Origin of the sequence: Treponema primitia ZAS-1 (assembly GCF_000297095.1) — a bacterium.
In the GTDB taxonomy this organism is placed as follows: domain Bacteria; phylum Spirochaetota; class Spirochaetia; order Treponematales; family Breznakiellaceae; genus Termitinema; species Termitinema primitia_A.
Genome location: NZ_AEEA01000085.1, coordinates 1 through 57,671 on the forward strand (window position 1 = coordinate 1; position 57,671 = coordinate 57,671).

The window sequence follows — 57,671 nt, forward strand, 5'->3', positions numbered from 1 at the left end:
TCGGGAAGAAGCCCGGTTGATGCTTGAGGAAAAGGAGCGGGTGATAGAGGAGCTCAAACGCAAGCTGCGGGAAGCCGGGATAGATAAGTAGTAACAAGCCGTTTGCGGTTAATTTGCCGGGTAGAACCGGGCGGTAATCTACCCGGCATTTATTATAAGATTCAATAACCGCAAAGGACACGAAGAAGAACCCGCTTACGCGGGGGAGGGAAAGGGGAATTAACGGGGATAAAACGGGTAGTCCTATGATCTTTTCCTATTCACCTTTGTGTACCTTCGTGTCCCTGGTGGTGAAATTCTTCTCAAACTTGTCTGACCCGGATATACGGTACAAACCTTATAATTTCCATCTTTTCATGAAAGTTTTGAAACCGCTGCTTTTAAAATAAGCCAGGCTATTTCTGAATTGTGAAAACAAATCTCTAAACCGTACCAGTTACAGGGAGGAGCCTTTCCCCCCAAAAAGAAAAAGCCGTGCCCGCTTTGAGACGGACACGGCCGGTTTAAGCTCGCGGGAAACCCGCGGGCTTAAAGATAGTTATTAGTCAATAGTGAAGCTATGGACTGCGCGGATGTTATTATAGTTGGTTTTTGTATCGGTTCCTTCCACTCCACCGATGGTAAAGATGTACGCATCAGCGGGGGTGGCGGGAACTGTTTCCGATGACCAGTAAGTACCGGCCAATAGACCATTTCCATCGCCTTGGTAAGTGTTCATAGCAACCAAGTTAGCGCGAGTTGGCAGGGTCCAGAGATACTGGGGAACGGTGCCAGTGTAATCCGCTGCCGTAGTCGATGCGACATTCCATCTGACATTCCCAGCGTCCGTAGGTGCTACTTCAATGTAAGTGCCTGCGGTGCTAGCAATTATCTTTCCACCTGCAGGACCAGGATTGCCAAGACCATAAGTTGTACCGGCAGCAACAAAGGTACCATCCAAACGGATATCAAATGCCGGCATTGGGGTAGAAGGATACGTATAAGCCCTTGTACCACTCTTGTTGGCTTTATCTATATAGGCGCCACTATCTCTTCTGAGATAAACCGAATCACTGATAAGGCCATTTCCTCCACCCGCTGCTATAGTTAACGATATGAGGTCACCCGCTTGCGCTTTCGTCCGGCCGGTAGAGACAATTGTTCCGGGAACACCCCCTAGCCCTGGTGAGTATGGGAGGATGGTGAACACATAGTCTGTAACGTTACCAGTCGTTGTACCGTCTATATTGCTTAACGGAACAGCATGGTGCCCAGCCCCGATGGTGGGATGGTCATGGAAATTCTGCCTCTGATCCAGTGAATTTCCTGTTGGCCATTTAGCTTCAAAGGACAGGGTTACATAGCCTCCGGTAGAATCACGGACACCGTTGATATCGGTCAGGTAGTATGAGGGAACATCCACGATGTAATTCGCCTGTCCCGCAGGGATTTGTGAGTCCTGGGTGTGATCTGTAATCTCATATGGTGAAACGCTTGTCACTTCCTGCCATTGTGCTCCTGCTCCTACTGTGCTAGTGCGATACCACACATGAATAGCATCCGGTATGTAGTTAGAACCGATTTCATCAACGGTATATCTTCCTCTAACACGGGCATAGGCGCTAAAATCTTTTTCCACAAAAACATAGTTCGCAGTGGTGGTCAGGGAGGGGTAGATATACACCTGTTCAATGCTGATCACTTGCAGTGCGTTATTTTGGATTCGCTGATTATTTATCAAGGTTACCGTCAGGGTGTACTCCCCGGCGGGAAGCTCAAGTGTCCTGGCAATAGTCTCCTTGGTGAGGTCATCGCTCGTGACCACTTCGCCCGGTTCATTACTAAAATTGAAGATTACCGGGGTTACGTTCGGGTCCACCGGGGTAAGCTGAAATGATTTAGTGGTATAGTTGATTGGAATTTCAACAGGGAGTTTATGGAGTATCGGATATTCGACTGAAAAATCCAAGGTACCGTAAACTTCCGTATTGGTAACCGGCGCTAAAATGATGTCCACCACCTCAGGCGTCTTTGTCCCCGCCAGCACAGAAACGGTGCTACTTTTACCAAAGGCAACGGTCTTGGTCCCATCGCTGGTAAATGCGGTTACTTCAACAATATATTTTCCCGGCTCAAGGTACTTGGTTGCCTGAGCACCTTCAGCCAAGACGAGATCCTCGTCAATCGCTACTTTTTCGGCGGTGCCGGGAGCGGCATTATTAGTGGTAATCTTAAGCTTGAGCTTCAGTTCCCCCAAAGCGGCTGCGGTAGGCGCCCAAGTCCTTGCGGTGCTGGGATTGACCCGGATGACTAAGTTTCCGGCCTGCTTGTTTTGGGCCGGCCCATCGCTTTCCAACAGGTTAGAACAACCCGCTAGGAGTAGGAGTCCTGCCAGTAATACGGCAGATATTCTTATTGCATTTTTCATTCTGTACCCCCTTACCGTACTACCGTGAACGGTATATTTACGGTGAAATAATGACCATTTCTGGCCCCAGCAAATGTTATATAATAAGTTTTATCGACGGCGAAAGCTCTAGTATAATTAGTACCATTACCAGCAGCATTTGTAGAATAGAAACCACCGTATGTACCCGCATATGCAGCCACTACTGGGAAGGCGTATATGGTCAGGATATTGGCGGTATTAATACCACCGATAACGCCACCGTCATAATACCATTGGACGTCAGTATACACTGGTGCAGGATTACTTGCGGTGGTTGTGGGATATTCAGCAGCGCCGGCGCTGATAACCACCGACTTGGGTAGGGTGGGTTTGCCGTCAGCATCAGGAGCCCCGGACCGGGAAATCACTATCGGATTGATTTTTCCGTCTGTATAGGTAACGCCGTATATAACCGGGGTATCGTTCAGGAAGTCAATGGAAACCGCACCGGGCGTATTGGCCAGGGTGATACCGTCAATAACGGCGACTTTGTCTCCCTTCGTAACGGAGATGCTTTGCTTCCCCTGATAGGTCACGTCGGAGAGCACATAGTCCGTTTCCAGCCTTTCGGACCCGTCGGAATAATAGCCTGTAACCACCAAAGAGCTTTTCAGAGCTTCACCATAGGCAAATTCCGTTTTCAGGGCTTTGGCCTTGAGGGATAAAAGCGTCTCTTCCCAGGTAACTTCCACTGCATAGATCCGTTTTGCCCCATTTGCCGCCTCAACCAGGTATGTGACGGGTTTTGAAAAATCCAGGACTTCGTCCTCTTCCAAAACGGGTGTTGCCGTGGAATTTAAGGAAACGATAATCGTCGGCTCCGGGAGCGGGCCGGCGGTACCGGTCGGAATCTTCACGGTAATTTTCGAACCCCCAAGGTCAATATCATCAACATCATCATAGGTTTTAATTTCACCATAAATGTTCCCAAAGGCAAAACTGAGGATTACGTTAGTACCGTTTTGTTCGGTGGTAACATACACCGCATAGTCACTTTTCCGGCCATGGGCGGCAACCCGGTAGTTGACGGGTTTCGTAAAATTCTGCGCAACCTTTACATCAACGGGCTCTACGATGGTGGTGCCATTGGACAGCAGGATGTCCGGGATCAGGGCGTTCACCTTGGTATCCGCCGGTACTACCACTTTGATAGTTCCCGTTTCTTGGTCAATATCGCCGATGCTTTTGCCAACGGAAAAACTGATAATTCTGCCCGGCTCACCATCCGAACTGCTGTCATCCGAATCACAAGCGGTGAGAGAGACAAGGGCTGCACATAGAAGAACAAGCCCTGCGCACACGACGGATTGACGTAATCCGCCTGAATGTCTTTTTTTCATAAAACACTCCTTATTTCAATTATTTAACAGACAACGTCTGTTCATAGCCAAAATGAAAAAGCGCCCACATGCTGAATGCGGGCGCCAAAAAGAGACAATAGGAAATATTTCAAAACCGGAAATGCAAACCCCCGGGGATAATAATTACTTATCCTGTAAGGAATTATGGACAATTCAAACCGTTGCCCCTCCCCGGAACTTAAAAAGAACATCTTCTTCGATAGGAAAAACCTTCGCATAATACTCATTTTGTTGGAATGAGATTATCACTTTATTATTTAAAATGCAAGTGTTTTATTATGTATCCAGCAATATTTTTCAAAAAAAAATACCAGCCTTCCAAGGCGCCTATACCTTCTTTAAACTAACCAGCCACTGCTCGGGCCTACTTGGTCCGCCGGACCCAGTAGGTCCATCTGACCCAGCGGGTCCGATGTCCCCGGTATCGATGGGGATCTGACCATCGGCCTTAGCCCACTCTACGGATTTTGCCAGGGTTTCGGCGGCCACATACTCGGCGAATACTTCCCACGCGGCCTTAAGCCGGTCGGAGCCAAAAAGCACCAGGGCAATGCGATCCGTTACTTCCAGGCCCGTGTCTTTTCTGAGGTTCTGCACCCCCCGGACCAGGTCCCGCACATCCCCCTCCCGGGAGAGTTCCTCGGTAAGCTCCGTATCCAGGCCCACCGTGAGGGTCCCTTCGTTCAGAACCCGGAGCTTGGCCCGTTCGATACGCCTGATATCGAGCTTCTCCGCGGTGATATCCACCGAACGGCCCGCCGCTTCGATGGACAGGATGGCCCCTTCCAGCAGGCCCTGAATCTCGGACTGGCTCAGGGCTTCGATACGGGCTGCGGCGGCCTTCATATCCTTCCCCAGCTCCTTGCCGAGTACGCGGAAATTGGCCTTGGCCTGGTATTCAACCAGGTCTTCCTCGTTATCCCGGAAGACCACGGACTTTACGTTCAGTTCCTCCCGGATGATGTCTTCCATCTCCAGGAGCACCATCTTTTCGTCCGGATTCCGGGTAACCAGCTCCACCGTTTTTAGGGGCTGACGTACCTTGAGGTTGTACTGGGACCGGAGTGAACGGCCCATGGAAACGGCATGTTGAACCGCCGCCATCTTAAACTCAAGTTCCCGGTCCCGGCGCGCTTCCCGGGGCACGGGAAAATCAGAGAGGTGCACCGATTCTTTTTCACTTTCCTGACGCAGGTTCCGCCAGATAGCATCGGTGGTAAAGGGCATAAAGGGCGCGGCAACGGTGATCAGGGTTTTGAGGGCGTCGTAGAGGGTGCCGTAGGCTTCGATCTTGTCGGCGTCGGAACGGCCTTCGGTATCGCTGCGCCAGAAACGGCGGCGGGAACGGCGTATATACCAGTTGTTCAGGAGGTCGATGAATTCCAGGATGGGGTCCACCGCCCGGGAAAGGTCGTAGGCATCCAGGGCGGCGCCTACCTTTTCCGTCAAATTTTCCGCCGCGGAAAGTATCCACTTATCCAGGGGATTGGCGGGGTTATCCGGCGCGCCCGCGGGGCTGACCTTGTCGATATTGGCGTAGGTAACATAAAAGCTGTAGGCGTTCCACAGGGGGATGAGTATGCTCTTCATCACATCCCGTACCCCCTCGTCGCTGTAACGCAGGTCGTCGGCCTTAACCACCGCCGAGTGGATCAGGAAAAGCCGCAGGGCATCGGCGCCAAAGGCATTCACCACCTCCATGGGGTCGGTGTAGTTTTTAAGGCTCTTGCTCATCTTTTTGCCGTCCGCGGCTAACACCAGCCCGGAAACCACACAGTTTTTGAAGGCGGGCTTTTTGAAGATCGCCGCCGCCAGGATGGTAAGGGTGTAAAACCAGCCCCGGGTCTGGTCCAGGCCTTCGTTGATAAAGTCCGCGGGGAAATGGCTGTCGAAAAATTCCTTGTTCTCGAAGGGATAGTGATTCTGTCCGTAGGGCATGGCGCCGGATTCAAACCAGCAGTCCAGCACCTCAGGAATCCTGCGCATGGTTCCCCCGCAGGCCTTACAGGGAATAGTAATTGTATCGACAAAGTGTTTGTGCAGGTCCGTAGCCTCCACGCCGGATAGTTCCTTAAGTTCCTTCCGGCTCCCCACACAAATAGTCTTGCCGCAGTCCGGGCACTTCCAGATGGGCAGGGGGTTCCCCCAGTAGCGGTTCCGGCTGATGGCCCAGTCGCGGGCGCCCTCCAGCCACTTCCCAAAGCGGCCCCCCTTGATATGCTCCGGCACCCAGTAAATCTGATTATTAGCGTCCAGCATATCCTGCTTAATTTTTTCTATATTAACAAACCAGGACCCCACGGCCCTATAGATCAGGGGGTGGCCGCAGCGCCAGCAGTGGGGGTAGGCGTGGAGTATCTGCTCCCGCTTCAGGAGCTTCCCCTCCGCCTTGAGCCGTTCCATGATGGGCTTATCCGCGTCTTTTACAAAGATTCCCTGATAGTCCGGCACCTCCGCAGTAAACCTGCACTCGGCGTCAATGGGGCAGATAACCGGAACCCCGGTACCCTTGAGCACCCGGGCGTCGTCTTCGCCAAAGCCCGGCGCCGTGTGGACGATGCCCGTACCATCGCCGGTGGAGACAAAGTCCCCGGGATAGGTGCGGAAGGCGTTCTGCTCCGCCGCTTCTTTAAAGTAGGGAAACAGGGGTTCGTATTGGATACCGATAAGGTCCGCACCCTTCTGTTTCCATATAATGGTATATTCCTCGGGACTCTTGTAGTACGCCTGAAGCCGGGCTTCCGCCAGGATGTAGCGCTGGGGGTGGGCGGGAAGCACGTCACCTGCGTCCTGGACCAGTACGTAGTCGATGTCCGGGCCAAGGGTCAGGGCCAAGTTTGACGGCAGGGTCCATGGCGTAGTGGTCCAGGCGAGGAGGTAGGTAGAACCGTCCGTCAGGCTATTCAGACCGGGCTGGGCCGATGCGGGACTCCCGGCGGTAATACCGCTTACCTTAAAGCGTATGGTAATAGCCGGATCGTGGACATCCTTATAGCCCCCCAGGTTGAGTTCGTGGTTGGAGAGCACCGTGGAACAGCGGGGGCAATAGGGCAGGATATAATGGCCCTCGTAGAGCAGGCCCTTTTCCCAGAGGGACTTCATGACCCACCAGATGGTCTCCATATAGTCCGGGTCCATGGTTTTGTAATCATTGTCAAAATCAACCCAGCGGCCCAGGCGGGTAATCACTTGCCGCCATTCATCGACGTAGCGGAGCACCGATGTCCGGCAGGCTTCGTTAAATTCCGCCACCCCGAACTTTTCGATATCCGTCTTGGAATTGAGTCCCAGTTCTTTTTCGATAAGGTTTTCCACCGGCAGCCCGTGGCAGTCCCAGCCAAAGCGGCGTTCCACCTTCTTTCCCTTCATGGCCTGGTACCGGGGAATGATATCCTTTATGGTACTGGGTACAAAATGGCCAAAATGGGGCATACCGGTGGCAAAGGGGGGGCCGTCGTAGAAGACATACTCCTCCGATGTATCCCGCTGGGAGATGGATTTCTTGAAAATATCATTTTTTTCCCAAAAAGCCAGGACTTCTTCTTCCAGCTTGGGGAAACTTACCTTAGGATCTACCGACTGATACACCGCTTTCCTCCGCTGGGGCATTATGGCATAGAAGAGGATTCTTTTCCAGTATTGTAAATTGCCACATGGATATTGAATCTTATAATTTGGAATCGCCGGGTTTGACCCGTTGTTTAGGATTCCGGGAAATGATCCACTACGCTATAGAGCCTTCCAGCGAGACCTTCATCATCACCGTCCCCAAAGATCCCGGCGCGCCAAAGGTATGGTAGCGGCGCTAAACAGGGAACTTGACACCATTAGTTAGGCCGAAAGATCAATCTTGAATCCAAGGGTTGATGAAATTTTGATAAAAGTAAGTAAATTACAATTAATCCCATTTTCAATTTTGGATAATTGCTGTTGGGTTACATGGCTTTTCTCCGCCAAGTCTTTTTGGGTCATACCCAGGTACTTCCTGGTTTCTGTTATCTTTAAGCCCAATTCGAGTAGATATTTTTCTTCTTCAAATACCTCTTTGAATTTTGGGTCAGAAAGTTCTTTCTCAAGATGGTCTTTGTAACTTTGCATCTTCGCTCCTTATATCAGATTCTGAAAATCTGGATAAAAAATCTGTACGTCGTTCTTTGGCAATTTTTATTTCTGATTTAGGGACGGCGCCTGTATGTTTCTCAAATGAGTTTGTCAGAATAATACTATTTTGATAACAAAAAAAGTATAATATCCTCACTTGAGTACCGGTAAGTTTCATTCTTAATTCGTGTATACCATCTTCCAATAAATCAGAATAAGGCCGCGGTAATTGAGGGCCATGTGTTTCCAAAAGGCCAATAAATGCCAAAGATTTAGCACGATCTCTTATGGCAAGCGAATCAATATATTCTTTTACTGGAACCGTGTTATTATCATCCTCATAATAATAAATTTTCCAATCATTGACCATATTTTATATATACATCATAAATGATGTATTGTCAAGGTTTACTTATTAACTACCCTCCAAAAACGCCCCGAAGTACTCCGGCAGCGGCGCGCTCACATCCAGTGTGAACCCGCAAAGCCCTTCCGGAATGACCAGCCGGCTGGCATGGAGCAGCAGCCGCTTTAGCCCCCGCTCTTTGCGGAGCCTTTTGTTCAGGGCAAAATCGCCGTACTTATCGTCCCCCAGGATGGGGTGGCCTATGGAGGCAAGGTGGCGGCGTATCTGGTGCATACGGCCGGTACCGAGCTCCAGTTCCAGCAAAGAGAAGTCAGAAAGGTGACTGACACCATTAATGCGGCGGTAGCTGGTTTTGGCTTTCCGGGCCGCCCCCCGGATTTCCAGGTCCGTTTCTATGGTCCCCGACTCAGGCGTGGGTCTGCCCGCGCAAACCGCCAGGTACTGTTTTTGAACAGAAAAGGTGACTGACACCGGTCTTGCAAAGATGCCGGCAAACAGGGCCGCCGCTTCCTTGGTTTTGGCGACCAGGATGACCCCCGAGGTGTCCTTGTCCAGGCGATGCACCAGGAGCGGACGGGGGGAATATTCAGCGGATAGGAGGGAGTCCAGGGACGTACCTACCCCTTCCCCGCCCTGGACCGCAAGACCCGCGGGCTTGTTCAGGACCATACATTGGTCATTTTCAAAAAGTACGGTGATATTCTTCACGCTAAATTCCCCAACATACCGATTATTATACTATCATGGTTAAACGAAATATTCTGGCGGCAGCGCTGTTTGCCGCGTTTTTTTCAGCAATGCTGTATGCGGAACCCCTGGTTTCGCCGTCCTGGGGTTACCGTATCGATCTTCCCGAAGAGTACCAGTACCGTTCCGGGGACGGCAGGGACAAGTTTAGTTTCCAAACCTCCGGCGGGGCGAGCTTTGAACTGGCCGTATATCCCCCGGGCAATCAGGCTTCATTCCCCTCGGTCGAAGCCCTGGCTGCGGATGTAAAAAAGCGTTTGAACAGCAGCGGGGAAATCAGTGTTTTTGCGTACCGGAATAAGAAGGCGGTTCTTATGGAACTGGAATTTTCGCTTCCCACCCCTCCGGGGACGAGAAACCGGGCTCAGAATACCCGTCTTTCAGGCTGGGGGCTCTGTATGGAACTGGAAGCCCGGCAGACCGGTACGCCCCTAATTCTGGCCCTGGCCTATGGCGACGCTGCAAAGGAGGAACTTCAGATCCTTTACTTTTCCGCCCTGGATTCCCTGGCCCCGGCGCCGGGGGATCAGTATTCCCCGGGTCCCATAACGGAATTTACCTACCCCCGGGGAAACCGGGTACGGGTATCCCCCTTTGGCTTAGCCCTGGAAGCCTTCGCCTGCGAACACGATCCGGAAGGCGCCCAGGCCCTGGTGGACAGGGAATTCGAGGTGCTTCAACGCAGCGCCGATAAGCCTAACTGGAAGGAAGCCTGGACCCGTTTTTACCGGGCCATATACCGGGACTCCTTCAGCCGTCTGAGCGAGATCGCCTTTGCCCTGGAACGGCACTGGGCAGTACCAGGCGCTGCTTCCGGAGAACAGAACCGAGGGGATTTAGCGGGGAAGGGCCTGGGTTGGGTACAGACCTTTAGCTACGAGCGGGATCTTCTGGGCAGCGATTTTGTAAACCTGGTAAGCGCCGCCATCGAAGGCCGGGGGGACTGTGACAGCCGCGCCATGCTCTGGGCCATTATCATGGAACAGGCGAATATTCCTGCGGCGATAATGGTTTCAGCGGACTACGGCCACGCCATGGGCCTGATCGATATCCCCGGCGACGGCGCCCGGTTTGAATGGGACAACAAGCGATGGCTGGTAGCGGAAACCACCGCCAAGGTAGCCCTGGGACGTATCGGGCAAAGGGTGAGCGATCCGGCGCATTGGCTGGGGATTACCTTTTAGCTATGCTTCACCAGTAACTGGTAGGCTTCGTTGGGAGTTTGGCTGCCAAGAAGCTCCTTCCTAAGGGCAAAGTTCTTAAGCCGGGAGCTGAAAAACGATATGGTCTGTAAATAGTAGGCGTGCTGATTGTACGCGGCGGCAACCATGAACACCAGCCGCACCGGCTCGTCATCCAGGGCCTGGAAATCAATAATATCGGTCTGGCTTATCCCCACGGATACCACCAGGTCCGTCACCGAGGCGAGGCGGACATGGGGGATAGCGATACCCCGGCCCATGGCGGTGGTCATCAGCTCTTCCCGTTTGAGGATTTCGGTAACCAATTCTTGACGGTTCTTTACCTGAGGGGCATTGGCCAGATTATTCGCCAGGGCTAAAAGGACATCACGTTTAGTAGAGTAGTTAAGGATGAGAATACGATCCGGGGAAATGATGGTCTCCACCGCCACCGCCTCTATGGGCGATGCCATGGTGTGGGTAGAAAGACGGTCGTTTACCCACTTTTCAATCTCCGATTTCTTAAAACGCCAGACGGTCCCGATTTTTCCCGAGGGAATTTCCCCCTTTTGAGCCCAATCGTACACGGTCCGCTCGGATACCCGAAGATACTTCGCTACTTCATCTATAGTAAGTATATCATCGTCAATCATTACCATTATTTTACAATAAACGTCAGCATATGTCAATATCTGTAAGAAAATTATACGCCAATTGTACTGGTCAGGGCGCCCTGTTTTTTAAGGCCCAGGATATAGGCGGCGTATTTTTTATCCATCACGGCGATATGGGAGAGGATCCAATCCTTGAGGTACCGGACAAACACATTGGGGACGAATTTTTTCCCCCCCTGATAACTTTGAACATCCCCCAGGATCTGTTTGATAAAGCCCTCGTGCTGCCGTTTATGGTCCGCAATTTCGGGATACTTCGCATTTTCCAGGAGCTTTTCCTCAGCGCTAAAATGGTACTTCACATAGTCAACCGTGCCCTTTACGGCGCTCATAAAATAGTCATGAGCGGCTTCGTCCCCGGCCAGGCAGCCCTTGTACAACTCATTGGTCAATCTGATGAGTTCCTTATGCTGATCATCAATTAACGGAATACCCACCGAATACCGGTCATCCCACTCAACAAGTACATCACATTCCATAAACTACCCCTTAAAATTGAGTATATAACGGGGGAAGAAAAAAAATATAGGGGTAAATAAGGATAGAAACTCCAAGGTATTGTTTAGAGTTATCGGATTTATCGGCAAAGACGGGAGTGGGGAGGGATGTCCCTGGCTGCATGTGCATGTAGAGCCTGTCTCCGCAGCCCCGCTGCGCGGGTCTACTACGACAGAGAATTCCATATACATGCAGCCAGGGACACCCCTCCCCACTCCCGCCGGTGTCACATTCCGGTAACCACAACGGATACAGCGGTAATGAAACGGGGCTTAACCCGATAAAAAATCGAACACTGTATCTAACTTCCGGTAACCCGTACTCGGTTTCATTACCGCCTAACTAAGTTTGGAGCATTCCTGCAGGTGAAGTTTGCCCATCGTAGTGTAACCGAGGCGCCTAACTAAGTTTGGCACGTTTCCCAGTGGTGGATGCTACCCAGTCTAGTGCAGATCGCTGTAACTCTCCCGTACTTCCGACACCGGCGGGGGGAGGGAGGGGCATCCCCGGTCGAGCACATATGGAATTCTCTGCTGGAGGAGACCCACAGGGGCTCCGTAAGCAGGCTCTACATGCGTGCGAGCGCCGGGGATGCCCCTCCCTCCCCCCGTCTTTGCCGATAAAGTACGAAATTCACTTACTATCTATATTTAGGAACAAAAAATCAATTTTTACCTCAATTCACCCCAAATCACCCCTCATAATCCGCATTTTCTCATTTCTCATTCCTAATTTTTCAATAGCTTGCATAAAAAATGATAAACCGTGTAATATAAAAAACGGAGGCGGGAATGAAAAAACAAGCAAGACTTGTCCTGGAGGACGGGTCGGAATTTGCAGGGTGGTCCTTCGGGAAGGCGCGGTCCCAGGCAGGGGAAGTGGTCTTTACCACCGGTATGACCGGTTACCCCCAGTCCCTGACGGATCCCAGTTTCCGCGGGCAGATCCTGGTGGCCACCTACCCCTTGATGGGAAACTACGGGGTGCCGGTAAAGCCGAAAACCGCGGAGCCCTTTTACGATGAACAGGGCATTCCCAAACATTTCGAGTCCCCCCTGGTCCAGGTTTCGGGTTTTGTGGTGGCCGAGGCCTGCGCAGAACCCAGCCATTTCGCCTCCGGCGCCTCCCTTACAAACTGGCTCGAAAAAAACAATGTTCCCGGCATCTACGGTATTGATACCCGGTCCCTCACGGAACGGCTGCGGGAGCACGGGGTTATGCAGGGGAAAATTCTGGTGGAAGGGAGCCGGGATGTAACCATGGATTCGGGGATTATCACCCACCCGGTGGCGGAGGTTTCCCCCAAGGAAATCAGGCGGTACCGTTCCCCCGGAACAGCGGAAGGTGAAAAGCTTCCCCGTATAGCCCTGGTGGACTGCGGGGCCAAGGCCAACATACTCCGTTGTTTCCTTTCCCGGAAGGTGGAGCTTATCTGTGTACCCTGGGATTCGGATCTCCGGGATATTGAATACGACGGCCTCTTCCTCTCCAACGGTCCCGGGGACCCCAAGGCCTGCAATAAAACTATCGCCACCCTCCGCCGGGCCTTTGACCAAGGGAAACCTATCTTCGGCATCTGCCTGGGGAACCAGATCATGGCCCTGGCCGCCGGGGCGGATACCTACAAACTCCCCTACGGCCACCGCGGCCAGAACCAGCCCTGCATCGACACCGAAACGAAGCGCTGTTATATCACCAGCCAGAACCACGGCTATGCGGTCCGGGGAGAAACCCTCCCCAAGGGCTGGGAACCCTGGTTCATCAACGCCAACGACAATACTATTGAGGGTATCCGCTCAACCAAACACCCCTTCTCGGCAGTACAGTTTCACCCCGAAGGCTGCCCGGGACCACGGGACACAGAATACCTGATAGACCGCTTCCTAGAACAGGTAAGGAAAACAATATGACTAAAACGATAAAAGATACGATAAAGAAAGTATTGGTGCTCGGGTCCGGGGGCTTGAAGATTGGCCAGGCCGGGGAGTTTGACTACTCCGGGTCCCAGGCGTTGAAGGCCCTGCGGGAAGAGGGCATCACCACGGTGCTGATCAACCCCAATATTGCTACCATTCAGACCAGCGAAGGCATGGCGGATTCTACCTACTTCCTGCCGGTAACCCCGGATTATGTCAGACAGGTAATCGAAAAGGAACGGCCCCACGGGCTCCTCCTCTCCTTCGGCGGGCAGACCGCCCTGAACTGCGGGGTAGCCCTGGACCGGGACGGAACCCTCTACAAATACGGAGTCAAAGTACTGGGTACCCCGGTTAAGACCATAGAGGATACCGAAGACCGGGAGCTGTTCGTGGAGCGGCTCAACGAGATCGGCGCCCTGACGCCCCGCAGTATCGCTGTCACCGACACGGAGGCGGCGGTCGAGGCGGCGGAGAAGATCCGCTACCCCGTGATGGTCCGGGTCGCCTATGCCCTGGGGGGATCCGGTTCGGGGATATGCCGGAACGAGGGGGACATACGCCGCCGCTGTGACCGGGCCTTTGCCCATGCGCCCCAGGTACTGGTGGAGGAATGGCTCGGGGGCTGGAAGGAAATTGAGTACGAGGTTGTCCGGGACAGATTCGACAACTGCATTACGGTTTGTAATATGGAAAACTTCGACCCCCTGGGGATACATACCGGCGAAAGTATCGTTGTGGCCCCCTCACAAACCCTCAGCGATTCCGAATACCACAAGCTCAGGCGCATCGCCATAGAGGTGATCCGTCATCTGGGTATCGTGGGGGAATGTAATGTCCAGTACGCCCTGGATCCGGAATCCGAAGACTACCGTATCATCGAAGTTAACGCCCGGCTTTCCCGGAGCTCCGCCCTGGCATCCAAGGCTACGGGCTATCCCCTGGCCTTTGTGGCGGCAAAACTCGCCCTGGGCTATTCGCTGGTGGATATTGAAAACCGGATCACCCGCCTTACCAAGTCCTGTTTCGAGCCTGCGCTGGATTACTGTGTGGTCAAGGTGCCCCGATGGGACCTCCTGAAATTCAAGAACGTCGATGTCCGCATCGGTTCGGAGATGAAGTCCGTTGGAGAAGTTATGTCCATAGGCCGCAGTTTCGAAGAAGCCCTGCAAAAGGCCCTGCGCATGACCGGCATCGGCGCGCCGGGTCTGGCCGGGGACGACGCCCTCTGCGGAAGCGGCCTGGAGAATATCCGGGACGCCCTGGTTAAGCCCACGGACCGGCGTATCTTTATCATCTACCGCGCGCTCCAGGAAGGCTGGACCGTGGAACGGATCTTCCGGCTCACCAAGATAGACCGCTGGTTCCTCTACAAGATTGCCAATGCCCTCGCTGCGGAAAAGGATCTGCGCGCCCTGGGAACCAATAATGTAGACCGTGAAATCCTCGCCCGGGCGAAGAGCCTTGGCTTTTCGGACGCTCGTATCGGGGACTTTGTCGGAAAAACAGAAATGCAGATACGCAGTATCCGTGAAGGGTTCAGGCTGCGGCCCCAGATCAAACAGATAGATACCCTGGCTGCGGAGTATCCCGCCAAAACCAACTACCTCTACATGACCTACGGCAGTTCCGGTGCGGGGAGCGGCGCCGCCGACGATGTAACCCCATCGGGACGGGGGGTGATGGTTCTGGGATCCGGCGCCTACCGGATCGGGAGCAGCGTGGAATTCGACTGGTGCTGCGTCAACGCCGCAGAAACCGCACGAAAACTGGGACGCTACTCCATCATGGTAAACTGTAACCCCGAAACGGTATCCACCGATTACGATATGTGCGATAGGCTCTATTTTGAGGAGCTTTCCCTGGAACGGGTCCTGGACATCTACGAGCGTGAGCAGCCCGAGGGGGTTATCCTCTCCATGGGCGGCCAGATCCCCAACAACCTTGCTACCAAGCTCTACGATTCGGGGGTCCTGATCTACGGCACCTCCCCTGCCTCCATCGACATGGCGGAGGACCGGAACAAGTTTTCCGCCCTCCTGGATAAGCTGAGAATCGAACAGCCTGAATGGAAGGAACTGACGGACCTGCCCTCCGCCAAGGCCTTTGCGGACCAGGTCGGCTTCCCGGTGCTGATCCGGCCCAGTTACGTGCTCTCCGGCGCCGCCATGAACGTAGCCTGGGACGATGAAACCTTAGAAAAATTCCTGAACCTTGCGGCGGATGTATCCCCGGAGCATCCGGTGGTGATATCCAAGTTTATCGAAAATTCCAAGGAAATTGAGATCGATGCGGTGGCCAAGCGGGGAGAAATACTGTTCCACGCCATCACCGAACATGTGGAGAATGCCGGGGTTCACTCCGGGGACGCCACCGTGGTACTGCCCGCACAGCGTCTCTACCTCCAGACCGTACGGAAGATCCGCAAGATAAGTTCCCAGATAGCGGAAGCCCTGGATATCACCGGCCCCTTCAATATCCAGTTCCTGGCCCAACGTAATCGGGTGCGGGTAATCGAATGTAACCTCCGCTCAAGCCGGAGCTTCCCCTTCTGTTCCAAGGTCAGCCGGGTGAACATGATCGAGATGGCGGTACGGGCCATGCTGGATGAGCCGGTACAGAAGGCCCCCTCCTCTGCGCTGGACCTGGACTGGGTTGGGGTCAAGGCCGCGCAGTTCAGCTTTTCACGGCTCCACGGCGCGGACCCCGTGAGCGGTGTGGAGATGGCCTCCACCGGCGAGGTTGGCTGTATCGGTACGGACCTGAACGACGCCTTCATGAAGGCCCTGCTTTCCGTGGGTTACCGTATTCCCAAGAAGCGGATACTCCTCTCCACCGGCCCCATAGAAGACAAACTGGACTTCCTGGATTCCGCCAAGGCCCTGGTTAAAATGAATTACGAACTCTGCGCTTCCCGGGGTACCGCCAAATTCCTGGCCGCCAACGGCGTGCAGGCCCAGCCTTTAAACTGGCCCCTGGAATCCAAGGAGCCGAACATTGCGCAGTTTATTAAAAGCCGGGAAGTGGATATGATAATCAATATCCCTAAGAACAACCGGGAAACGGAACTAAAGAACGATTACATCATACGGCGCATGGCGGTGGACTTCGACATACCCCTGTTCACCAACATCAAGGTGGCCCGTCAGTTCATTGACGCCCTAAGCGACTTCCGAACCAAGGGGCTGGAGATTAAGGCCTGGGAAGAATACCAATAGGGTACCCAATTAGTGTTTGTAATAGTTAATCAAACACCCGTCCGCCAGTATTTGCCGTTCCGTGTCCGTGAGCGCCCCCAGGGATAGTTCTATTGTTGTAATACGATTTGTATTACAGCCTAGTACGTAGGCTGGGAAGGTATCGGCCTTTTCCAGAAGCGCTTTCCTAGCCCCCGGTACGAATAACCAATCCCCGGTCTTAAAAGCGGCGCCGTCCTTTACCAGGAAGGGCAGTATGCCCCAGTTGATCAGGTTAGAGCGGTACCGCTTTGTGGCGTATTCCAGGGCGAAGTTTGCCGATGCCCCAAGCACACGCTGGCAGGATGCGGCTTGTTCCCGGGCGGAACCGTCCCCGGGCTTATTGGCGTAGATGGCGCTGCCTATGCCCGCCTGTTCCGGTGTAGTATTACCGCAGCCGGGTAAAGTTTTAATCATTGCATACAGAGCCTCAATTTCCGCGGGGACCGGTCCTGTAGCTTTCCGCCGCCCTTCCTCCAGGGTCTTTACCGCCTTGGCCTTCCCCACATATTCCGGGTCCCGCCTGCTCAGGGTAAACTCCGCAAGGGCCAGCGGGTTTGAGCGGTACGATGATGTCTCCCCCGACGGAATAAGCTCATCCGTGGTGGTCACGGGGTCCGTAATATAACTAACAATTTGTACCAACAGATTTTCCGTAAGCGCCGGCATGGCGGGCCAATCCTTGATATTCGGCCCAAACACCAGTTCTGTTTTCCTATCCGGCTTGCCCGTACCATCGTAGACCCGCTTGTCGTAAATGGAGCGGTCAAAGAAATATGTAGGGCGCTGCGTATACACCTCGTCATCCCCGGCGGCGCTTAGCCTTCCGCCGTTAGCTGCGGTAAGGGCTATGGAACGGGCATCCATCAGGGCTACCGAAGCGATCTGTCCGTCGCCGGGCTTCGACCCTTCCCGGTTAGGAAAATTGCGGGTGGTATGGCGTATGGAGAATTCGCCGTTTGCCGGCGTGTCCCCGGCGCCGAAACAGGGGCCGCAGAAGGCGGAACGCACGATAACGCCAGCGCCCATTAGTTTTGCTATGCCGCCGTTCTTTACCAGTTCCGCAAAAACCGGCTGGCTGTCCGGGTATACGCTGAGGGAGAAAACGCCGTCCCCGGTAGACTTTCCATCAAGAATATCCGCCGCAGCCATGATATTGTTAAAGGTCCCTCCGGAACAGCCGGCGATAATTCCCTGGTCCACATACAGGTCACCGCCCTGTAGTTTTTTCCGCAGATTTATTGCGATACCCGGTACACCAATAGCCTTGTTGGCCGCTTCCTCGGTCTTTGCAAGTATATCTTCGGCATTTTCCTTTAGTTCCCGGATCGTATACACACTGCTTGGGTGAAAGGGCATGGCGATGGATGGTTCGATCTTTGAAAGATCCACCAGGATTGCCCCGTCATAATATGCACCATCGGCGGGGTTTAGCTCCCGGTAGTCCCCTCCCCGTTTATGTATTGTAAGGTAGTCCCGTACCTGATCGTCGGTTTTCCAGATCGAACTCCAGCAGGTAGTCTCGGTGGTCATCACATCAATTCCGTTACGGAAATCCACCGGGATATTCGCTATACCATCTCCGATAAATTCCATGACCTTATTTTTTACATAGCCGTTTTTAAACACCCCGGCGATAATCGAAAGGGCCACATCCTGGGGGCCGACGCCGTTCCGGGGAGTCCCGGTAAGGCAGACCGCAACTACTTCCGGATAGGGGATGTCGTAGGTCCTGCCCACAAGCTGCTTGGCAAGCTCACCGCCGCCCTCGCCCACAGCCATGGTTCCCAAGGCGCCGTAGCGGGTATGGCTGTCCGAACCGAGGATCATCTTGCCGCAGCCCGCCATCATTTCCCGGTTGTAGGAATGGATAACCGCCATATGGGGGGGCACGAAGATGCCGCCGTATTTTTTCGCCGCAGAAAGGGCGAATACATGGTCGTCCTCGTTAATGGTTCCACCCACCGCACAAAGGGTATTATGACAGTTGGTCAGCACATAGGGAATGGGAAAGCTTTCCATGCCGCTTGCCCGGGCAGTCTGGATGATCCCCACGTAGGTGATATCATGGGAAGCCATGGAATCAAATTTAATTTTTAGATTCCGCCCGTCACCGCTGTTGTGGGCGGTAAGTATTGAATAGGCGATGGTTCCCTTCTGTCCTTCTTGCCTGGAAAAATTTTTGCCAAGCCGCTTTATTTCCACGGCCCCTGCTTCGTCATCCGCAATAAGCCTGCCGCCGGAATAATAGGTGCCGCCTTTCAGTAATGATATCATCAAAAACCTCCTAGTACTTCCGCAGTAATTCTATTGGGGGAATAGCCCCGGCCCGTCTGGCAGGAATCCAGGATGCCAGCATGGACGCCAGGATTGTGCCAATGCCGATAATGAAGACCGCTTTCCAGTCAATAACCAGGGGAATGTTTTCCAAATAATAACCCGGGTCCAGTATTTTTACCTCCCCTCCGTGGAAAAGGCCGGAAAAAAAGCCAAGCGCCTTTTCCAATCCATGGATGATGGGATTTATGGCGGATCCAATCCCCAGGCCAAGGGCGATACCGGTTATACCCCCGGTAAGCCCGGTAAGGAACGCCCCCTGGATAAAGATTCTGCTAATACCCCTGGGCTTTGTACCAAAGGCTTTTAATACCGCAATATCACGCTGCCGCTCTATAGCCAGCATGGACGTGGCGGAAGACACATTTACTGCGGCCACGATCACCACCAGGGCCATGATAAAGAGAAGAAGCTGCCTGGTAGATTCATAGGAACTGTACTGGGATCTCTGGAGTTCCTTCCAGGTATAGATCCCATAACCGGGCCCCAACTTTTGATAGATATCGTAGCTTGCATCATCAGCGCCCGTATAGGGGTCATCGATCTTTACCATGAGATAGGATGAGGACAATTCCGGCGCCAGGATTCGTTTTCCCGCATCGTAACCCACGATACACCAGAGGGAATCCAGTTCCCGGTACCCGGAAGAAACAATACCCTTAATTGTAAAAGGAAAAAGCCTGGGGATATTCCTGCCGTCGGAGCCAATGCGGAGCGTCATTATCCGCAGGGTGTCCCCCACTTCTGCGCCCAGGCTCTCCGCCAGGGCATCCCCCAAAATTACATCCCGGGGATCCTCAATCTTTGCACTCCCCGAAATGGTTTTTAAAAACTTGCTGCTTCCCTCATCTTCCCAAAAAGAACTTTCCGTGGCCCTGATGGTAGCCCCGGTCCTGCCTTTTTTACCCGCCAGTACCCCAAGGCCCTGGCGTTCAAGCCATGCCCCCCGAAGTCCGGGAAGATCCTCCAGCGCAGTTTTAGTGTTCTCAACTTCCATGGGATCCAAAAAATCGTAGATCTGAATATGGCCGGTTCCCAGTTCCAGATACCGGTCGGTGATACCCCGAATCATACCATCCGCCACCATGAGGGTAACAATGATAGGAATAAGGCTCAGGGCGATACCCCCTGCGGCGCCCCTAAGATAGCGGCCTCCCTCCCGGGCCCTTCCAAGGAGGTAACGAAGACTAATAAAACTAATGGGGCCGGCCCTCACTTCGGCGCTCCGATCTGGGGACCGTAGGTCCGAAGTACCCCGCCTACCAGGGTATAGCGGACTTCCGCCCGTTCAGCCACACCCATATCATGGGTAACCACCATAAGTGTCTTACCCCATTTCCCGGCGCCGGCATAGAGGAGTTCCGCCACCATGGCGCTGTTCTGAGCATCCAGGTTACCCGTCGGCTCGTCCGCCAGGACCAGGTCGGGATCGTTCACCAGGGAACGGGCCACCGCAACCCGCTGCCGCTCACCGCCGGAAAGCTGGGATGGATAGTGGTGGATCCTATCATCAAGCCGTACGTCCCCAAGGAGGAGCCGCGCTTTTTCCAGGGCATCCTTTTTTTTCATCCCCGCAATATATGCGGGCAGCATTACATTTTCCAGAGCGGTAAAATCTTTCAATAAATAGTGAAACTGAAAAATAAAGCCCACCCGATGACTTCGGTAGGAACTGAGGGCGGATTCCGTAAGACCGTTTATTTCAGCGCCCCCAACCATGACGGATCCGCAGTCGCAGCGATCAAGGCCCCCCAAAATATTAAGGAGCGTACTTTTTCCACTGCCGCTTTCACCGGTCACTGCCACGGAACTTCCCCGTTTAATATCGAACCCAATACCCTGAAGTATGCGGAGGGTTTCCGTACCGGATGTATAGGTCTTAACAAGATCCCTAACCCGGACCAGGATTGAATCAGCATCCTGAACGATATCACTCATAACGCAGTACCTCCGCGGGTCTTGTCCGGGAGACCCTTCCCGAGGCGAACCATGCCGCTAGAAGGGCGGATAAAAAGCCAAATAAAAATATAATCAGCACCTCATGGGGGATGAGCCTGGAGGGGATTTCCTTTATATAAAACACCGTTGGTGAAAAAATAGCGAAGCCCCCGCCCGCAGCTTCCGATCCCAGGAAGGGTGATGAAAGCACATTAAGAATACCGATAAAGAAATTAACTACCCCTTCCAGTATGGAAAAAAACGCTGCGATGTTACAGGCGATAAGAAGTCCCAGGAGCATTCCCATACCCGCCCCTACAATACCGATAATAACCCCATCCCAGACAAAGACCAGCCGCACCGCCATATCCGTGGCGCCCACAGCCCGGAGGAGGCCGATTTCCTCACGGCGTTCAAGGACACTGCGTCGTTGGGCTTGAAAGATATTTAACCCCACAACAATAAATATAAGTCCCACCAAAACAAACATGAACAGTTTTTCTGTCCGCAGGGCTCCGAAGAAAGCCCTATTATAGTCCCGCCAGGAAGAAACATGAAGCTCAAGTCCCGCCTGTTCTTCCAATACCCTCCGGATCTGTTCCAGTCCGGCCCGGTCCTGCCAGCGGTTTTTCAGTTTGATCCCCAGGGACGTATCTCCACCGCTTATTTCAGCGGAACGTTCTATATTAATAAATGCCCATCCCAAATCATATTCATAAAAACCTGAACGAAAAATACCCTTAACAATGAACCGGGAATTATCCGCCCCGCCCTCACCTTCTTCAGCATCCCCGGAAAAAAGGTCCTCCCCTGAAACGGAAACCATGGTAATCCAATCCCCAAGATCCGCATCAAGACGCCTTGCCAGTTCAGCTCCAAGCAATATGGAAAAACGGTCCTCTAAATTAAAAGAGCCCCTTTCAAAGACCAGCTTTTCCGCCATCCCCAAGTCCTGTTCCAGGGCATCAGGCGGGAGGCCGCGGACCACCGCTCCGTGATGCCCCCTCTGCTGTCCGCGGACAATTCCCTGAATTTCCCGGAATGGAACTGCCGCTCTAAGCGCCGGCAGGGCGCTGATTTTTTCCCGCAGCATTTCTCCCCGCCCGTCATGGGGGAACGCTTCTATCCGCAGATGGTAGGATGATATTTCAAGGATACTTTCGATAAACCCCAGTTGGAACCCATTCATCACCGCGATGATAACCGTCAGCGCCAATACCCCGGTGGCAATACCCAGTATGGCCAGAACCGGCGCCGGAGAATGCGTATTTTTGCGCCGTCCCCGAAAATAACGGATCGCGACAAATCCTATCCAGCCCTGCCCAGCCATTATTCTCCCCTCCGGTCAGATCCCGGGCGGACATGTTCCTCAGAAATTTTACGGCCGTTTAACCATACAGCCCGGAGTACCACGGCATCATTCATATAGAGTTCCTCGACTTCCCGGTCCCCTTCCTGACGAACCGTTCGCTCCAAAACTCCATTGCGAAGGTTACGTTCAAAAATACGATCCCCATCGTTGTTATATTCATATTCTATGAGCCGTTCCTCCGCATCGGATTTCCAAAGCACCGAAGTAAGCCTGTCTCCGGACCAGGTGTTTATCACTTCCCCCAATATGCGGTCAAACTCATCGCGGCGAACTTCGCTCCTAATCCGGCCGCGCTCGTCGGTATTGTAGAGTATCCGATCGCCGGAATTAATTATCACATCATCAAAAAATTCAGAACTAAAAACAGAACCGGGGTGAACAAATTCATTTTCCGCCCCGACCCCAAGGATAAGCTGGGGGAACCTGAAAAAAGCGGTCTCCTGCCCTTCTGCGGGCGCCTTAAGATAACGCCGCTCTACACTCCGCAAAGCATAGGAACGGGTATAGCGATAGTAATCTGTCCAGATAGGTTCTTCGATCCCGTCGTTCAGCGTTTTTACTACCGTAACCGGAATATTCACCGGACGCGGAATGGGAACCATCTCTATGCCCTCCTCTTCCGCCCGGGTTGATGATGGCACCGGCACATTAGGAATCGTCTCTTTAGGATCCTCAGCCTTCACATCCGGCTCCTCTTCCACAGGTTCATCTTCCGGTTCCGCCTTAAAGAGAGTGAAAAGCCAGGTCTCCGTTCTGATAAGAAAAGTGCGGTTATAATAATAGTAGGTAATATAATCGGAACTATCCGCATTTATCTGATGCGATTCTGATATAAGCTTGTCGGTATTGTAGAGTTCAATAAACCCCGAATTATCATCCTCAAAAACCGCCGCAAGCCTTGTAAGTTCCGTTTCGTCTTTAAACGACCACTGACGCCGGGATACGACACCTTCTTCGTAGAGATTCCGTATCTCTATCCGATATGATGGATCGTAGTATTGCAGCAGCTTCTCGGGCAGTTCCGAAGGGGAAGCGCTTCCCACCGAAAGAGCATACTTGCCCCTGAGGGCATACTGCGAAAAAGCAGGTTCCAGAGCCATCCCCCCGGCGTTGGAAACATACCAGTCCTCGGCATACATAAGGGCAGCAAAAAATCCCAGGGTAAAACAAAAAAATATTTTTTAACACCATGTTTAATCAAGGCCGATAAATTCCTTTGTGTATTCCTTGGGATCAAAGGGCTTAATATCCCCGTATTGTTCTCCGTTGCAGAGAAAAACTACCGGAAGGCGGAGTTCTGTTGACAGGGAATAAACCACCCCCCCCTTGGCGCTGGAATCAAATTTTGTCAGGATAACGCCATCCAGGGCTACCGCCTGATGAAAGGTCTCCGCCTGGGCCAGGGCGTTACGTCCGGTGGTAGAATCCAGGACCAACCACCGTATATACTTCGCCCCAGGCGCCTTAGATTCAACCACCCGGTCAATCTTCTTTAATTCTTCCACTAGCGCAGTTTTAGTGTGCATCCGCCCGGCGGTATCGGCTATGATCATATCCCCGCCCCCGGCAAGGGCCGCTTCCAGGGCATCGTACACTACCGCTGCGGGATCTCCCCCCTGTTTGTGGGCAACCACCCGTACCCCAAGGCGTTCTCCGTGTATTTTCAACTGATCCACCGCCGCAGCCCGGAAAGTATCCGCCGCAGCCAGGATGGGCTTTTTTTTATCCAAAGACCGGTACCGCTCCGCCAGTTTAGCTGCGGTGGTGGTCTTCCCAACCCCGTTCACGCCCAGGAGCAATATCACCACCAGGGAGTTTTGGGCCCCCACGGGTGATATACATAAGCTCCTTTCCAGCAGGGAGGCCAAGGCCATGCGCGCCTGGGTAGGATCGGAAATTCCCTCTTTTTTACAAATTAAACGGAGGGCATCCACCGTTTTAAACGCTTCGGCAGCGCCAAAGTCACCCTCCACCAGGAGATCCGCCAGATCTTCAAATAATTCTTCCGAAACCTGTTTTCCCCGGCCAAAAAAATTTTTTAAACGATCTGCAAAGCTAGCTGCCCCCACGGTTCACCATCCTATTTCGCAATCTTCGGAACGCTCTTACTGGCCGTACTGCCATACCGGAGTATCCGGTAAATTGATTCAACCATAACAGCGCCAAAGGCAATCCAGGCGCCGGTGGTAACCGTATTCAGGGTCTGGTAGGTATCATATATATCCGGATCACCCGCATAGTTATAGGCATTCTGATAGGTAGCGGTAATACCGGAAAGCATAAAAGCCACCGGAAGCGCTATCCAGACGTGTGTCCAAGCGCCGTAATATTTACGCCGGGCCGTACCCAAGGGTTTTTTATCCTTCCCCACGGGTATGGAAACCGGCAGGGTTACCACATCTCCCGTCTGCCCTGCCCGGAAAATTACCGCAGACTTAGCCCCCGCCAGAGTTTCTGCGTGGATATATTCAAATTGATTCATCGGAGTCGTTATGGTTAGGGGAGCAGCCCCAATGTAAAGGGAACCTTCGTATATCAATGCACCTTTATGGTCAGGAAAATCAATGCCAAAACTGGTCTGTGGCACGGGCCGAAGTTTAAATTGCAGCTCCGTCAATTCTCCCATCGCAAGATCCACCGACATGGATGCACTGTCATACCCATCCGCAAAGACCGCCACATCCACCGGGCCCGGAGGATATTCCCTGATCCCCGTATCACCCTGCCCTGCATAGTTTTCTTTGACCAGAATAACTGCGTTTTCCGGATCCGTTTTTACGGATATCGCCGATGGAGGAGCGCCGGATATGGCCGCCGCCAAACGTCCCGCCATTTCATCCTCCACCAAGCCCATATCATCGGTAGAAAAAATAAAACTATCCTCGTATGCAAACGAACGGGTATACAGGGTATACAAGCGGATACGGAGAAAAACCCGGCCATGAAATTCGGATATCTCCCCGGTGACGATGGCATCAGCTTTTTTATTGGTGCAAAAACGGTACTCAACGCCTTTGGCGGGTGGATCGGGAAATGTCCCATCGTTGTTTTCCTGGGTCAGCCTAAAAACCGGTTCATACTCAATCGCCATTACCGCTTCTTCGGCCTTTTGGTACTCCTCCTCCAAGGTTTTTATAGCCGCATCAACCGTTTTTATTTCGTTCTTATACCGCCGATCCGGATACCCCTTATAGATAAGCAAATCCCGCTCGGTCCTCTTGGCCGCCAATTTTTTCCCCGCATCCTCCAGGGCGCGAACCCAGGCCAGATCCCGGTAGTAAGAATATTCTTCCGATACCCGGACCCGGTGATGAACATCCGTGATGGATTTTGCAAGCCCGCGTACCAGAAGATCCCCCAGAATACGCTGGGGGGGAGGAAGGGAAGAAACATCAAAGGCGGTAATAGCGAGAACCCACTCGGGGTTCATAATCTCCGTCTCCTCCTCCTCAGCCTTTCCAAACCCAAAAACCGGGGCGGAAAATACCAGGAGCAGCGCAAACATAGTAATACTATGCTTGATTATTTTTCCAGGCAAAGCGCAAATACTCCTCAATAAAGGGATCTATGTCTCCATCCATGACGGCCTGAATATTACCCATCTCCGTCTTGGTCCGGTAATCCTTCACCATGGTGTAGGGCTGAAACACATAGGACCGGATTTGATTCCCCCAGGAGATATCCTTTTTTTCCTGGGCAAACTTTTCATTTTCCTTTTCCTTTTCCTGACGATAGTATTCGTAGAGCCGGGACTTGAGTATACTCATGCCGATGGCCCGGTTCATGGTCTGGCTCCGTTCACTCTGGCAGGCCACCACGATACCCGTGGGCAGGTGGGTAAAGCGCACCGCGCTGTCGGTTTTGTTTACGTGCTGCCCCCCGGCGCCGCCGGAACGGTAGGTGTCCACCCGGAGATCCTCGGGCCGGATATCAACTTCAATGGAATCGTCGATCACCGGGAAGAGGTACACCGAAGCGAAGGATGTATGCCGCCGGGCATTGGCGTCAAAGGGGGAAATACGCACCAGCCGGTGTACCCCGGACTCGCCCTTGAGGTAGCCGTAGGCGTAGTCCCCGTCGATGCGGCAGGTGGCGGATTTGATCCCCCCCTCCGCTTCCAGGCGATCCACCTCTTCAAGCTTAAAACCCCGGCGTTCCGCCCAGCGGAGGTACATCCGGTAGAGCATCTGGGACCAGTCGCAGGCTTCGGTCCCCCCGGCGCCGGAATGGATGGTAAGAAAGCAGCCGTTCTTGTCCACCTCGCCGCCCATAAGCTCATAAATATTCTGCTTTTCGTAGCGTTCCGTAAGTTTTCCAAGGGTATTTTCAATTTCACTGCCCTGGGATTCGTCTTTTTCCTCCCCAGCCAGTTCCTGAAGTACCTCAAGGTCTTCAATATCCGCCACCAGGGCCTTCCAGGGTTCGTACCGGGCCTTGAGAGCCTTGAGATCCCCCATGATCTTCTCCGCCCGGTTACTATTATTCCAAAAATCCGACTCCCCTGCACTAGCCTCAAGTTCCGCTATGCGCTGACCAAAGGAAGCCGTTCCGGGCGCCGGGTTTTCAAAGACGCCTCCAGGTATCGTAAATTTTAGCCTTTAGCTCCGCAATGGGAGCCCCTAATTCTGATACTAACATAGGTTCAGGGTAGTCAAATTCCGTTTAATTGTCAAACCATGATTAGCGAAGGTACCGCAGCAAACTCCGCAGTTCCGGGTCCGCCATGGCATCCGCCGGATTATCCACGGGTTTTTCGTTCTGCAGGATAATCTCGTCCCCAATACCGATGCGGTCAAAGAACCCCTCCCGGGTGAGTATCCCCATGGATACCTCCTCATCAGCCCGTTCTATACGCAATTTTCCTACCACATCCTCCGGGGAATACACCAGGCCTATGCCTTCGTTGCGGATCACCGGCTGGCCTTTCTTGACCACATCGTATTCGGTTTCACTTTTAACGCCGTCCGCGCGGCCCTTGTCGATAAGACCCTGGGAGGAACGGCGCCGGATCAGCTCGGCGCGGAACGGGAGGGCCCGGGAAAGCTGGTCCGCCAAGCCCCGGGAGGCGTTTCGCAGGCGATCGTCGCCGGTACGGTAGGTGTAGAAGGAGGCGGCGGGGGAACCGGTACGGCCCACAAAGAGTTCGCCCTTAAGGGCAAGGTCCCGCGCGTTTTCAGATACCGTAACGATAAGGAAGTAATCCGCTCCCTCTTCCCGGGCGGTACGGAAGGCGGCGGAAAATGAGGGTTGTTTAAGGGCAAGGTCAGGGGCGGCTATGTTCCGGTCATGGATCAACAGGTCCCGGACATAGGCGGAACCCACAGCCCCGGCTTCGGCGTGGTAAAAAGCGCCATCGGAGGCTATGGTAAATACCGCCACATTCCAGTGACGCTTGGCAATCTCTACGGGATCCGCATCCCAGCGCCGGTACAGCGCATCGGCTAGAAGGGCATCGTAGGCTTCGATAGCATCGTTAATAGCCGGGTCATTCAGGTTGTTGCTCCGGAGGAAACGCAGTTCCTCCAGGTAGCGGGCGGGATACCCTTGGATCCGCAGTATTTCTGCGTATTCCCGCCGGTCCCGGGCATAGGGGTTAAGCCGCAGCCCCCGGCGGTATTCAAAGAGGGCCTGATCCGTGAGGTTTCCGGAACGAAATTCCCGGGCGCGGTTAAAATGCCAGGACGCCCAGCGGCTCCGCAGGGGATCCTCCAGGCTGGTATTGCCGAGGATCAGATCCTCCAGGGCGGAACGGACAAACTCATCGTTGGGATCAATCCCCGAAGCCTGGGAAAGTATATTCATAGCATCGTTGATCCGCCCAAGGCTGATATAGGCCATACCCTTGAGGTACCAGGCGGCTAAATCGCTGCGATCCTCCGCAATGGCCTGATCCGCCAGGGCGGCAGCTTCTTCGTACTGCCCGGAACGGTAGCGGAGGCTTGCCAGCAGCGCCCGTGCGGGCTTATACCCCGGCCTATACGCCAGGGCCTGTTCGACATAGCGTATGGCCTGGGGGAAACGCCCGGCCTTGGCGTCTATGTAGGCGGCGTAGTAATAGACCCGGTAATCCTCGCGGTGCTGCAACAGGGCCCGCTCAATATAAGGCCGGGCGCCTTCCAGGTCCCCCAGGGAGCAGAGAACCAGGGCGAGAGAGAGGAGGAGCCTCCTATCATCGGGAAAGCGGCGGGCCACCTCCCGGTACCGGATAACCGCATCACCCGAGCGGCCCCGGGCCACATCAAGCTCCGCCCCCGCAAAAAGGGCCTCCAGGTTATAGGGTTCCCGCTTGAGAATATCGGTAATGATAGTCTGTGCCTCCCCCAGCCGCCCCAGGGCTATGAGGGTAGTGGCTTCCAGATTGGCAAGGGGCATACTGCTCCGGGCCAGGGTCCGGGCCTTCCGCACCCAGCTCAGGGCCTGATCGAATTCACCAAGCTCGTAGTAACACTCCGCCAGAGCGGCGGTCCCTTCGGCGTGGGCTGCGTTAAGGCGGACACATTCCAACAGGGCCTCCGCTGCGGCGTACCAGTTTTCCTGCGCCATATATTCGCGGCCCCGATCATAATAGGCCCCCGCGCCGGAAGCCGAACCGCTTTGGGCATATGGCTGTCCCATAACCGCAAAGGTTAAAAGAAAGAAAAAAAGAAGAAATTTCAACCACAAAGGTACAGAAGGGAGGAAAGAAGAAGAAAAGGGGGAAAGTTCTAGAGTAGTTGTAGTATCCTTGCTTCTTTTCTTCATCCTCTTTCCTTTCTTCACATTCGCCTTCTGTACCTTCTGTGCCTTTGTGGTTTTTATTCTCTTCCTTCTTCAGCACTATCTTTGTGGTTTTTATTGTCTTCTTTCTTATTCAGCACTATCTTTACCGTATTTATCTTATGCCCATCCATGTCCTGGATGATAAAATCCGTATCACCGTAGACGGCTTTTTCGTATTTTACGGGAATTTTTCCAAAAAGATCAAACACAAAGCCGCCCAGGGTATCAAAATCATCCGCAGGCAGCGTTACTCCGGTTTCCTCGGAAAGATCTTCCAGGTTTACCCGGGCGTCACAGAGGAAGGTCCCCTCCCCTAACTTGAGGATGTTCTCAGTTTCGTTATCAAATTCATCCTGGATATCACCGATGATCTCTTCGATAATATTTTCCATGCAGATAATCCCCGAAACCCCGCCGTACTCGTCCACCACCACCGCAATGTGGACCCGGCGGCGGCGCAGTTCCGCAAGGAGTTCGTTAATATGCTTTGAGCCGGGCACAAAGAAGGGCTTGCGGAGCAGGTTCTGGATTGAAAGTTCCTCGCCCTTAACCAGGGCTTTAAGCAGATCCTTTACATAGAGGATACCCACCACGTTGTCGATAGTTTCCTTGTACACCGGAAAACGGGAATGATCACTTTCGGTGATCCGTTCCAGCAGTTCTTCCCGGGTGGCGTCCACAGAAATGAACACCGTATCGATCCGGGGTACCATGATCTCCTTAACCGTGGTATCCGAAAGCTCCACCACCCCGCGGATCATTTCCTGCTGATCCGTCTCCAGAGCCTGTAATGTTTTTTTATCTATTTCACCTTTTTTAAAAAATAGCTTCACCCGATAACTCCGTCAGGATCTGTTCCTGTAGTTTTAACATGGGCTCCACGCCCTCGTTTGTTTGGTGATCCATTCCGTCTAAGTGGAGAATACCATGGATTAAAAGGCGGCGTAACTCTTCATCCCGGGAAACCTTAAAATATTCGGCATTTTCCTCCAGGGTTTCCAGGGAAACGATGATATCCCCGCTGAGGAACCGGGTTTCCCCGCTTGTTTCATCATGGTAATTAGTCCCCAGCTCAAAGGATAATACATCCGTGGGTTCATCGATATTCCGGAATCGCTCGTTTAACGATCTGATATAGGCGTTATTGCAGAAAAGCACCGAAAGATCCCAGGCATCCTTTTCCAGCCTGTCCAGAACCTTAAGAATATAGTCATTTACCATGGGCGACCAAGCAGGTAGGGGGACCTCCTCGGCGCTGATATCCACCCGGTTCATACGGGGGCTCCCGGAGAAGCGGGCCCTGTACCGCCCTCCCCATGGCCGCCGGAATGGGTATGGGCCGCAGCTTGAACCGCTTCCTTAAGCTGTTTGGGATATTCAATCCGGGAATGATAATGCCCCGCCAAGACCCGGACAAAGATATTCTCAATGGTCTGGAGTTCCCGGAAGGTCAAATCCGAATCCCATAGCTGGCCCGAATCAAATTTTGACAGGAACATTTCGTGGATAAATTTTTCCAGTCTGGATGCGGTTGGTTTCTTCAAGGTCCGTACCGCCGCCTCGGTCACATCCGCCAGCATCACCACCGCAGATTCCCGGGAACGGGGCGGATTTCCGGGATAGGTAAAGTCCTCCACGTTCACCGCAGATTTATTGTGCGAGTCCGCAGACTCCCGCTTAAGCGCCTCGTGGTAAAACCAGCTGATCACCGAATTGCCGTGGTGTTCGGAAATAATATCCGTAACCGCCTGGGGAAGCCCCAGGAGCCGGGCCTTTTCCACGCCCAGCTTAACATGGCTGCGGATCACCGTGGCGGAAAGCCGAGGGGGAATATCATCATGCTTATTATAGACGGTCTGATTTTCCACAAAATAGTCGGGCTGATCGATCTTCCCTATATCATGATAATAGGCCCCTACCCGGGCAAGCAGCGGATTAGCGCCTATCTCCTGACAGGCGGACTCCGCGAGGTTTGCCACCATCACCGAATGGCTATAGGTACCCGGAGCGGCGGTAAAGAGCCGTTTAAGGATCGGGGAATTAAGATCCGAAAGTTCTATAAGCCGGAAGGTGGTGGGGGCGTTCAGGACATGTTCAAGCATGGGGAGAAAACCCAGGACCAGCATCCCCGAAGCAACGCCGTTAAAGGCCGCCAGAAACAGGGCCGGCGGATAATCCGCAAGGGAACTCCGCTTTATAAGGAGCAACCCTGTGGCAGTAAAGATATGGACCAGGGCCAGAATAAAACCAGCCTTGATCAGGTCCATGCGTTTTTCCGCATTCTGCAGTACATAGGCCGCCACTATTCCGGAACTAAGGGCGAAAACAAAGGAAGGCACATCAAAATGGCCGGACATAAAGGCCCCCAGAGGCAGGGCCAGGGCCAGAACCACCGCAAGCCGGGAACCGATCAGAATTGCGGGCAGCATTATTACCAGGGCAGTAGGCAGTGCCAGGGCCGCAGAAGGGTAATTTCCCAGGGGCACGGTCCGCAGAAATACTGCGCCCACTATATAGAGCACCGTAAGAATTGCCAGAAGATAAACCTCCGCCGGAGAGAGGATCCTTCCAATGCTCCGCTTCCCCCCCATAAAAACCAGGAGGCCGTATACTAAGAAAAGTATAAGGATATGGCCTACCACCGGCCGGGGATCATAGCCGGGCTGGGAATTGATCAGCGCCCGGAGCTTAACCATATCCCCTTCGCCGATGATAAATCCCTTCCGTATAACCCGGTCGCCCTCTTCTATATACTTCATTACCGGTTTTGCCTGGGTACGGACTTCGGCCAGACGCAGGCTGGTCTCCTGGGGGGAGAAAAACACATTTTCTGTGATAAAGGGTTTCAACAAGGGGAAAGCAAGGACGGTAAAGGCAGCGGGAAAAGCCCCTCCCGCAATATGACGCCTAAGTGCATCTTCCACCCCGTCGTAACTGATAAGCCTATCGTAGGGCACCCGCTCCCGCTCTATCCGGCCGCTGCTATTGTGGTACAGATCCACCACATCGGGGTTGAACATCTCAAGGCCAATCTGGGGTATGGCAACAATACCGGTATCCAGCAGGTAGTCCAGTACCGCAGAACCATAGTCCAGGATGCGATCCCTGCCGGAATCCCGAAAAAGCATATCCAGAGTATTGGAACCAAAGGCCCCGGGAAGCTCAGCCTGAACCGCCAGTTTATAGGCTTCGGCGGAACTTCTTTGGGAAAAGAGATTCCGGGAGAGTTCTGCAAACCGGGAATAGGAGCTCCGGCTTCCCTCGTCGGCCTCCCGGGAAAACACAAAAACAGCCGGAACCAGCCGTTCTTCCGCCTCACGGCGCAGTTGGGTAGCGTCCTCGTCCACATAGGAGACCGCATGTTCCGAGATAATGTCCCGTTCCGCAACCCGGCCAAGTTCAAATTCCGTATAATTCCCGGCTTCGGCGATGTCGGAACGCATACTGCCCCAGATAATGGCGCCGCCGGATATGATAAATGCCAATAGGCTTACCAGAGCAGGGCCCAGACGAAATTTCGGGAGCCTGAACTTTTTTAAAAAAATATCGCCCGAGGCAAAACCGTTACGATTTCGTTTCATTTTCGTAGGCCTGAATAATTTTTTTAATGAGCGGATGCCGGACCACATCGCCCGTATTGAGGTAGGCAAAGTGTATCCCCTCCACTTCTTTGAGAATGGTAAGGGCGTGGATTAACCCCGAATCTACCCGTTTAGGCAGATCCACCTGGGTAGCATCCCCGGTAATAACCGCCCGGGCGCCCTGGCCCAGCCTGGTGAGGAACATCTTCATCTGCTCCTTGGTCGTATTCTGGGCTTCGTCCAGAATAATGATACAATCGTTAAGGCTCCGTCCCCGCATATAGGCCAGGGGCGCTATTTCTATGGTATGGTTTTCTTCCATACGGTGGATCACCTCAAAGGGGATGAGGGATTCCATGGCGTCGTAGAGGGGCCGGAGATAGGGGTTTATCTTCTGGGCCAGATCCCCCGGGAGAAAACCCAGGCTTTCACCGGCCTCCACCACCGGACGGGTAAGCACCAGTTTACGCATCTTTTTTGATAATACCAGATAAAGGGCCTCCGCTATGGCCAGAAAGGTCTTCCCCGTACCGGCGGGCCCTACGCAGAAGGTAATATCGTTGGAACGCATGCCCTGGATATACCGGGCCTGATTGTGGCCCCGGGGAAAGACCTTGCCAAAGCCGTGGGGAATATGGATCACCGCATCCTGCAGTATCCCGGGTCCGCTTTCATCCGGAGAAACGGTTCCAACTAGGGCCCTGACAAAATCCGGGGAAGGATTATCCCCCTCCCGAACTGCGCTTATAAGGCTATCCATCATCGTCCTGAAACGCCGGACCCCGGCCTCATCGACCCCTTCCAAACGTATTTCATTCCCCCGGGTTGCGATACGGCCCCCCAGGGACCCTTCGATAAGCTTCAGGTTCCCATCATTTGCCCCGCAAACTCCGGACAGAACCTCATGGCTATCCAGTACAACGGTTATGCTATCGTCCAAAAACACCTCTAAGTTTCAAGTCTATAGTCCCCTCATGGGGACGTCAAGTGTCAACATAGATACGTGGCACCCGCTTGTTTATCCCGCAGGTGATCTCGTAGGAAATGGTACCCAGTTTTGCGGCAAGATCCGCAGCGGAAAGGGCGTCTCCCCCAAAAAAGCTTACGCTGTCCCAGCGGCGTATTGCCGTATTTGGCCCCAGATCCGCCATACACTGGTCCATGCAGATCCGGCCTACCAGGGGATACCAGGCGCCGTTTATCCGTACTCGGAAATCTCCGCTGAGCCGCCGGGGCAGGCCGTCGCCGTATCCCACAGGAATGGTGGCGATGGTGGTATCCCTATCTGCAGTCCAGGTCCGCCCGTAGGAAACGGTCTCTCCTTTTTTCACCTGCTTGATAAACACAATCTGGCTGACCAGCTCCATGACGGGCTTTACCGGAAGAATCTGTTCAGCGCCGACGGGGGCATAGCCGTAGAGGAGTATACCCGGGCGAACCATATCAAAAAAGGCATCCTCGTGGAAGGCCAGGGCGCCGGTATTGGCGGCGTGGACCAGGCCGGGATCGATCCCCGCCCGGCGTATCCCCTCCACTGCGGCACTGAACCGCCCAAGCTGTTCCTTGGTGTAGGCCGCATCTTCTTTGTCAAGGGAATCGGAGACCGCCAGGTGGGTGGCGACACCCCCAAGTTTAAGGTACTTCGATCCGGCGATAAGGGCTGCAAGTTCCGGGGCGGAAGACGGCGGGCATCCTACCCGGCCCATACCGGTATCCACCTTCAGGTGAACAGAAAGACGCTCCCCTCCCTGCTCCGCCACTGCGGCAAGCTCCCGGATAAAGTCCCGGTCCCCTGCCAGGGGGATGAGCTTATCCACTATCAATTCGGGAATTTCCTCGGGCAAGGGTATGGAAAGGAGCAGTATCGGTGCGGTAATCCCCGCCTCCCGGAGCTCCGCCCCCTCGGCCGCCGTGGCCACCGCCAGGAATTCTGCGCCTTCCTCCAGAGCCGCTTTGGCAAGGGGAACCGCCCCGTGACCGTAGCCATCGGCCTTAACGGGCACACAGATCTTCCGGGCGGAACCGACACGGGAACGGACCAGGCGAAGATTGTAACGAAAAACATCAAGGCGGATAATGGCACGGGTTGCACGCATTTAGAAAAACCTCGTCAGATACATTGAAAACCAGGGTACGTAGGTAACCAGGATTACTACTATCAGTTGGATAAGCAGGAAGGGAAACACATAGCGGCAGATCTCCAGAAAGGGTTTCTTAAACCGGTATGTCGCCAGGAAAAGGTTAAGCCCCACCGGCGGGGTGAGGAAGCCGACTTCCAGATTGATGATAAAGATGATCCCCAGATGAACCGGATCTATGCCATAGGCCTGCCCCAGGGGAGTAACCAGGGGAAGCACGATGAGGATGGCGGAAAAGATATCCATAAGACAGCCCACCACCAAAAGCGCCAGGTTGAGCAGGAGGAGAAAGACGTACTTGGATTCAACCGTGGCCTGCATCCATTGGGCAAGCCTTTCCGGCGCCTGGGTATCTACTATATAGTAAGACAAAGCCATGGACAGGGCGATGATAGAAAGCACACCCCCCATGATGGGAACGGCCTTGCGGAAAAGGGGTATCAGGCCTTTCAGAGTAATATCCCGGTGGATCAGAACCTCAACAATAAAAATATAGATCAGCGCAACCGCAGCAACCTCCACCAGGGAGAGGATCCCGGAGAAGAACCCGGCGATCAACAGAAACGGCAGGACAATCTCGAAGGCGGATTTTTTTAAACCCCTCAGGGCTTCCCGAACACGAAATGGTTCAACGGGTATTTTATATTTTATCGAAGCGATGATACCAAAGACAATAAGCGCCACAACCAGGATAAGCCCCGGAATAATTCCCCCTAAAAACAGGTGCATGATATTGGTCATGGTGGTTGCTCCCACCAGGATGATGGGGAGACTGGGCGGAAAGAGCAGCCCTATGCTTCCCGAAGAAGTAAGGAGCCCTATGGAAAATTTTTCCGGATATTTTATATGCTCCGACAGGACTGCAAAGAGTATGCCCCCCCAGGGCCAGGATGGTTACCCCGGAAGCTCCGGTAAAGGAGGTGAAAAAAGCGCAGATAAGCACCGCAGCGATGATCATCCCCCCGGGCAGCCAACTAAAGAGGCTCCGGAAGGTCTGAACCAGCCGGTCCCCGGCTTTGCTTTCGGAGAGGAAGAAACCAACCAGGGTAAAGAGGGGGATGGGAATAATACTGTCCTGGGTAAGGGCCATATATACCTGATTAGGCACCACATCAATTTCCCCCCAGGAAGCCTGAATAAGAAAAAGGGCAAGCCCTCCCATAACCACAAAGAGGGGGGTTCCCGCCAAAGCGGCCAGGATAAGGATGAAAATTGCAGGAATCCGTATATAATAGGCCAGGAGAGACAGGGTGTCGGAAAGGGTATTCAAAAAAACCGGAAGATCAAAACCCCAGACCGCTTTAGCGATAACCGGCAGGGCGCAAAAAGTTCCCAACAGAACCGCTGCAAAAGGCAGGATCCTGGCCTTACCGGTAAGGGGGGCTCTGCGGGCAAAGCGGATGGCAATTACCCCGTAACCGATGGGGATAACCAGGGCAAAGACCTTATCGGGGATAAACCCGATCATCCGGCCTAAAAGCCCGATTTTGATAAAGGAGACCGAACTCCAGGCAATTATGGTAACCACAAAGGCGGAAAGGCAGTTGGTAATTATCAGCAGGGGTCTCTTAGCCTTATCACTGAAAAAAACCTGAACCAGGGCTATGGACAGATGCTCAGCGTTTCTGGTGGTAATCATCCCTGAAACAAGTCCCGCCACCAGGAGCAGGTGGACCAGAATTCCCGAAGAATCGGGAATTCTGGTTTTAAAGAAAGTTCTAAGGACTACCTCCGCCGCCGGCAATAGGGTCAGGCAGAACAGGGAAAAGTAACAAAGCCCGTCTTCGATACCGTATAGTATCCGCTTTACTCCCCGTCCCATTGATTTTACCGTCCGCCCCGGTGGGTCTTTACAAGACCGTTGATTTTATCGTAGGTAGTCCGGTCAAAGGTAGCGCCTTCCAGCAGCGCCGGGATGGCCTTTTCCAGATCATCGTACCATTCCTGCTGCTGCCGGGAATTAAGATCGTTAATCACCAACCCGTGCCGGGTCATGGTGGTAATAGCATCACTTTCAAGTTGAGCCAGGGAGGTCTCGATTTCCATCCCAATCCGCCGGGTTATCTTGAGTATCTCCGCCCGGTGCTGCTCGGGGATCATTTCCCAGGTATGCTTGTTCATCACAATTCCCCCCAGGAAGGGAGCGATATTCACGGTGGACATATTTTTTGCAACCCCAAAATACTGCATCCCCGCCGAGGCAATGGGGCTTACATAGATGGCTTCGATGGTACCCCCGTTCAGGGCTATGAGGGTCCGGTTGGCTTCAATAGGTACAACCTGATAACCCATGGATTTAAAAGCCTGGGTCATGGCCGGTTCCTGGGGATCGCTGCCCACCTTCATACGCTTTAAATCTGCGGGAACAAACACCGGCTCTTTGGAAAATATCTTTATCCAGCCCCCCCTGACCAGGGCCATACTGTAGTAATCCTTGCTGTTAATCTTCGCTTCCAGATCCGGTTTTATAACATCAAAAACCGCGGTAAGTTCATCATCGTTCCGGAAAAGGAGGGGGCAGCTTACGGTCAATATTTCCGGGACGATCTTGTTCAGTCCGAAGGATGTGAACACCGCCGCCTGGATAACATTCATGTTGAGCTTTTGCAGTACATCCGCCTCAGAACCCTGGGTACCGTTGGGATATATCTGCATCCGCACCTCTCCGTTGGTGGCGGCGGACCATTCGCTGGCCATGCGGTTCAACGCGGCGCCCCAGGGGGTATTGGCGGGAACCATGGAGGCAAGTTTAATGGTGATCTGCCGTGCCGGCCGTCTTTGGGCAAAAGCCGTCCCAGGACCGGCGAACAGCATTACTGCGAGAAAAATCAGACCTACCTTTTTCAAAACCTACTCCTTTTTTACCATTCACCCCAGGTATCGGCGTCCAGTTCAGCGAAGAGCTCCGGCGCCGTATTCAGAAGATACCGGGCCTTGCGCTGGGCCATGATGTTGACCAAGCGGCTGGCGGGATCCTTCTCTATGTCCACCGCCAGGGCGGATTCAAGACTGCTTTTAAAGGTTTCAATATCCTGGGCGGGTACGCATACCGCCTGGGCGTAGGAAACATAGGGGCCCGCAAGACCCCCCTGCGATTTTTCCAGCGCCCGCTGATAATGGGTTTCAACCTTAGAGGGGTCCCCCCCCATGCCCTCGGGTACCGAAGAATAGAATAGTACGTAGAAATCGTCCAGGGCCCCGGAGTTAAAATCGGGATCCAGTTCATAGGCCCGCGCGATGGCGGCGGTAAGTTCCGGAAGCCGCATCCCCAGGTCCAGGTCGAAGGGGTTCATAGCATAGGCGGAGAGGATACCTGCGGCATGCCAGTAGATAAGGGGAACATCCGCCTTTTTTACCTTAGCCAAGTACGAAGGCTGGACACCCTTTCCATAGGCATCGTTCCAGCCGCGATATTTTTTCTCCAGACCCGATGCCAGGATTTCCGCACCACGGAGGTAGAGTTTCCGGGCCCGCTCCATCTGCTCTGCCCGCTCAAGGTATTCCTCGGAGGGAAGCATCTCCGCCGGCCCCTGGATAAAGGCGTTGGCGTACATCACAAAAAGAGAACCCGTGGTAAGGATAAGCCCCTGGTGATTTGGCTGCGTGGAGAGGAGGGCCTCGTACATTTTTATGGCAAAGGGCAGGGCGCCGGCGATTAGTTCGGGATCCGTGTCACCGGTGAACACCGCGCCGCTCCCTTCTCCGGTAAGGGCATTGGCGACCGCCTTGGTTGCCATTTTGTTGATAGAACAGGAGGACAATAGTGTTAGGGCACAACAAAGGAATACACCCGCAAAGGCAGAACGGTATTTCAAGGCCTTTCCTCCAATCAAGCGATATTGTACAAACTCAAGGAAACCCTATCAACCCCATCGGGTATTAATTGGCTAATCCCCAATAACTTGGCGTATGTCCTTTTTGATGGCATCAAGCTTTCGCCCAGCTTCAGCTTTGGCAGCTTCCAGGCCGCCTGCGCCTATTTCGGTACAGCTTGAGGCGTAGAACTTGATCTTCGGCTCCGTACCGCTGGGCCGAGCGCTTACCACGGTTCCGTCCTTAAGGTAGAACTGGAGCACGTCGCTCTTGGGGAAATCCACCTTTTCGGTCTTGCCGGGCTGGGATGGGTACTTCCACAGCGATTCCTGGATATCCCGAACCTTCTCCACCTCAATGCCGCCCAGGGTTTTCGGCGGGTTTTTCCGGTATTCCGCCATGATGCCCTGCATGATAGCCGGTCCCTGAGGTCCTTGGAAGTACTTAGAGATCCCCGTTTCCTGCCAGTAGCCGTTTATCCCGTACAGTTCGTCCAAGCGGTCCAGGAGGCTTTTCCCCTGACTCCGCCAGTAGAGGGTCATCTCCGCGGTCAAGGCGGCGGCGGAAACCCCGTCCTTGTCCCGGACCTCGTTTTCCACCAGGTAGCCGTAACTTTCCTCGGTACCGAACACCACCTCGGCGCTCTGGTCCGCTTCGGTCCTGGCCATCACGTCGGCGATCCACTTAAAGCCCGTAAGGCATTCGTAGAATTTAACCCCGTAGGATTCGGCTACCCGCTTCTGCATCCCCGTGGTAACAATGGAATTGACCATGGCCAACTTTGTCGGCCCCGCACCCTTGCGGGGTAGTTTACCAGATTCTTGCAATGAAAGGAAGATATAATCCGCCAGGAGGGTCCCCAGTTGGTTCCCCGTAACCAGGGTAAAATCACCGGGTTTTCCCCGCTTGCCCGAAGGAACAGCAATGCCCAGGCGATCCGCATCGGGGTCGGTGGCCATGACCACATCGGCGCCCACTTCCTTGCCCAGCTTTAAGGCCAGTTCCAGGGCCGCCGCTTCCTCGGGGTTGGGGAAGGCTACCGTGGGGAAGTCTCCGTTCCCTTCACGCTGTTCCGGCACGGTGATCACCTTGAGTCCCAAGCTTCCTAAAACCGCTTCCACATGGAGCGCCCCGGTTCCGTGGAGGGGGGTGTAAACGATCTTTACCTCATGAGCCTTGGCCTTGATAAGAGCGGGCCGGAAAAGGCGGCTCCGGACCATGGCCTGGTAGGGCTCGTCTATGACCGTATCAATAATTTCCAGAAGACCCTGGGAAAAGGCCTCTACCCGGGTAAGCTCTTTAATTTCCGTTACCGAATTGACCTCCCGGATGATCCCCTCGTCGTGGGGTGCGATAACCTGGGCCCCGTCGTTCCAGTAGGCCTTATATCCATTATACTGAGGAGGGTTATGACTGGCGGTAACCACGATCCCCGTATCCGCCCCAAGACGCCGGATCGCATAGGACAATTCCGGGGTAGGTCTGAGGGCGGAAAAGAGGTAGGTCTTGATGCCGTTACCCGCAAAAATCAGAGCCGCGGCTTCGGCAAATTCCGGGGAATAATGACGGCTGTCGTAGGCTATCACCGCGGCAAGTTTTCCGGCTTTGGCCTTTTCCGGGAAAGCCTTGAGGACATAGGTGGCCAGCCCCTGGGTGGCGCTTTTGACTACCAGGGTATTCATGCGGTTATACCCGCCCCCAATAACCCCCCGCAGGCCTCCGGTACCGAATTCCAGGTTCCGGTAGAACCGGTCTTCCAGTTCCTTCCAATCCTGCTTTGCCAGAAGATCCTCCACCTCGGCCTTGAAAAACGCATCCTGTTCTTTAGCTATATAGTCCTTTGCCTGGTTTATAATTGCGGATTGGTCCATAATGTCCTCCGGCTTTAGTATAGTAAGCCCCCCCTTTATACGCAAGACGTAAAAACAGGGCTTTTTTTCTCTTTTTCCTCCATAATCCTTATTTACCCTTGAATCTTAATGGACAAACTTGGTAGTATCATTTATCTTGAAAAATATTCGGAGGTTTTATGACTATAGTTGATATGCTAGAGCAAAGCAGTGTCCTTACCCTGCTTGGTATGGGAATCGTATTTTCATTCCTGGTCATCCTGATTATCAGCGTAACCCTGGTAGGTAAGTTTATCCACGCCATTGGGGCGGATAAGGATGTGACTCAGCCTGCTAAACCGGCAGCGGCCGGCGGCGGCGCGGCAAAGGCTACGGCGGTAACGGCTGTTATAAGCGCGGCAATTACCGAATATCGCAAAACTGAAGGCCGCTAAAACGGTTTTCTAAAAGCCAAGTCTGGCTTTCTGAAAGCCAAACCCGGCTTTCTTAACCATTTGTATTATGTAGGAGAGAACATGGCTAAAGTACAATTAACGGATCTGGTGCTGCGGGACGCCCATCAATCCCTCTTTGCAACCCGCATGGTTACCGCCGATATGCTGCCCATTACGGAAAAACTGGACAAGGTCGGCTATTTTGCCCTGGAAGCCTGGGGCGGGGCCACCTTTGACTCCTGTATCCGCTTTTTAAACGAAGATCCCTGGGACCGGCTCAAGAAACTCAAGGCCAGCCTTCCCAATACCAAGATTATGATGCTCCTTCGGGGGCAGAACCTCCTGGGTTACCGGCACTACGCCGATGACGTGGTAGCGAAATTTGTGGAAGTCGCCGCAAAGGACGGGGTGGATATTTTCCGTATCTTCGATGCGGTAAATGATCCCCGGAACTTCCAGGCCGCCACCAACGCGGCCAAAAAAACCGGCAAGCACATTCAGGCGGCCATTTCTTACGCCGTTACCCCCTTCCACACTATAGAAAAGTACGCCGAATTGGCTAAACAGTATGCCGATATCGGGGCGGACTCTATCTGTATCAAGGATATGTCCGGCCTCTTAACGCCCTACGGCGCCTATGACCTGGTAAAGGCCATTAAGAAGGTGACGGATCTCCCCATCGAGATCCACTCCCACGCCACCACCGGTTTGTCCGTGGCCACCCTGACCAAGGCTGCCGAAGCGGGCGCCGAGATCCTGGATACGGTTATCTCCTCCCTGGCCATGGGTACCAGCCACAGCCCCACGGAAACCATGGTGGAAATCTTCCGGGGTACCGAATACGATACGGGCCTCGATATCAAGCTCCTGCTGGAAATTGCCGCCTACTTCCGGGAAGTCCGGAAGAACTACAAGAAATTCGAATCCAGCTTCCAGGGCGCGGACACCCGTATCCTGGTTTCCCAGGTTCCCGGGGGTATGCTCTCCAACCTCGAAAGTCAGTTGAAGGAACAGGGCGCTGCGGACAAGATGGACGCGGTACTCAAGGAAATTGCCGTGGTCCAGAAAGACGCCGGCTACCCTCCCCTGGTAACGCCCACCAGCCAAATCGTGGGAACCCAGGCGGTGTTCAATGTCCTCTTTGGTCCTTACAATCGGCTCTCCGGGGAATTCCAGGACCTCATGGTAGGCAAATACGGCGCCTGCCCGGCGCCCAAAAACAAGGACGTGGTAAAGAAATCCATGGACGCCCTCAAGCTGGAAAAAGAAATTACCCACCGCCCGGCGGATGATATTCCCCCGGAGTATAACAAATTGGAAGAGGAAGCCAAGAAGGTCCTGGGGACCTCCACGGTTTCCGTTGAGGATGTATTAACCTATGCCATGTTCCCCAAGGTAGCGCCGGATTTCTTCAAGAAGCGCTCCCAGGGTCCGGTGGTATTCAAGCCCGAAGCCGCTCCCGCAGCGGGCGCTGCTCCGGCGGCTCCCGGTCAGGCGGCCAAGTATACGGTCAACGTGAACGGCGCCAACTACAACGTGGTGGTTGCCCCCGCAGGTACCGTGGCGATAGCCCCGGCTCCCGGCGGAGCGGCTGCCCCAGCGGCGGCTGCGGCCCCGGTTTCCGGCGGCGGAGTAACCATCCCCGCCCCGGTGGCAGGAACCGTTTTGCGCTATGCGGTGGGCGAAGGGGATCAGGTAAAACCCGGCGACACGGTGATAATTATTGAATCCATGAAGATGGAACTGGAAATCAAGGCTACCTCCGCCGGCCCTGTTCACTTCCTGGTACCCACGGGGACCCAGGTGGCGTCCCAGCAGCCGGTAGCGGAGATTGGCGGCGGCGCCGTAGGTACCGCTCCGGTCGCTGCGGCTCCCGAAGCTGCTCCGGCCGCGGCTCCCGCAGCAGCGGCTCCATCCGGCGGCGGCGGCACGGTGATTCCGTCCCCGGTGGCGGGAACCGTTTTACGTTATGCGGTAAACGAAGGGGACCATGTTGCAGCCGGGGATAATGTCGTAATCATTGAGTCCATGAAAATGGAACTTGAGATTAAGGCAACCACCGCCGGCAGCGTTCACTTCCTGGCTCCCACCGGCGCCCAGGTCGCATCCCAGCAGCCTTTGGCTGAGATCAATTAGCTGAAGTATAATAAGGTAGGTATCATGTTAGAACTTAAAAAGAATCCGATGCTGGTTTTCAAGGTTTGTCTTGTTCTGGTCATCGGCGCTTTTGCCATCAATTTTATTGGGTCAGTCTTTGCGCCCCGGGTACAGGCCCAAAGCGCCCAGATAGCCGATCCGACTTCGGAGCTGCCCTCCTTCCGGAATCTGAATGGGATCATCCCCAACAGCTCGGATATTCCCCCGGTTACCCTGGGCAGTTTTGCCAAGAATATCGTGGAAACCACCAGTATTTACGCATTTATCCACAACGCAACCACCAAAGCAACCCCGGCAGGGACCCCCATTACCGTATTCGGCTGGCAGGAACTGCTCATGATAGCCGTGGGCTTCCTGGTTATTTACCTGGGGGCGGTTAAGAATTTTGAGCCCATACTGCTCATACCCATTGGTTTCGGGATTGTGTTTGTAAACATACCCTTTGCCGGTATGGGCGAGGGCGAGGGCTTCCTCAACATCATCTACCATGCGGGGGTCGGCAATGAGTTGTTCCCCCTGATCATCTTCATCGGCATAGGGGCCATGACCGACTTCGGTCCCCTTATCGCCAACCCAAAAACCGCCATCATGGGGGCGGCGGCGCAGTTTGGGGTATTCGCTACCCTCTTTGGTATCAGTGTAGCCAATTACCTCCCCGGGGTAGCCTTTAACCTCAAGGAAGCCTGCTCGGTAGCCATCATAGGCGGCGCGGACGGCCCCACCACGATATACATCGCGGCAAAGCTGGCCCCCCACCTCCTGGCAACGGTGGCGGTGGCGGCCTACTCCTACATGGCCCTGGTACCCCTCATTCAGCCGCCCATCATGCGGGCCCTTACCACCAAGAGCGAACGGCTTATCAGAATGAAGCAGCTTCGGCCGGTTTCCAAAACCGAGAAGATCTTCTTCCCCCTGGTGGTATTTACCCTGGCTTTGCTCCTCATCCCCTCGGCAGCCCCCCTTATCGGCTGTCTCATGTTCGGTAACTTTGTGAAGGAAATCGGCGTGGTGGATCGGCTTTCCAAGACCGCCCAGAATGAGCTCATGAACATCGTGTCCATGTTCCTCTCCCTGGGCGTGGGCAGCCAGATGACCCCGGAAAAGTTCCTGAACCCGTCCTCCCTGATCATCGTAGTCATGGGACTCGTGGCCTTTTCCATCGCAACCGCCACCGGCATCCTGGTAGCCAAGCTGATGAACGTGTTCCTCAAAGATAAAATCAACCCCCTCATCGGTTCCGCCGGCGTATCCGCGGTACCCATGGCCGCCCGTGTTTCCAACAAGGTTGGCCTGGAAGAAGATCCGGGTAACTTCATCCTGATGCACGCCATGGGCCCCAACGTAGCCGGTGTAATCGGCACAGCCATTGCGGCGGGCGTTATGATCGCCGTGTATGGCGGCTGATCGGGGCGCAGTTTTAGTACGCAGATTTAAGAAATAATTTTGGGGAGCCCGATGTGAATCGGGCTCCCTTTTTTGTAAACTTGACAAAAATTCGATTTTCGTCTAATATATAATTACAATGAAAACCAAACGCACCGGAAGCTCATTTAATTCGATGAGCTCAAAACGTAAACTAGAATCGGTTTTTCTCTTTACCACGGGAAAATGTAATGCAAAGTGCGCCATGTGCTTCTATGCCGGCGATATGGAACAGAAGGCGCCGGATTTGAGCTTTGACGAAATTAAAAAGCTGTCCGAAAATGCGGGAGATTTTAACCGCCTGTGGCTTTCCGGCGGGGAGCCAACCCTGCGGGAGGAACTGCCGGAAATTATCGAAATGTTCCATAAAAACAACCATATCAAGGACGTTAACTTCCCCTCAAACGGCATAAAGGGTGAATTGATTATCGAATGGCTCAAACGGCTGCGGAAAAACTGTCCGGATCTCAATATCGCCATCAGCATATCCCTGGACGGTTTCGGCGCCACCCACGATACCCAGCGGGGGGTGCCCAGTTTTTATCGGGCCGTGGAAACCCTCAAACTGATAAATGATAATTTTAAGGATGACGGCAAGGTTATTAAAAATATCGCCACGGTTATTACCAAATATAACGTAGAAGAAGTGCGCGACTTTGTGGCCTGGATTTACGGCAGACTCAATGTAACCACCCACACCATTGAGGCCGCCCGGGGAGTTACCCGGGAAAACGGCGTCAAGGTGCTGAACGAAAAATCGCTCCGGGCAATTCAGGACGATGTGGCCCCCTATTACCTGCTCTACGCAAAGCGCATCGGCGAAGGGATGAGCGGCATTGCCCGGAGCCTTACAAAGTTTTTCTACGTGGGACTTATGCGGGCCATGTACGACATTCGCGCACAAAACCTGGACGGGCCTACCCCATGGGGGATGGACTGTACCGCCGGAGAAACCACCCTGGTACTGGACTACGACGGACGGTTCAGGTCCTGCGAACTGCGGTCTCCCATCGGCAACGTCAAGGATTATAACTATAACATCCGGGATATTATGAACAGCGATGCTATGAAAAAAGAGATTGAAGCCATCGGCCATGGATACAAGGCAAACTGCTGGTGTACCCACGGCTGCTGGATCATGAGCTCCATCACCTTCAACCCCCTTAAGATGATCGGCAAGCTCTTCAAGAGTAACAGCGAAACCAAGAAACTGAATATCCCCGTCCATGTTGATGAAAAATCGCTCCGGGATCTGGAAGCGAAGTACCATCTGGATACGGATAAGCTGGCGGATATCGGCATTATTCAAGGTGTAAAAACAGCCGGTGTTGCGTGAAAATACTATTAGTAACACGGGGATCACAGGGAGACATCTACCCCTATCTGGCTTTGGCAGCGGAATTGATGCGGCGCGGACACCGTATTACCATCAGTCTGCCCCGCTTGTTTGAGGAACAGGCAAAAGCCCTGGACGCCTCTTATTTTCTCCAATCCTACGATGATATCGCAGGCATGGTGGAAGGGAACCCCAGCACAAAGGATCTGTTGGACTGGACCGCCCGGGTGATTGACAGCCAGTTCGATGAGATGGTTCCCCTGCTGGAAGAACATGATCTTCTGGTATGCAGCAATACTGAATTTGCCGCTTCCCATGTGGCGGAATACTGCGGCAAGCCGCATATCAGAACCTGCTACGCCCCCCTGATTCCCGGGAAGCGGGTACCTCCGGCGGTTCTTCCCTTCCTTAAGCCCCCCTACTTTTTAGTCGGTTTCCAGTGGACCCTGCTGAATGCGGGGCTCAACTTGATGGTCAAAAAAAACCTAAACAAAAACCGGGCCAAACTGAACATGGCGCCCATTAAAGATCAGGGGGAGTACGCCCCTGCAAACGCCCGCAATTACCTTATGTACAGCCCGCACCTTGGGGAAACTGATGCGGGGTGGAACTATTCCTGGAGCATAGGCGGTTACTGTTTTAACGACACCTTCCCCTACAACGAGATCGCCCTCAAGAATTGCATCGATTTTATTAAGAAGGACAGCAGGCCGACGATCTTCTTTACCCTGGGAAGCTGCAACGCCGAAGACCGGGATACTTTCTGTGAGCGGCTTTTTGAAATCTGCTGCGATTATAATTACAAGCTGGTAGTAGGCTGCGGCTGGTGGAAAGTGGGGACCCATCTGCACAACCAGGATAACCTGTTCCTCCTGGACAGCGCCATTCCCCATTATTTTATTCTGCCCGAATGTGACGCCATCATCCACCACGGCGGAAGCGGAACCACCCACAGCGCAGCCCGTTCCGGGAAGCCCCAGATGGTGGTCCCTCTGCTTATCGATCAGTTTTACTGGGGTTCCCGGGCAGCCAGCCTGGGACTTGGTCCCCGGAGCATTAAGATTAGAATTGGTAAAAAAGCCCTGGAAGAAAAGATTCTGGATCTGGTGAAAAGCCCTGTTTACCGGCAAAACGCCGCCGTCCTGGGAGAAAAGATCCGGGGCGAACAGGGCATCCTGAATATGTGCGAGTTTATCGAAAAACTTGCCCTGGAAAACCACGTAGGACTTAAAACGGTTAATTTACCCCAGTAGCTGCCTAAAGGATTCTATATACCTTAATCCACGGCCTTCATGGATTCCGCCATTTTTATCTTTCTGATCTTCCCCAGCATCAGAAGATCTACCAGTACGGAAAAGCCCAGGGTTATTATTCCGGAGAAGATAAAACTTAGGGGGGCGATTTTCCGGCCAAACATGAGGTCCGTGGTTTCCGCCACAGAGATGATGAACCGGTGCAGGGGTATGCCAAGGAGCAGCCCCAGAGCGGCGCCAACAATACTGAGGATGGTGATCTCCCGGAAAATATAGGCCGCCGCTTCGCCCTGGTGGAAACCCAGGACCCTGAGGGTGGCCAGTTCCCGGCTGCGCTCGTTGATGTTAATGTAGGTGAGGTTGTAGAGGACTATCATGGCAAGGCTCCCGGCGGCGGCAACGAGGATCAGCACCACAAGGCTGATGCTCGACAGAAGGTTGTTATAGGACGTCTGCATATTAGCGGTAAATTCTGCGCCCATGACACGATCGCTTTCCAGAATACGGCTTATGGCTGCATCCTGGGCGGATGGTTCCAAAAGGCCGGTTTTTACAAGAAGGGTATCGTAACTAAGGCTTCCGCCGAAAACATCCCGGTACGCCTCCGTTCCCAGGTAGAGATAGTTCCCCACATAGTTTTCGGTGATCCCCGTAAGAACAAACTCCCCCCTTCGCCCGTCGGCATTTTCCAGAATAAAGGGGTCCCCAGCCGCAAGGCCCATAATGTCGGCCATCTTTTCGGTGATCACCGCCGAATGCGCAGTAAAATTAATTTGTTCATTAGTATTCCTGCCTTGCAGCCTGATAAAGTCCCCAAGAGTTTCCGCCTGGCCGGGGATATACAGGGAGACGCTGATCCTGTCATCCCCATGGATGACATAGGCATTAGTAATATGGAGTTCCGTATACCCGCCGTCCGGAACGGTGTTGGGCAGGTAAGTATGGATAAGCTCCTCTCCGGCCTCGGATCCTTCCTTTTCTAATTCCAGGCGCAGATCGTATTTCAGGATACTTGCAAACTGGGTGCGGGCTATATAGACCAGGGAATCCCGCAGGCCAAAACCGGCAAGCATGAGGGCGGTACAGCCTGCAATTCCGGTAACGGTCATGAAAAAATGTTTTTTATACCGCAGGAGGTTGCGGGCAGTAACCTTGTAGGTGAATTTCATGGGCTTCCAGATGAAGGGTATGTATTCCAGGAATATCCGCTTCCCCGCCCGGGGAGGTCTTGGGCGCATCAACGCTGCGGGTTTTTCCCAGAGGGAACTATAAGAGGCATAGACCGTGGCGCCCATGGTACAGAGTAATACGGCGCCGCAGGCTATAAGGCCGAAGGGCCAATTAAATTCTAACGCTATGGGGGGAAGCCGGTACCTGGTCCCAAAGGCATTGTAGATGATCATGGGGAGTCCCCAAAAACCGGAAACCATCCCTGCGGCGGAACCCAGTATGCCGGTGATACCGCAGTATATCAGATATTTAGCGGCGATTACCCTTTTTTGATAGCCCAGGGCTTTGAGAACCCCTATTTGTATCCGCTCTTCCTCCACCATCCTGGTCATGGTGGTTAATACCACCAGGGCTGCCACCAGCAGAAAAAATATCGGAAACACCCTGGCTAGATCGGCGATCTTTTCCACATTGGCCCGGTAGTTTGCGCAGCCCACATTGGCATTGCGATCCAGCACATACCACTGGGGATTGTCGATGGCGATACCCCCAATCTTCCGCTGGGCATCCAGCAAATCGTCTTCCCCCTGCTGGAGCATCCTGTCCGCCCTGGCCCGGGCTGCCTCATACTTCGCCTCTCCATCCCCAAGTTTCTGCCGCCCTTCCAGCAGTTCCAGCCATCCTGCCTCTATCTCCGCCTCCGCCGCATCAAGCTCCGCTGCCGCCCGCTCGAATTCCCCGCTGGCCCGGACCCGGCCTTGTTCCAGCAATACCCAGCCCCGGCGCAATTCCCGCTCCTTCTCCGCAATCGTCCTCTCCCCCTCCTCCCAGGCCTTTACCCCCGCATCATACTGGGCTACCCCCTCCCGTCCCCGGGCGGTGGCCATCCTGCTCCGGGATGCACGGGTTTTCTCCACCTCATCCCGGACAGCGTCGAGCGCAGCTTTGCTTTCCGCCAGGATACGCCGTCCGGCGGCAATTTCACCTTCACCTTTTTTCAGCAGCGCCTCGTTGTCCGCCAGTTCCTTCTTTACCCGCTCCTGCTCTTCAGCCAGGGTTACCCGGCCCTTCGCGATACGGTCTTCGCCGTCCCTGAGTTCCGCCTCCCCCTGCTCAAGTTCCGCTGTCCCCGCTTCCAGTTCGAGCCGGCCGGCTGCCAGCTCCTGCCGGGCGCTGATCCTGGCCTGCTCGTATTCCTCGGTTCCCCGATCGATCTCAATGCGCCCCTGATCCCAGGCTTCCATGAGTATATCCTCCCGGCGAATCCGGGAACGCTCCTCCCCCAGGGCTTCTATTTTCACAAGCGCCTCATCCACAAATTCCTGGTAGGGATCGCTAAAGGCGGTAAAACGCCATCCACCGGCCAGGGTGATGTAGGCGTCGGTGTAAACCGGAAGAGCAAAACTGCTGCCCCGGACGTAGAGGGCTGTCCCCAAACGGCCATTGCCGATACCGGTGGGTTCCCTTTCGAAGGATATAAACAGGGGGCTTTTTACAATACCGGTAACCGTATATCTGTTTACCCGGTAGATTTCCTGTTCATCCGCCAACACGGAAGGGGTAAGAAAAAATGTATCCCCAATCTTAAAGTTCCCGAAATAACCGCCGCCCTGCTGGACCAGGCATTCATCGTCCTTTTCGGGGAAGCGGCCCTCAAGGATCTCCACTTGGTTTACAAACCCCTCATCCCCGGCGGCGTCCAGGGGCAATCCGTAAATCCGGGCGGCAAGGACCTCGTCCAAACCGGTTCTGACCAGGGAATCCATCACATAGGCTGGGAGAACCAGGGCAGTGTCGTCCAGGGCTTCCAGGGCCGCAATATCTTCATCGGTGATACCCATGGTAGCTTTAATGAAGATATCCATCATAGTAGTTTTTCTGAAATACCGGTCCATGGAGTGTTTCATGTCCGGTGTAGTTGCCAGAAGCCCGGCGAGAAACCCTACCCCCAGGGCGGCGATGGCAAAGATTGCCACAAAGCGGCTAAGGCTGCCCCGGATCTCCCGGAGTATGGTTTTTATATAGGTTTTGCCAAAGGGTACGTTGGGATGCATTACCACTCAATCTTTTCAACCGGCAAGGGCTTAGGGTTCCTTTCAATATGTACGATCCCCCCGTTTTTCAGCTGAATCACCCGGTCGGCCATGCCCGCGATGGCGTGGTTATGGGTGATAACGATCACCGTCTTTCCCGCGCTATTTGTAACGGAGTTTCCCGCACAGCTTTCCTGCAAAAGCCTGAGTATGTTCTTCCCCGTTTCGTAATCCAGGGCGCCCGTAGGTTCATCACAGAGCAGTATCTTGGGGTTCTTGGCCAGAGCCCTGGCGATGGCAACCCGCTGCTGTTCCCCCCCGGAAAGCTGACCGGGAAAATTGTCCATCCGTTCCGCCAGGCCCACCGCCCTCAGGGTTTCCCGGGGGTCCCGGCTTTCATCGCAAATTTCCGAGGCAAGTTCCACGTTTTCCAGGGCGGTAAGGTTCTGGATCAGGTTGTAAAATTGAAACACAAAGCCCACATCATGCCGGCGGTATTCCGTAAGCTGCCGCTCGTTAAGGGAGCTGATCTCCCGCCCGTCCAGGGAAATGACCCCCTCGTCGCAGGAATCCATGCCCCCGAGCATGTTGAGGAGGGTAGTTTTCCCTGCGCCGCTGGGCCCCAGGATCACGGTAAATTCATTTTTTTCAATTTCAAAGCTTATATGGTCCGCCGCACTTATTCGGTTTTCACCAGCATTGTAGTACTTACAGACCCCACAAAATTCAATAAAACCCATTGTATACTATCGGTAAAACCCCGATTTTTCTGTATTGCCACAACCACCGGTATAGTACATTATAGAATCTAATGAAGGGCCCACATATCCTCAGCTTCCTGCTTTTTCTCCTGTTGGTAAGGGTCCTTCCCCTATCCGCCGAATACCAATGGCCGGAACCTGACAACGACGATCTCACCATCAGGGTCAGTGTCATGGGTCCCGGGGACGAGCTCTACTTCTGGTGGGGACATATCGCCCTCATTATAGAGGACAGGTCTGCCCGGGGAAAAAAACTCTACGATTATGGGCTCTTTTCCTTTGAAAACGATAATTTTTTTGTCAATTTCGCCTTCGGAAGGCTCCTCTATAGCTGCGGGGTCTCCCGGGCGGAAAATAACATCGCCGGATACATCCTGTCCAACCGGGATGTTACCTTCTATACCCTGGACCTCCCCTGGGAAACCAAGGAAAAGGTCCGCCAGTTTGCAGAAGAAAATGTCCAGCCGGAAAATAGGAACTACTGGTACCACCATTTTCGGGATAACTGCGCCACCCGGATTCGGGACATCATCGACTTGGCAACCGAGGGTCAGTTCTCCGAAGCCTTCCTGAACGCCCCGGGCCGCTTTACCCTGCGGGAGCAGGTACAGCGGCACACCTGGTTCAACCCCTTTATGGACTGGTTCCTCAATTATGCCATGGGCCAGGATATTGATGTCCCCACCACGGTCTGGCAGGAGATGTTCCTCCCCTCGGAGATCGGCGCCCGTATCACCGATTTCCGTTATATCGATACCCGGGGCCGGGAACGGAACCTGGTAAAAGCCGTGGATGTGATCAATGCATCAGAAAACCGGCCCCTGCCCCTGGATACACCCCGAAAACAATGGCCCCGGGAACTGCTCTTCAGCCTTTGTATAGCCGCCTTCCTGGGCCTTCTTATGGCGTACCGGGAGAAAGCCGGGGTCCGGGTTGCGCTTGGATTAAGTCAGAGCCTCCTGGGGATCGTCTTCGGCATTGCCGGAACCATCGCTTTTTTCATGTCCTTCTTTACTAACCATGATTATACTTACCACAACATGAACCTCATCTTTATTAATCCCCTGCTGCTTGCAGCGGTTCCTTTGGGCGTACTCTACGCCTTTCCCCGGGACATCTTCCGCGGCAGATTCTGGGGCTTCCTCTTAAAAGCCCTCTGGTCCTATGTTGTAATCGCCGCCGTCTTTTCCATGGTCCTCCGGATCCTGCCCCGGTTCTGGCAGCAGACCCAGGTAAGTCTTGCCCTGGTACTGCCCCTTGCAATGGTATTAAGCTTTGCCCCGGATTGTATCCTCCGGTTTAAACGGCAGTATCTATGGCGGCGGCATCCTTGAGAATCGAAGCCACAGGCAAGCCCGAAGGCTGCAAGCTCATCCGCATCAGCGCGGATCTGGAAGACGGGGTCATCCAATCCATCTCCATCCGGGGCGATTTTTTCGCCAGCCCCGTGGAAGGCTTTGACCGCGCCGAAAAACGTCTCAGGGACGTTCCCGTCCGCGAGCTGGGTTCCCGGTTTGAGCAATACCTGCAGGAAGAGGGGGTGGAAGCCCAGGGCATAAACGGCGAAGGGTTGGACCGGGTATTTGATTCAATCTAATGAATGCTTCTGCCCTATCGTTTGACTCCTGCCTATTCTTTTATATACTATCCCCATGAAGTTCCGGTATCCCCTTGTTACCTGTCTTTTTTTCGCAGCCCTTTCCTTCCTACCGGGACAGGAGGCCGCCCCGCCGGATTCCGCGGACCAATCCGGCCCTTTCCCCCTAAGCCTCCTCTTGGAAGCTGCCCTGGCCGGTGATATCCCCTGGCGGCCCGACTGGCCTGCGGCCATGCCTCCTGATGGCTTTAGCCTTAACTCCGGGCAGGTCCTTTCCCTCACCCTTACCCTGCCCGCCGGTTTTTTGGACCCTACCCCTTCCGAAGCTTCCGGCGATACCCCCGCTGCCGCGGGGACGATTCCTGCCGGGGATGATGCGGATGGAGAAACGTCGGTGGAATACCGTATCATCCGGAATGCCGATGGCCGGCTCCTGGAATTCCCCTTCTTCCTCAACGGAAATTTCTACCAGGTAGGGGTACATTACGATACGGCGGATCCGGTTCTTATCAGAAAAATCACCCTGGACAATCCTGCATCTCAGGATCCTGGGGAGAACACTTTCGAATTTGAGTTTCTTGAATATAGGCAGGAGGAGCCCTCCCTGGTTCGGATCAAGCTTGGCGAAACCTGGTACTTTGTTGCTCCGGAATACCTTGAACGGCGGGTGAACGAAACCTGGTACGATCCCGAAGGTCTGGCCCAGGCTTTTTTTTCCCTGGAATACCGGGCGGTAGAGGGCAAGAAACGACTCTTTTCTATAGATAGCCGCTCCGATCAGGGACAGGCAATCCTGGTGTACGAGTATAACAGCGCCGGGCGTATAAGCGGCATAAGCGCCCTAGACGGGGAATACGCGGCCCTCTATACCGCAGCGGCCCAAGTCCGGTACTGGGAACGGCCCGAGGGGAACTATACCCTGCAATGGGACGAAAAGGGCTTCCTGGTCCGGATGACTGGGGTGTTAACCGGCGATTCATCGGCGCCTCAACAATCGGATATCCGGTATGAATATACCCTGGATGAACGGGGTAACTGGACAGAACGGAGGGAGATTTCCTTTGCCCGCCTGTTTGGGCGCCTGGTCCCGAATTCCGAAACCGTGATACACCGTACCATTAGTTATGGAGACAAGTGAAATGGCAGAAAATTGGCAGGATACGCTGTACACAAAAACCTTTGACCAGGAGGTTCTGGGCTTAGAACGGCGCCGGGCAGTGGATCCCAGCTGTACCATTGCGGATGTGGATGGCATACTCCAGGGCCTCTATGTGCAGGACGGGGCGGACTGGCTTGGCCGCGGGGAAGTTGGGGATATCACCATGGCGGCAACCATCGCCGCCTATGAACATATCATCGCCGAATGGTCGGCAACGCTCCCCAGGGAACTCCCCACAAAACGTTAAAACGTGTCGTTTTTGTTGTTATTTTCCAAAAAAATTTGTTACCTTTTTACCCATTGATTGCTTTATAGGTAGGTAAATGGTTGGCACTATTTTCCTATTCCTCCTTTCCTTTTTTTCTGCCCCGGAGAAGGTTCTTCTTCGGGGCTCTTTTTATCTCTTGCGGATAATGTTATTTACCGGTATTATTAATAAGGAGATGAATATGGAATGGCGGGCGAGTCATATCTTAGTTAAGGACCGGCCTTTGGCCGATGATATTCTTAAAAGAATCAAACAGGGGGGCCAATTTGAATCCCTTGCCAGGGAATTTTCAACCTGCCCCTCCAAATCTTCCGGAGGGGACTTGGGATGGTTCGGTCCGGGGAAAATGGTAGCGGCCTTTGAATCGGCGGTAAAGCGTCTTTCGCCGGGATCGGTGGGGGATGTTGTGCAAACCCAATTTGGATACCATATAATCAAGTGTACCGGTAGAAAAGAATGAGCTTGATTTAAGGAGGGATCCGATGGACAACAAAGACACCGATTTTAAATCCATACTTCGTGTCGATTCGGAATTGAATCAGATTCAGGATTTGGATCTCCTGCTTGAACGGATACTCCAGGAAGCTCGGCAGGTTGTCCATGCCGATGCGGGTTCAATCTATGTACGGGAAACCGAGGAAGTCGACGGGGAACGGGTGGAAAAACTGGTCATCAAATATGCCCAGAATGATACCCAGCAGAATTTGCTCCCCCCGGGACAAAAGCTCATCTATTCTGTTTTTTCTCTGCCCATCAATAAATTAACGATTTCCGGTTACTGCGCATCGACCAAGAAACTGATCAACGTTCCGGATGTGTACAACCTGCCTTCCGATGCGCCCTATTCCTTCAGTACCACCTACGATAAAATTTCCAATTATAAAACCACCTCAACCCTGGCTATTCCCCTGGTAACCGCCGAAGGCCGCCTTATGGGGGTAATTCAGATTATCAATTCCAAAGACAAGGATGGCAAAACGGTCCCCTTCTCCAAGGATGATGAATTTTTGATCACCCACTTTGCCGCCAATGTAACGGTCGCCCTCCAACGGGCCTATGTAACCCGGGCTATGATACTCAGGATGATCCGTATGTCCGAACTCCGGGACCCCAAGGAAACCGGAACCCACGTAAACCGGGTAGCGGGCTATGCGGTGGAGATCTACGATGGCTATGCCAAGCGCCATAATGTACCCAACGAGGAACGGGAAAAATACCGTGACACCTTAAAAATCGCCGCCATGCTCCACGATGTGGGAAAGGTAGCCATCTCGGATATGATACTAAAAAAACCGGGCCGCTTTACCCCGGAGGAATATCTGGTAATGCAGCACCACACCGTGTATGGCGCCGGGCTCTTTGACGATCTCCAATCGGAGATGGATACCATTGCCCGGGATATCGCCCTGACCCATCATGAGAACTGGGATGGTACGGGCTATCCCGGCTGGATTGATCCGGTAACCCAGAAACCCATCAAAGCGGACGATCAGGGAAAGCCCCTGGGGAGACGGGAAGAGGAAATTCCCCTGCCGGGACGCATTGTAGCTCTGGCGGATGTCTATGACGCCCTCTGTTCCCGCCGGGTATATAAGGACCCATGGACGGAGGATCAGGTTTTATCAGAAATACGAAACGTCAGGGGCGTTAAATTTGACCCGGAATTGACGGATGTATTTTTTGAGGTCCTGCCCAACATAAAACAGATACAAAACCTCTACCCCGAACAAGCGTAGCGGGTAAGTTTAACCAGTACACGGTCCAGGCCATCGGCGAAGGTTTTGAGTTCTTTTTTCCCATAGGTCGCTATGCGCTCCATCCCAAGACCGCTCTGGGCCAATTCTACCATAAAGTCCCGCAGGGAAAGCCGTTCCCGGATATTTTCCCGGGTATAGACCTGTCCCCGATCATCGATCACCAGGATGGACGCCTCTACCAAACGCAATGCCAGGGGTATATCCCGGGTAATCGCCAGATCCCCCGGCTCAGCTAATTCGACGATCCGGTCATCTGCGGCGCCCTCCCCCGCCGGACAGAGTTCCATAAGGGTAAATTCTCCATCAGGCCCGCCAATGCCCGGGATTGGATGATTGGCCGCGAAGATCGATTTGATCCGGCGCCGGATTGCCGTTTTACGTATCAGCTCCCGGGCAGGCCGGGGGCAGGAATCGGCGTCAACCAGGATTTTCAAACAGGGAGGCTCCCCAAAAGCTCCGTACCGGTACCGGCGATGTAGATGGTATAGTTCCCGGAAAAAACGAGCTGCGAACCAAAGGCGATAAAGGCGCTCTCCCCTTGTTTCAGCCGCAGTTTTTCTGTGGGAATGATAAGCTCCCCTTCAAGCACAATCAGGATTACGGGACCGCTTAGGGGGAAAGGGGCCTCCCCTCCGCAGCCGGACATACGGTAAAGGGAAAATTCCCGGCAGGGCGAGGGGTAGCGGTATAGGCCGGGCGAATTTCCAACGCCCGGTGAATGAATGATTTCCGGATTAAAGGGGGCAAAGCGCAGTATCCCTGTTAATTCCTTCAGATCAACATGCTTAGGGGTTAAACCGCCCCGGAGGACATTATCAGAATTAGCCATGAGTTCTATCCCGAAGCCCTGTACATAGGCGTGGAGTATTCCTGCGGGAATGTTCATCGCCTCTCCGGGCTTCAGATTAATAAGGTTAAGATAGAGGGGGGCAATAAGCGCCGGGTCTCCGGGGTAGAGCTCTGCAAACCAGGCTGCGTACTTCCATTCTTCGGCATATTCACCCACAGGATCCTGCCCGTATCTGCGGGCATATTCACCCAGGGCCTGCCGGGTTTCTGCGGGCAGGGAAAATAGGGCGGCAAGGAAACCCCGCAGGGCGGCTTCACGCGCCGGAGCTTCCAGGGCGGAAATGAGGGGCGCTACTTGCAACGAAGTTTCCCGCGCTACGTGCAAGGTCTTTAGGCGCTTGATAATTTCCCCAGGCTCCCGGAACCCAGCCATGGCGGTAAAGGGGGTGAGGGCGCAGATAATCTCCGGCTTGTGGTTTGGGTCCTTGTAGTTCCGGTTGGGCGCTTTTGGCGGAATACCCAGGGAATTTTCCCGTTCCCACCCGGCCTTTGCCTGGGCCAGGTTCGGATGGGCCTGGATAGAAAGGGGCCGGGCCGCAGCAAGGAGCTTGTACAGGAAGGGCAGCGCCCCGAATTCCCCTGCAATGCCTTCCCCCAGGTAACGTGCCGGGTCCAGCCCGATAAGCTCCGGAAGCAGCCGGGGGGCGGGCGAAACGGAACCGGTAGGAAGGGCCAGTTCCGAAGGACCTTCAGGGTGGACCCCCATCCATAGTTCCGCCCAGGGTTCTCCCGTATCATTGGGGAGGCCTAGCTGTTGGGGTATCCATTCCGGGGAACCCCAATCGTACTGTTTAATTGGATTTTTCAGCTTAAAAACGGAAGCCATAGATGTATCCTAGCTCAACTGGGAATAATGGTCAGGGCCCGGTCAAGGCGGCTTATCAATTCCTGGGTGAGTTGCTCCGCCTCAAGGGAATCCCGAACCCGGGGGTTGCGATCCGACAGTTTCTGCAAATCGTCGCAGAGCAAAAAACCCGCAATAATAGATAGTTTAAGAGGATCCTCCATACCGGTTATTTTTTTGGTATTTTCAATAACCTGCCGGTAACGGTTCAGCAGGGTTCCAAGGTAGACAGGATCCTCATCGGCGGTGATGGAGAAAGAAGTTCCCAAAATATCGATGCGAAGATCGCTTTTCGACACCGGCGCTCCTTTAAAAAATATCTAACTCACCGGAC

45 protein-coding genes and 2 pseudogenes (1 of these 47 running past the window's edge) are annotated in these 57,671 nt (G+C 53.8%); 14 read left to right on the forward strand and 33 right to left on the reverse strand.

What is annotated here, in order from left to right; genetic code table 11:
• Positions 1-541: 541 nt before the first annotated feature.
• The 6 genes from TPRIMZ1_RS0113435 to TPRIMZ1_RS0113460 all read right to left on the reverse strand — a co-directional run bounded on the left by TPRIMZ1_RS0113435 (position 542) and on the right by TPRIMZ1_RS0113460 (position 8,965).
• Complete coding sequence (locus TPRIMZ1_RS0113435; protein WP_010260915.1) at positions 542-2,407, reverse strand: hypothetical protein; 1,866 nt, start codon at positions 2,405-2,407, stop codon at positions 542-544.
• 11 nt (positions 2,408-2,418) lie between these two features.
• Positions 2,419-3,768, reverse strand: coding sequence for a hypothetical protein (locus tag TPRIMZ1_RS0113440; RefSeq protein ID WP_010260918.1), 1,350 nt, complete (start codon positions 3,766-3,768; stop codon positions 2,419-2,421).
• A 348-nt stretch (positions 3,769-4,116) separates the two neighbouring features.
• Positions 4,117-7,377 carry an isoleucine--tRNA ligase gene (gene ileS / locus TPRIMZ1_RS0113445; protein WP_232616832.1) on the reverse strand — a complete coding sequence of 1,087 codons (3,261 nt, stop codon included), beginning with the start codon at positions 7,375-7,377 and terminating at the stop codon, positions 4,117-4,119.
• Positions 7,378-7,620: 243 nt separating this feature from the next.
• On the reverse strand, positions 7,621-7,887 hold the full coding sequence (locus tag TPRIMZ1_RS0113455) for a helix-turn-helix transcriptional regulator (RefSeq protein ID WP_010260922.1): 267 nt from the start codon (positions 7,885-7,887) through the stop codon (positions 7,621-7,623).
• Complete coding sequence (locus TPRIMZ1_RS20110; protein ID WP_010260925.1) at positions 7,862-8,260, reverse strand: type II toxin-antitoxin system RelE/ParE family toxin; 399 nt, start codon at positions 8,258-8,260, stop codon at positions 7,862-7,864. Before TPRIMZ1_RS20110 ends, TPRIMZ1_RS0113455 begins: the two co-directional genes overlap by 26 nt.
• A gap of 45 nt (positions 8,261-8,305) precedes the next feature.
• Positions 8,306-8,965, reverse strand: a complete 660-nt coding sequence (locus TPRIMZ1_RS0113460) for an RluA family pseudouridine synthase (RefSeq protein WP_010260929.1) — start codon at positions 8,963-8,965, stop codon at positions 8,306-8,308.
• A gap of 35 nt (positions 8,966-9,000) precedes the next feature.
• On the opposite strand from TPRIMZ1_RS0113460, the gene TPRIMZ1_RS0113465 reads away from it, so the two are divergent.
• Complete coding sequence (locus tag TPRIMZ1_RS0113465; RefSeq protein ID WP_010260933.1) at positions 9,001-10,188, forward strand: hypothetical protein; 1,188 nt, start codon at positions 9,001-9,003, stop codon at positions 10,186-10,188.
• Here TPRIMZ1_RS0113465 and TPRIMZ1_RS0113470 read toward each other — a convergent pair.
• Positions 10,185-10,838 (reverse strand): PTS sugar transporter subunit IIA, encoded by a 654-nt coding sequence (locus TPRIMZ1_RS0113470; protein WP_010260935.1) that lies wholly within the window; start codon positions 10,836-10,838, stop codon positions 10,185-10,187. The genes TPRIMZ1_RS0113465 and TPRIMZ1_RS0113470 overlap by 4 nt on opposite strands.
• A gap of 50 nt (positions 10,839-10,888) precedes the next feature.
• Entirely contained in the window at positions 10,889-11,338 is a 450-nt protein-coding gene (locus TPRIMZ1_RS0113475) for a bacteriohemerythrin (RefSeq protein WP_010260937.1), read from the reverse strand.
• A gap of 810 nt (positions 11,339-12,148) precedes the next feature.
• On the opposite strand from TPRIMZ1_RS0113475, the gene carA reads away from it, so the two are divergent.
• Positions 12,149-13,267, forward strand: coding sequence for a glutamine-hydrolyzing carbamoyl-phosphate synthase small subunit (gene carA / locus TPRIMZ1_RS0113480; protein WP_010260940.1), 1,119 nt, complete (start codon positions 12,149-12,151; stop codon positions 13,265-13,267).
• Positions 13,264-16,491, forward strand: coding sequence for a carbamoyl-phosphate synthase (glutamine-hydrolyzing) large subunit (carB, locus tag TPRIMZ1_RS0113485; protein WP_010260944.1), 3,228 nt, complete (start codon positions 13,264-13,266; stop codon positions 16,489-16,491). Before carA ends, carB begins: the two co-directional genes overlap by 4 nt.
• Before the next feature lie 9 nt (positions 16,492-16,500).
• On the opposite strand, the gene TPRIMZ1_RS0113490 is transcribed toward carB, so the two are convergent.
• From TPRIMZ1_RS0113490 to TPRIMZ1_RS0113575, 19 genes and pseudogenes are all read right to left on the reverse strand, one after another.
• On the reverse strand, positions 16,501-18,786 hold the full coding sequence (locus TPRIMZ1_RS0113490) for a hydratase (protein WP_010260948.1): 2,286 nt from the start codon (positions 18,784-18,786) through the stop codon (positions 16,501-16,503).
• Between the two features lie 10 nt (positions 18,787-18,796).
• On the reverse strand, positions 18,797-20,062 hold the full coding sequence (locus TPRIMZ1_RS0113495) for an ABC transporter permease (RefSeq protein ID WP_010260952.1): 1,266 nt from the start codon (positions 20,060-20,062) through the stop codon (positions 18,797-18,799).
• A complete protein-coding gene (locus tag TPRIMZ1_RS0113500; protein WP_010260954.1) occupies positions 20,059-20,784 on the reverse strand; it encodes an ABC transporter ATP-binding protein in 726 nt (241 codons plus the stop codon). The genes TPRIMZ1_RS0113495 and TPRIMZ1_RS0113500 overlap by 4 nt, the downstream gene beginning before the upstream one ends.
• Positions 20,777-22,114, reverse strand: a complete 1,338-nt coding sequence (locus tag TPRIMZ1_RS0113505) for an ABC transporter permease (RefSeq protein WP_010260957.1) — start codon at positions 22,112-22,114, stop codon at positions 20,777-20,779. Before TPRIMZ1_RS0113505 ends, TPRIMZ1_RS0113500 begins: the two co-directional genes overlap by 8 nt.
• Complete coding sequence (locus TPRIMZ1_RS0113510) at positions 22,114-23,295, reverse strand: hypothetical protein (RefSeq protein ID WP_010260959.1); 1,182 nt, start codon at positions 23,293-23,295, stop codon at positions 22,114-22,116. The genes TPRIMZ1_RS0113505 and TPRIMZ1_RS0113510 overlap by 1 nt, the downstream gene beginning before the upstream one ends.
• Positions 23,296-23,349: 54 nt before the next feature.
• Positions 23,350-24,225: a signal recognition particle-docking protein FtsY gene (gene ftsY, locus TPRIMZ1_RS0113515; protein WP_010260962.1), complete on the reverse strand. Its 876-nt coding sequence runs from the start codon at positions 24,223-24,225 to the stop codon at positions 23,350-23,352.
• A gap of 11 nt (positions 24,226-24,236) precedes the next feature.
• The gene (locus TPRIMZ1_RS0113520; RefSeq protein WP_010260964.1) at positions 24,237-25,694 is read right to left on the reverse strand and encodes a PEGA domain-containing protein; all 1,458 of its coding nucleotides are present in this window, start codon (positions 25,692-25,694) and stop codon (positions 24,237-24,239) included.
• Positions 25,669-26,794, reverse strand: a pseudogene (gene prfB / locus TPRIMZ1_RS0113525) (peptide chain release factor 2). Before prfB ends, TPRIMZ1_RS0113520 begins: the two are co-directional and overlap by 26 nt.
• Positions 26,795-26,836: 42 nt before the next feature.
• On the reverse strand, positions 26,837-28,771 hold the full coding sequence (locus TPRIMZ1_RS0113530) for a tetratricopeptide repeat protein (RefSeq protein WP_100217091.1): 1,935 nt from the start codon (positions 28,769-28,771) through the stop codon (positions 26,837-26,839).
• A gap of 179 nt (positions 28,772-28,950) precedes the next feature.
• Entirely contained in the window at positions 28,951-29,748 is a 798-nt protein-coding gene (locus TPRIMZ1_RS0113535; protein ID WP_010260969.1) for a hemolysin family protein, read from the reverse strand.
• Positions 29,732-30,190, reverse strand: coding sequence for an rRNA maturation RNase YbeY (gene ybeY, locus TPRIMZ1_RS0113540; RefSeq protein WP_010260971.1), 459 nt, complete (start codon positions 30,188-30,190; stop codon positions 29,732-29,734). Before ybeY ends, TPRIMZ1_RS0113535 begins: the two co-directional genes overlap by 17 nt.
• Complete coding sequence (locus TPRIMZ1_RS0113545; protein WP_010260974.1) at positions 30,187-32,496, reverse strand: HD family phosphohydrolase; 2,310 nt, start codon at positions 32,494-32,496, stop codon at positions 30,187-30,189. Before TPRIMZ1_RS0113545 ends, ybeY begins: the two co-directional genes overlap by 4 nt.
• A complete protein-coding gene (locus tag TPRIMZ1_RS0113550; protein WP_026043715.1) occupies positions 32,480-33,436 on the reverse strand; it encodes a PhoH family protein in 957 nt (318 codons plus the stop codon). The genes TPRIMZ1_RS0113545 and TPRIMZ1_RS0113550 overlap by 17 nt, the downstream gene beginning before the upstream one ends.
• A gap of 43 nt (positions 33,437-33,479) precedes the next feature.
• Positions 33,480-34,592 (reverse strand): alanine racemase, encoded by a 1,113-nt coding sequence (gene alr / locus TPRIMZ1_RS0113555; protein ID WP_010260979.1) that lies wholly within the window; start codon positions 34,590-34,592, stop codon positions 33,480-33,482.
• Positions 34,593-35,507 (reverse strand): TRAP transporter large permease, encoded by a 915-nt coding sequence (locus TPRIMZ1_RS21010; protein ID WP_332829119.1) that lies wholly within the window; start codon positions 35,505-35,507, stop codon positions 34,593-34,595.
• A gap of 55 nt (positions 35,508-35,562) precedes the next feature.
• A pseudogene (locus tag TPRIMZ1_RS21015) lies at positions 35,563-36,456 on the reverse strand (TRAP transporter small permease subunit); the annotation flags it as partial.
• 5 nt (positions 36,457-36,461) lie between these two features.
• A complete protein-coding gene (gene dctP / locus TPRIMZ1_RS0113565) occupies positions 36,462-37,481 on the reverse strand; it encodes a TRAP transporter substrate-binding protein DctP (protein WP_010260981.1) in 1,020 nt (339 codons plus the stop codon).
• A gap of 14 nt (positions 37,482-37,495) precedes the next feature.
• Positions 37,496-38,449 carry a TRAP transporter TatT component family protein gene (locus tag TPRIMZ1_RS0113570; protein ID WP_010260984.1) on the reverse strand — a complete coding sequence of 318 codons (954 nt, stop codon included), beginning with the start codon at positions 38,447-38,449 and terminating at the stop codon, positions 37,496-37,498.
• A 72-nt stretch (positions 38,450-38,521) separates the two neighbouring features.
• The gene (locus tag TPRIMZ1_RS0113575; protein WP_010260986.1) at positions 38,522-40,318 is read right to left on the reverse strand and encodes a phospho-sugar mutase; all 1,797 of its coding nucleotides are present in this window, start codon (positions 40,316-40,318) and stop codon (positions 38,522-38,524) included.
• A gap of 158 nt (positions 40,319-40,476) precedes the next feature.
• Between TPRIMZ1_RS0113575 and TPRIMZ1_RS0113580 the strand changes: the two genes are divergently transcribed.
• The 5 genes from TPRIMZ1_RS0113580 (at position 40,477) to TPRIMZ1_RS19090 (ending at position 46,899) form a co-directional block, all read left to right on the forward strand.
• Positions 40,477-40,731 carry an OadG family protein gene (locus tag TPRIMZ1_RS0113580; protein ID WP_026043716.1) on the forward strand — a complete coding sequence of 85 codons (255 nt, stop codon included), beginning with the start codon at positions 40,477-40,479 and terminating at the stop codon, positions 40,729-40,731.
• An 81-nt stretch (positions 40,732-40,812) separates the two neighbouring features.
• Positions 40,813-42,867, forward strand: coding sequence for a sodium-extruding oxaloacetate decarboxylase subunit alpha (gene oadA / locus TPRIMZ1_RS0113585; RefSeq protein WP_010260989.1), 2,055 nt, complete (start codon positions 40,813-40,815; stop codon positions 42,865-42,867).
• Between the two features lie 24 nt (positions 42,868-42,891).
• Positions 42,892-44,292 carry a sodium ion-translocating decarboxylase subunit beta gene (locus TPRIMZ1_RS0113590; protein ID WP_010260991.1) on the forward strand — a complete coding sequence of 467 codons (1,401 nt, stop codon included), beginning with the start codon at positions 42,892-42,894 and terminating at the stop codon, positions 44,290-44,292.
• 154 nt (positions 44,293-44,446) lie between these two features.
• Positions 44,447-45,646, forward strand: coding sequence for a radical SAM protein (locus tag TPRIMZ1_RS0113595; protein WP_010260993.1), 1,200 nt, complete (start codon positions 44,447-44,449; stop codon positions 45,644-45,646).
• On the forward strand, positions 45,643-46,899 hold the full coding sequence (locus tag TPRIMZ1_RS19090; protein ID WP_051004319.1) for a glycosyltransferase: 1,257 nt from the start codon (positions 45,643-45,645) through the stop codon (positions 46,897-46,899). The genes TPRIMZ1_RS0113595 and TPRIMZ1_RS19090 overlap by 4 nt, the downstream gene beginning before the upstream one ends.
• 23 nt (positions 46,900-46,922) lie before the next feature.
• On the opposite strand, the gene TPRIMZ1_RS0113605 is transcribed toward TPRIMZ1_RS19090, so the two are convergent.
• Together TPRIMZ1_RS0113605 and TPRIMZ1_RS0113610 are read right to left on the reverse strand one after the other, a co-directional pair.
• Positions 46,923-50,123: an ABC transporter permease gene (locus tag TPRIMZ1_RS0113605; protein ID WP_010260997.1), complete on the reverse strand. Its 3,201-nt coding sequence runs from the start codon at positions 50,121-50,123 to the stop codon at positions 46,923-46,925.
• Positions 50,123-50,842 (reverse strand): ABC transporter ATP-binding protein, encoded by a 720-nt coding sequence (locus TPRIMZ1_RS0113610; protein ID WP_010261001.1) that lies wholly within the window; start codon positions 50,840-50,842, stop codon positions 50,123-50,125. The genes TPRIMZ1_RS0113605 and TPRIMZ1_RS0113610 overlap by 1 nt, the downstream gene beginning before the upstream one ends.
• A gap of 71 nt (positions 50,843-50,913) precedes the next feature.
• Between TPRIMZ1_RS0113610 and TPRIMZ1_RS0113615 the strand changes: the two genes are divergently transcribed.
• From TPRIMZ1_RS0113615 to TPRIMZ1_RS0113640, 6 genes are all read left to right on the forward strand, one after another.
• Positions 50,914-52,197, forward strand: a complete 1,284-nt coding sequence (locus TPRIMZ1_RS0113615; RefSeq protein ID WP_010261005.1) for a DUF4105 domain-containing protein — start codon at positions 50,914-50,916, stop codon at positions 52,195-52,197.
• Entirely contained in the window at positions 52,194-52,460 is a 267-nt protein-coding gene (locus TPRIMZ1_RS0113620) for a hypothetical protein (protein WP_157784251.1), read from the forward strand. Before TPRIMZ1_RS0113615 ends, TPRIMZ1_RS0113620 begins: the two co-directional genes overlap by 4 nt.
• 55 nt (positions 52,461-52,515) lie before the next feature.
• Positions 52,516-53,598 (forward strand): hypothetical protein, encoded by a 1,083-nt coding sequence (locus TPRIMZ1_RS0113625; RefSeq protein WP_010261011.1) that lies wholly within the window; start codon positions 52,516-52,518, stop codon positions 53,596-53,598.
• 1 nt (position 53,599) lies between these two features.
• Entirely contained in the window at positions 53,600-53,866 is a 267-nt protein-coding gene (locus TPRIMZ1_RS19095) for a hypothetical protein (protein WP_010261014.1), read from the forward strand.
• A 202-nt stretch (positions 53,867-54,068) separates the two neighbouring features.
• On the forward strand, positions 54,069-54,347 hold the full coding sequence (locus tag TPRIMZ1_RS0113635) for a peptidylprolyl isomerase (RefSeq protein ID WP_026043718.1): 279 nt from the start codon (positions 54,069-54,071) through the stop codon (positions 54,345-54,347).
• A gap of 22 nt (positions 54,348-54,369) precedes the next feature.
• The gene (locus tag TPRIMZ1_RS0113640) at positions 54,370-55,623 is read left to right on the forward strand and encodes a GAF and HD-GYP domain-containing protein (RefSeq protein WP_010261018.1); all 1,254 of its coding nucleotides are present in this window, start codon (positions 54,370-54,372) and stop codon (positions 55,621-55,623) included.
• Here TPRIMZ1_RS0113640 and TPRIMZ1_RS0113645 read toward each other — a convergent pair.
• The 4 genes in view from TPRIMZ1_RS0113645 to TPRIMZ1_RS0113660 are tightly spaced (at most 14 nt apart) and all read right to left on the reverse strand, a layout consistent with a single transcriptional unit that may run on beyond the window.
• Positions 55,605-56,078 (reverse strand): YaiI/YqxD family protein, encoded by a 474-nt coding sequence (locus tag TPRIMZ1_RS0113645; protein ID WP_010261021.1) that lies wholly within the window; start codon positions 56,076-56,078, stop codon positions 55,605-55,607. The genes TPRIMZ1_RS0113640 and TPRIMZ1_RS0113645 overlap by 19 nt on opposite strands.
• Positions 56,075-57,319: a mannose-6-phosphate isomerase, class I gene (gene manA / locus TPRIMZ1_RS0113650; RefSeq protein WP_010261024.1), complete on the reverse strand. Its 1,245-nt coding sequence runs from the start codon at positions 57,317-57,319 to the stop codon at positions 56,075-56,077. The genes TPRIMZ1_RS0113645 and manA overlap by 4 nt, the downstream gene beginning before the upstream one ends.
• 14 nt (positions 57,320-57,333) lie before the next feature.
• Positions 57,334-57,636, reverse strand: a complete 303-nt coding sequence (zapA, locus tag TPRIMZ1_RS0113655) for a cell division protein ZapA (RefSeq protein WP_010261026.1) — start codon at positions 57,634-57,636, stop codon at positions 57,334-57,336.
• A gap of 10 nt (positions 57,637-57,646) precedes the next feature.
• On the reverse strand, positions 57,647-57,671 hold the final stretch of the coding sequence (locus TPRIMZ1_RS0113660) for a cell division protein ZapB (protein WP_010261028.1). Its footprint extends 416 nt past the window's final position; the window shows 25 of its 441 coding nt (coding positions 417-441); its start codon lies beyond the right edge, outside the window; the stop codon is at positions 57,647-57,649.

What these genes read in the sequence shown, in the direction of transcription:
- TPRIMZ1_RS0113455 (WP_010260922.1), bottom strand. Translation starts at nt 7,887, where the DNA reads ATGCAAAGTTACAAAGACCATCTTGAGAAAGAACTTTCTGACCCAAAA.
- TPRIMZ1_RS0113580 (WP_026043716.1), top strand. Translation starts at nt 40,477, where the DNA reads ATGACTATAGTTGATATGCTAGAGCAAAGCAGTGTCCTTACCCTGCTT.
- TPRIMZ1_RS0113490 (WP_010260948.1), bottom strand. Translation starts at nt 18,786, where the DNA reads ATGATATCATTACTGAAAGGCGGCACCTATTATTCCGGCGGCAGGCTT.
- TPRIMZ1_RS0113470 (WP_010260935.1), bottom strand. Translation starts at nt 10,838, where the DNA reads ATGATTGACGATGATATACTTACTATAGATGAAGTAGCGAAGTATCTT.
- alr (WP_010260979.1), bottom strand. Translation starts at nt 34,592, where the DNA reads ATGCGTGCAACCCGTGCCATTATCCGCCTTGATGTTTTTCGTTACAAT.
- TPRIMZ1_RS20110 (WP_010260925.1), bottom strand. Translation starts at nt 8,260, where the DNA reads ATGGTCAATGATTGGAAAATTTATTATTATGAGGATGATAATAACACG.
- oadA (WP_010260989.1), top strand. Translation starts at nt 40,813, where the DNA reads ATGGCTAAAGTACAATTAACGGATCTGGTGCTGCGGGACGCCCATCAA.
- TPRIMZ1_RS0113590 (WP_010260991.1), top strand. Translation starts at nt 42,892, where the DNA reads ATGTTAGAACTTAAAAAGAATCCGATGCTGGTTTTCAAGGTTTGTCTT.
- TPRIMZ1_RS0113510 (WP_010260959.1), bottom strand. Translation starts at nt 23,295, where the DNA reads ATGTATGCCGAGGACTGGTATGTTTCCAACGCCGGGGGGATGGCTCTG.
- TPRIMZ1_RS0113465 (WP_010260933.1), top strand. Translation starts at nt 9,001, where the DNA reads ATGGTTAAACGAAATATTCTGGCGGCAGCGCTGTTTGCCGCGTTTTTT.
- TPRIMZ1_RS0113595 (WP_010260993.1), top strand. Translation starts at nt 44,447, where the DNA reads ATGAGCTCAAAACGTAAACTAGAATCGGTTTTTCTCTTTACCACGGGA.
- TPRIMZ1_RS0113625 (WP_010261011.1), top strand. Translation starts at nt 52,516, where the DNA reads ATGAAGTTCCGGTATCCCCTTGTTACCTGTCTTTTTTTCGCAGCCCTT.
- TPRIMZ1_RS0113615 (WP_010261005.1), top strand. Translation starts at nt 50,914, where the DNA reads ATGAAGGGCCCACATATCCTCAGCTTCCTGCTTTTTCTCCTGTTGGTA.
- TPRIMZ1_RS0113475 (WP_010260937.1), bottom strand. Translation starts at nt 11,338, where the DNA reads ATGGAATGTGATGTACTTGTTGAGTGGGATGACCGGTATTCGGTGGGT.
- carB (WP_010260944.1), top strand. Translation starts at nt 13,264, where the DNA reads ATGACTAAAACGATAAAAGATACGATAAAGAAAGTATTGGTGCTCGGG.
- TPRIMZ1_RS0113505 (WP_010260957.1), bottom strand. Translation starts at nt 22,114, where the DNA reads ATGGCTGGGCAGGGCTGGATAGGATTTGTCGCGATCCGTTATTTTCGG.
- TPRIMZ1_RS0113500 (WP_010260954.1), bottom strand. Translation starts at nt 20,784, where the DNA reads ATGAGTGATATCGTTCAGGATGCTGATTCAATCCTGGTCCGGGTTAGG.
- TPRIMZ1_RS0113530 (WP_100217091.1), bottom strand. Translation starts at nt 28,771, where the DNA reads ATGGGACAGCCATATGCCCAAAGCGGTTCGGCTTCCGGCGCGGGGGCC.
- ybeY (WP_010260971.1), bottom strand. Translation starts at nt 30,190, where the DNA reads ATGAACCGGGTGGATATCAGCGCCGAGGAGGTCCCCCTACCTGCTTGG.
- TPRIMZ1_RS19095 (WP_010261014.1), top strand. Translation starts at nt 53,600, where the DNA reads ATGGCAGAAAATTGGCAGGATACGCTGTACACAAAAACCTTTGACCAG.
- TPRIMZ1_RS0113610 (WP_010261001.1), bottom strand. Translation starts at nt 50,842, where the DNA reads ATGGGTTTTATTGAATTTTGTGGGGTCTGTAAGTACTACAATGCTGGT.
- carA (WP_010260940.1), top strand. Translation starts at nt 12,149, where the DNA reads ATGAAAAAACAAGCAAGACTTGTCCTGGAGGACGGGTCGGAATTTGCA.
- TPRIMZ1_RS0113440 (WP_010260918.1), bottom strand. Translation starts at nt 3,768, where the DNA reads ATGAAAAAAAGACATTCAGGCGGATTACGTCAATCCGTCGTGTGCGCA.
- TPRIMZ1_RS0113435 (WP_010260915.1), bottom strand. Translation starts at nt 2,407, where the DNA reads ATGAAAAATGCAATAAGAATATCTGCCGTATTACTGGCAGGACTCCTA.
- TPRIMZ1_RS0113605 (WP_010260997.1), bottom strand. Translation starts at nt 50,123, where the DNA reads ATGCATCCCAACGTACCCTTTGGCAAAACCTATATAAAAACCATACTC.
- TPRIMZ1_RS0113640 (WP_010261018.1), top strand. Translation starts at nt 54,370, where the DNA reads ATGGACAACAAAGACACCGATTTTAAATCCATACTTCGTGTCGATTCG.
- TPRIMZ1_RS0113575 (WP_010260986.1), bottom strand. Translation starts at nt 40,318, where the DNA reads ATGGACCAATCCGCAATTATAAACCAGGCAAAGGACTATATAGCTAAA.
- TPRIMZ1_RS0113545 (WP_010260974.1), bottom strand. Translation starts at nt 32,496, where the DNA reads ATGAAACGAAATCGTAACGGTTTTGCCTCGGGCGATATTTTTTTAAAA.
- TPRIMZ1_RS0113635 (WP_026043718.1), top strand. Translation starts at nt 54,069, where the DNA reads ATGGAATGGCGGGCGAGTCATATCTTAGTTAAGGACCGGCCTTTGGCC.
- manA (WP_010261024.1), bottom strand. Translation starts at nt 57,319, where the DNA reads ATGGCTTCCGTTTTTAAGCTGAAAAATCCAATTAAACAGTACGATTGG.